This window comes from Goekera deserti, assembly GCF_010685995.1.
GTDB classification, from domain to species: domain Bacteria; phylum Actinomycetota; class Actinomycetes; order Mycobacteriales; family Geodermatophilaceae; genus Goekera; species Goekera deserti.
In genome coordinates this window covers 57,672-114,864 of the sequence record NZ_JAAGWK010000025.1, presented here as the reverse complement: position 1 = coordinate 114,864, position 57,193 = coordinate 57,672, and the positions used below count along the sequence as shown (strand labels likewise).

Genomic DNA, 57,193 nt, shown 5'->3' with positions numbered 1-57,193 from the left:
GCGGCCGCCGCACCGCGCAGCACCAGCCCCGGGTCGACCGCCGGGCGGGCGTCCCGGGCGAGCACGACCTCGTCGCCCTGGCGCACCACGCCCTCGGCGAGCGGTTCGCGCCGCACCCGCCGGTAGCGGGCCCGCGGCCGGCGCACGATGGCCGACTCCGCCCGCCGCCACGTCTCGTCGGCGACGAAGGCGAGCCGGCGTCCGGCCAGGCTCACCTGCCGGATCAGCGCGTCGTCGTCGGGCAGGCCGAGGGCGTCGGCGACCCGGGCCTGCTCCTGGCGGACGAGCACGTCCGAGGGGCGCCCGGACAGCCGGCGCAGCTGGTCGCGCACGTCGAGCAGGAAGGCGTAGGCCTCACCGGCGTCCGCCGCGGGCTCGTCGGCGACCTGCGCGGCGGACAGCGCCCGCAGCACCTGGCCCTCGCGCAGCCCGCCGTAGGCCTCCTTGAGGTCGGGCTCCAGCAGGAAGCCCAGCTCGCCCACCTGCCGGGCCCGCTCCCGGCGGATGTCGCGCAGCTCCGGCAGCAGCCGGGACGCCGACTGGCGCCAGCTGGCCAGCGCCGCCGAGCGCAGGGTCGCGGCGAGCACCGGGTCCCCGGCCACGTGCCGGGCGTCGAGCAGCCCCAGCCCGGCCTTCACGTCTGACCCGGCGACGGCGACGGCCTCGGACACCTGCCGCACCGAGTGGTCCAGCCGCACCCCGGCGTCCCAGATCGGGTACCAGAGCGCGTCGGCCAGGGCGGCGATCTCCGGCCGGCCGTCGTGCACCAGCACCAGGTCCAGGTCGCCCAGCGGGGCGGGTTCCCGGCGACCCAGGCTGCCGACGGCGACCAGGGCGATGCCGGTGCCCTCGTCGGCGGCCACCGTCCCGCGGCGGCCCTGCGGCCGGGGCGTGCCGGCCAGGGCGTCGGCCAGCAGGCCGGCGAGCCAGCCGTCGATCGCCTGCACCCGCTCGGTGCGGGGCAGCGCGGGGAGCGCAGCGAGGTCGAGCACGGGACTCCCTCCGGTCGGTGCCCCCGCCCCGGCGACGGTGCGCGGGGAGCCGGCCGGCGCGGAGCCGGCCCAGACGGCACCGGCCGGGGCAGCGGGTGGACCCACCGCCCCGGCCGGCACGGACGATCGTGCTCAGACTGCCTGCGTGCCCCGGGCCCGGCCGGTCCCCGGGTCGTGGTGACCCGGGGACCGGCCGCTGCGCCGGGGGTCGTGCACGGTGCGGTGGCTCAGAGTGCGTCGGCCCCGCGCTCACCGGTGCGGACGCGGACGATCTCGTCGATCGTGGTGACCCACACCTTGCCGTCGCCGATCTGGCCGGTGGACGCCGACTCGACGACGGCGTCGACCACGCGGGCGGCGTCCAGCTCGCTGACGACCACCTCGATGCGCACCTTGGGCACGAAGTCGACCTGGTACTCCGCGCCGCGGTACACCTCGGTGTGACCGCGCTGCCGGCCGAAGCCCTGCACCTCGCTCACGGTGAGACCGGCGACCCCGATGAGCTCCAGGGCGTTCTTGACGTCGTCCAGCTTGAACGGCTTGACGATGGCGGTGACGAGCTTCATGCCCGGGATCCTTCCGTGTTACGTGCCTCGGCGCGGGCCTGGCCGGCCAGCGAGGAGCCGCTGGCCGCGGCCGGACCACTGCTCGCACCCAGCGAGGCGAAGTCGTAGGCGGACTCGGCGTGCTCGATGGTGTCGATGCCGGTGACCTCGTCCTCCTCGGAGAGACGGAAGCCCACGGTCTTCTGGATGACCGTGCCGATGACGAACGTCAGCACGAAGGAGTACACCAGCACCGCGCCGGCGCCCACGGCCTGGCGCCACAGCTGGTCGACACCGCCGCCGTAGAACAGGCCCTCGGTGCCGTACACCCCACCGGCCGACGACGCGGAGGACAGGAACAGCCCGACCGCCAGGGTGCCCCACAGGCCACCGACCAGGTGCACGCCCACGACGTCCAGGGAGTCGTCGAAGCCGAACCGGAACTTCAGGCCCACGGCCAGCGCGCAGAGGACGCCGGCGATGAAGCCGACCAGGATGGCGCCGACCGGGGTGACGGCGGAGCAGGCCGGGGTGATCGCGACCAGGCCGGCGACCACGCCGGACGCGCCGCCGAGGGAGGTGGCGTGGCCGTCCCGGAGCTTCTCCAGCAGCAGCCAGCCGAGCATCGCCGCACCCGTGGCCACCATCGTGTTGACCCAGACCTCGGCGGCCTGGCCGTTGGCCGACAGCGCGGAGCCGGCGTTGAAGCCGAACCAGCCGAACCACAGCAGCCCGGCACCGATCATGACCAGCGGGAGGTTGTGCGGGCGCATCGGGTCGCGGCCGAAGCCGCGCCGCTTGCCGAGCACCAGGGCCAGCGCCAGGCCCGCAGCACCGGCGTTGATGTGCACCGCGGTACCACCGGCGAAGTCGATGGCGTCGATGCCGTTGGCGATCCAACCGCCGGTCTCGGACTGGGCGCCGTCGAAGGCGAAGACCCAGTGCGCCACCGGGAAGTAGACGACCGTGGCCCAGATGCCGGAGAACAGCATCCACGGGCCGAAGCGGGCGCGGTCGGCGATGGCGCCGGAGATCAGCGCCACGGTGATGATGGCGAACACGGCCTGGAAGGACACGAAGGCCAGCGCCGGGATGGTGAACACCGACGAGGTGGTGTCGGCGAACGCACCGTCGAAGGTGCCGGCGCCGATCAGGCCGTCCAGGCCGAAGAACTCGAACGGGCTGGCGAACCAGCCGCCGGCGATGTCGTTGCCGAAGGCCATCGAGTAGCCGTACAGCACCCACAGCACGCTGATCAGCGCCATCGCGCCGAAGCTCATCATCATCATGTTGAGCACGCTCTTCGCGCGGACCATGCCGCCGTAGAAGAGGGCCAAGCCCGGAGTCATCAGCAGCACCAGGGCGGCGCTGACGAGAACCCACGCGGTGTCGCCGGTGTCCACGGCAACCTCCTGACGTGTCGTGTGGCCGATCGCCACGTGGATACGGGCCCGGACGGGCCCCGCACGCACCTCCGGGGAGGGCGGTCACCGCGCCGGATCGACCGGGCGGTGTGTGAACACGGTGACGGGGCTGTGTTTCGGCGTCGGTCCTGGTCGTGTTTCCCCGCGGTGAACACGTCCCTGCGTGTCGGGCGGCTGTGTTCCGGCCGTGTTGCGCCCGGCCCCGGGTGTGCCGCGGGCCACCCCGAACCCGTGCGACCCGGACGACAGTTGCCCAGTTGCGACCGAGGTGCAATAAGCTCGGGCCCGCCTGGCGTCGCCCGGCACCCCGCCAGCGCCTGGAGGCAACGTGCACGTCCCCGACGGGTTCCTCGACACCACGACGTCGCTCAGCACCGCCGCGGTGGCCGCCGTCGGGGTGGCCGCCGCCCTGCGCGGCGCGCGGCACGAGCTGGACGAGCGCACCGCGCCCCTGGCCGGGCTGACGGCGGCCTTCGTGTTCGCGGTGCAGATGATGAACTTCCCGGTGCTCTACGGCACCAGCGGCCACCTGATCGGCGGCGCGCTGACCGCCGTCCTGGTGGGGCCGTGGACGGCGGTGCTGTGCATGACCGTGGTGCTGATGGTCCAGGGACTGCTGTTCGCCGACGGCGGGCTGACCGCGCTGGGCACCAACGTGACGCTCATGGGCCTGGTGGCGGTGGCCGTCGGCTACGGGGTCTTCCGGGCCCTGGTCGCGGTGCTGCCCCGCACCCGCGCCGGGCTGCTGGCGTCGGCGGGCGTGGGCGCCTTCCTGTCGGTCCCCACGGCGGCGATGGTCTTCGTCGGCCTGTTCTCCCTCGGCGCCGTCGCCGACGTGCCACTGGGCACCGTGGCCACCTACATGGGCGGGGTGCACCTGCTGATCGGACTGGGCGAGGCCGCGATCACGGTGGCCGTGCTCGGTGCCGTGCTCGCCGTGCGCCCCGACCTGGTGCGCGGCGCCCGGCACCTGCAGGCCGCCGTGGCGCTGGCCCCGCGGGCGCACCCGGCACCGGCCGTGCCGACCGGGTCGGACGCCCGGTGAGCACCCTGACCCGCGTGCGCAACCCCAGCACCCGTGGCCTGTGGGTCACCGGCATCGTGCTGGCCCTGCTCATCGCCGGGGTGGGGAGCTGGTACGCCAGCGCCCACCCCGACGGGCTGGAGTGGTCGGCCGAGCAGAGCGGCTTCGGCGACTCCGCGCAGGACAGCGTGGCCGCCGACTCACCGCTGGCCGACTACGCCGTCGAGGGCGTGGACGACGGCCGGCTCTCCGGCGGGCTGGCCGGCGTGATCGGCGTCGTGGTCACCCTCGTGCTCGCCGGGGGCCTGACGCTGCTGGTCCGGCGTCGGCCCGCGGGCAGCGGCGCGGACACCGCCGGCACCCCGCCGGCGACCGCCCGCGAGCACGGCTGAGGTGGGCGCAGGACACTCCGCGGGCGGGATCTCCGCGGCCTACGTGGCCGGGGACTCCCCCGTGCACCGGCTGGAACCACACACCAAGCTGGTCGCCGTCGTCGCCTTCGCGCTGGTGGTGGTGACCACGCCGGTGCAGGCCGCCAGCGCACCGGTCGCCTACGCGGGCTTCCTCGCGCTGGTGCTCGGCGTCGCCGCGGTCGCCGGTGTGCGGGCCGCGCGGCTGGCCCGCTCCCTGCTCGTCGAGCTGCCGTTCGTGTTCTTCGCCCTCCTGCTGCCGGTGGTCTCCGGCGGCCCCCGGGTGCAGGTGCTGGGCCTGTCGCTGTCCGAGCACGGGCTGTGGACCGGCGGCGGGCTGCTGGCGAAGGCGACGCTGTCGGTGCTGGCCGCCACGGTGCTGGCCGCCACCACCGAGCCACGCGCGCTGCTGCGCGGGCTGCAGCGGCTGCACCTGCCGCAGGTGCTGGTGCAGATCCTGATGTTCATGGTGCGCTACGCCGACGTCGTGCTCGGCGAGCTGCGGCGGATGCGGGTGGCCCGGGAGTCCCGCGGCTTCCGGCCGCGGCACGTGGGGGCGCTGCGGGTGCTCGGCCCGGCCGCGGGCTCGCTGTTCATCCGCTCCTACGAGCGCGGTGAGCGCGTGCACCTGGCCATGCTGTCGCGCGGGTTCACCGGGCGGTTGCCCACCGGCCCGCCCCCCGTGGTGGGCGCCCGCTCGTGGGCGACGGCGCTCACGCTGCCCCTCGCCGCCGCCGTCGTCCTCGGGACGAGTTCACTGCTCCTGTGACCACCGCCGCCCCCTCCCTGCTCGTCGACGACCTGGCCTTCGCCTACCCCGACGGCCACCAGGCCCTCTTCGGCGTCGACCTGCGGATCGCCCCCGGCGAGCGGGTGGCGCTGCTGGGCCCCAACGGCGCCGGGAAGACCACCCTGGTGCTGCACCTCAACGGGATCCTGCGCGGCGGCCGGGGCCGGGTGGCCGTGGCCGGGCTGCCGGTGGCCGAGGCGAACCTGCAGGAGATCCGGCGGCGGGTCGGCATCGTCTTCCAGGACCCCGACGACCAGCTGTTCATGCCCACCGTCGGTGAGGACGTCGCCTTCGGCCCACGCAACATGGGCCTGGACGAGGCCACCGTCACCCGGCGGGTGACGCAGGCACTGGAGCAGGTCGGCATGGCCGACGCCGCCGACCGGCCCCCGCACCACCTGTCCTTCGGCCAGCGCCGCCGGGTGGCCGTGGCCACCGTGCTGTCGATGCAGCCGGAGATCCTGGTGCTGGACGAGCCGTCGTCCAACCTCGACCCGGCCGGACGGCGGGAGCTCGCGGAGGTGCTGCAGGCACTGCCGGTGACCCTGCTGATGGTCACCCACGACCTGCCCTACGCCCTGCAGCTCTGCCCACGGTCGGTGGTGCTGGACCGCGGGGTCATCGTCGCCGACGCCCCCACCCGGGAGCTGTTGGCCGACGCCGACCGGCTGGCCGCGCACCGCCTGGAGCTCCCCTTCGGCTTCTCGGTGCGGTGACATCGCGGTCCTCCGGATCGCACCGCGGCCAGCAGCCGTCCCCGGCCACCTCAGCCCTGGCCGACGAGCGCCTCGGCGAAGGCGACGGGCTCGAAGGGGGCCAGGTCGTCGGGGCCCTCACCCAGCCCGATGAGCTTCACCGGGATGCCGAGCTCGCGCTGCACGGACACCACGATGCCGCCCTTGGCGGTGCCGTCGAGCTTGGTCAGCACGATCCCGGTGACGGTCACCGCCTCGGTGAACACCCGGGCCTGCACGACGCCGTTCTGACCCGTGGTGGCGTCCAGCACCAGCAGCACCTCGTCGACCGGGGACTGCTTCTCCACCACCCGCTTGACCTTGCCCAGCTCGTCCATCAGGCCGCTCTTGGTGTGCAGCCGGCCGGCGGTGTCGACGAGCACCGCGTCCACGTCGGCCTCCCGGCCGGTCCGCACGGCCTCGAACGCCACCGACGCCGGGTCCCCGCCCTCCCGGCCGCGCACGGTGGCCACGCCCACCCGCTCGCCCCAGGTCTCCAGCTGGTCGGCGGCCGCGGCCCGGAAGGTGTCGGCGGCACCGAGCAGGACGCTCTTGCCGTCACCCACGAGCGAGCGGGCGATCTTGCCCACGGTGGTCGTCTTCCCGGCGCCGTTGACCCCGACCACGAGCACCACGGCGGGGCGGCCCAGCTCGCGGTCGGTGGCCAGCGTGCGGTCCAGGTCCGGGCCGAGCACGGCGGCCAGCTCGCGCACGAGCAGCGCCCGCAGGTCGTCCCCGGAGGCGGTCGCCAGCACCATCGTCTGGGTGCGCAGCCGGTCGACGATCTGCGTGGTCGCCGCGATGCCGACGTCGGCGGCCAGCAGGGTCTCCTCGACCTCCTCCCAGTCGTCCTCGGTCAGCCGCTCGCGGGCCAGCACGGTCAGCAGGCCGCGGCCCAGCGAGGACTGGGAGCGCGCCAGCCGGGAGCGCATCCGCACCAGCCGCCCGGCCGAGGGCGGCGGGGTCTCGAACAGCACCTCCGGGTCGGCCACCGCGGGCGGCAGGTCGACCGGGGGCGCGGGCACCCGGGTGGCGCCCTGGCTCGGCGGCGGCAGCAGGGCGGTGCCCGCGCCGGCTGCCGGCTCGTCGGTGCCGGTCGCGGGCGGCTGGGGCGGGCGCGGCCGGGTGAGCGTGGTGCCGGCGGCGGCGTCGTCGTCCAGTCGGGTGGTCTTGCGTCCGGCGCCGACGAGCAGGCCGATGCCCACCAGCAGCGCCAGGACGAGGATCGCGATCGCGATCAGCACGAACTCCATGGGAGGAGTCTCCCAGCTCGGTCCTGGCCCGCACTGGGCGCAGGCAGGCGGCGAGGGGCAGGCTGTGCCCCATGCCCCAGTCCGCCGGCATCCGCCCGCTGCTCCTGCTCGGTCCCCTCCTGCGGCACGTCGACCCCGTGTCGGCCACCATCTGGGTGGAGGTGGACCGACCCTGCGAGGTCGAGGTCCTCGGCCGCCGGGTACGCAGCTTCGGCGTCGCCGGCCACCACTACGCCCTGGTCGTGATCGAGGACCTGGAGCCGGGCACGAGCACCCCGTACGAGGTCCTGCTGGACGGCGACGTGGTGTGGCCCCAGCGTCACTCGGCGTTCCCGCCCAGCCGGATCCGCACCACCGGGCGCGAGGGGGCCTTCCGGTTGGCGTTCGGCTCCTGCCGCTACGCCACCCCCAGCTCGGCTGACATCCGCGACGGCATCCCGCCGGACGCGCTCAACGCCTACGCCCGCCAGATGGCCGAGACGCCCGAGGACACCTGGCCCGACGCGCTGGTCCTGCTCGGCGACCAGGTCTACGCCGACGAGATCACCCCGGCCACGCGCAGCTGGATGGCCACCCGGCGCGACCTGTCCCAGCCGCCCGGCGAGCAGGCCGCCGACTTCGAGGAGTACAGCCGGCTCTACGCCGAGAGCTGGGGCGACCCGGAGGTGCGCTGGCTGCTGTCCACCCTGCCGTCCTCGATGATCTTCGACGACCACGAGATGATCGACGACTGGAACACCTCCGCCGCCTGGCGCGCCCAGGTGACGCCGGAGACGTGGTGGGACGAGCGGATCAGCGGCGGGCTGGTCAGCTACTGGGTCTACCAGCACCTGGGCAACCTCTCGCCGGCAGAACTGGCCGACAGCCCGGTCTGGCAGAAGATGCAGGGCCAGGCCGACGCCGAGCCGATGCTGCGCGAGATGGCGATCAGCGCCGACGGCGACCCGGAGGCGATCCGCTGGAGCTACGTGCGGCACTGGGGCCCGGCCCGGCTGGTGATGGTCGACAGCCGCGCGGGACGGGTGCTCGACGAGCAGCGGCGGCAGATCCTCGACGACCGGGAGTTCGACTGGGTGGAGTCCGAGCTGTCCGGCGCCGTCCGGGACGGGGTCGAGCACCTCCTGATCGGGACGTCGCTGCCCTGGCTGCTGCCGCACGCCGTGCACGACATCGAGCGCTGGAACGAGACGCTCAACAAGCGGCACCACGGGCGCCCGCTGGGCAGGCTGGCCGAGAAGCTGCGGCAGGCCGCCGACCTCGAGCACTGGGCCGCGTTCGGCCACTCCTTCGAGCGGATGGGTGCGGCCCTGGTGTCGCTGGCCCGCGGGGAGCGGGGCCGCGCCCCGGCGACCGCGCTGCTGCTGTCCGGCGACGTGCACCACGCCTACGCCGCGGAGCTGGTCCGCCCCGGTGGGCTGAGCACGCGGGTGCACCAGCTGACGGTCTCGCCGCTGCACAACCAGGCCCCGCACGCGATCGAGATCGGCTTCCGGATCGGCTGGAGCCGGTGGGCGCGCGCGATCACCCGGGGCATCGGCCGGCTCGCCCGGGTACCGGGCACCGAGCTGGCCTGGGAGAAGCAGGCCGGTCCGTTCTTCGGCAACGAGATCGGCGAGCTCGTGCTCCAGGGGCGCGACGCCCGGTTCCTGCTGTTCGCCGGCGCCCGTGCCGAGGACGACGGCGGCCACCTGCGGAAGGTGCTGGACATGCCGCTGTCCTGAGGCCCCGGCCCGGGTGGGCGCGGCGCCGTCAGGGAAGGTGGAGCCCGTGACCGACCTGACGCCGAAGCCCGCCCCGGGTCCGGACCAGCCGCCGATCCCGGTGCGGCTGGTGACGTTCAACATCCACCACGGCGTGGGTGAGGACGGCGTGCACGACCTGGCCCGGACGGCCCGCGTGCTGGCCGAGGCCGACGCCGACGTGATCTGTCTGCAGGAGGTCGACCGGCACTACGGCCCGCGCAGCGAGGGCGTGGACCAGGCACTGCTGCTGTCCCGGGCGCTGGACCTGCAGCTGGCCTTCGGCGCCTCGATCGACCAGCCGCCGCGACCCGGCAGCCGGGAACGGCGCGAGTACGGCAACGCCCTGCTCTCCCGGTTGCCGCTGCTGATCAGCGACGTGCACCCGCTGCCCGGCACCGGCGAGCCGCGCAGCGCGCTGCGCACCATGATCGAGCTGGACGGCGGGGCGCTCTGGGTCACCACCACCCACCTGACCAACCAGGGCGCCGACGAGCGCGCCGCCCAGGCACGGGCGCTCGCCGCCCTGCACACCGAGCCGATGGAGACCGGCGTGGTGGTCGGCGACCTGAACGCCGGGCCGGACGCCCCCGAGCTGGGTCCGCTGCGCGAGCGGTTCACCGACGCCTGGCACCTGGCCCAGGCGCGTGCCGACCACCCGCGGGACGCCGGGCGCAGCTTCCTGCGGCGGGAGGCCGGCCGGACGTTCTCCGCCCGGCACCCCCGGGAGCGGATCGACCAGGTGTGGGTCTCCGCCGGGGTGACGGTGACCAGCGCCGAGGTGCTGGACGCCCGCGGCAGCTCCGACCACCACCCGCTGCTCGTCGAGCTCGCCGTCCGCTCGGGTGTCTGAGATGTCGCCGACCGAGCTGCGCGCCGACTGCAGCCGCTGCGCCGGGCTGTGCTGCGTGGCCCCGGCCTTCGCCGCGTCCGCGGACTTCGCGATCGACAAGCCGGCCGGCGTCCCCTGCCCGAACCTGGCCGGCGACGCGCGCTGCGGCATCCACCCGGTGCTGCGCGAGCGGGGCTTCGCCGGGTGCACCGTGTTCGACTGCTTCGGTGCCGGCCAGCTGCTCACCCAGCACACGTTCGCCGGCCGCACCTGGCAGGAGGCGCCGGAGCAGTTCTCGCTGTTCCCGGTGGTGCGCCAGCTGCAGGAGCTGCGCTGGTACCTCACCGAGGCGCTGGCGTACCCGGCGGTCGCCGCGCTGCACCCCCGGACGCAGGCAGCCCTGGACGAGGTGACGGCGCAGGTCACCGGGGACGCCGCGACCCTCGCCGCCGTCGACGTGCCGCTCCTGCGCGGCGAGGTCGGCGGGCTGCTGGGCGAGGTGAGCGAGCAGGTGCGGGTGGGCGTGCCGGGCCGCGGCCGGGACCGCCGAGGGGCCGACCTGATCGGCCGCGACCTGCGCCGGACGACGCTGCGCGGGGCGAGCCTGCGCGGCGCCCACCTGCTGGGCGCGGACCTGCGCGGTGCCGACCTGACCGCCACCGACCTGCTCGGCGCCGACCTGCGGGCCGCCGACCTGCGCGGTGCCGAGCTCTCCACGGCACTGTTCCTCACCCAGCCCCAGGCCGACGCCGCCCGCGGCGACGCCGCCACCCGGCTGCCCGCCCGCCTCACCCGACCGACCCACTGGTCCTGATCGGCGTTCCGCCGTCGTGGCCGTCGTCCCCCGGCGGCAGTGGCCCAGCGTCGGCCATGTCACCTGCACTTGTGGCCGCTCCCGGGACAGAGCTGAGTGCAGGGGTGAGCGGGCACCGGCGGCCGCGACGGCGTCAGACCGCCTCGGTCTCCCGGAGGCGCTGGCTGATCACGCCGGTGATGCCGTCGCCGCGCATGCTGACCCCGTAGAGGGCGTCGGCGATCTCCATGGTGCGCTTCTGGTGCGTGATGATGATCAGCTGCGAGCTGTGCCGCAGCTGGTCGATCAGGGTGATCAGCCGGCCGAGGTTCACGTCGTCGAGGGCCGCCTCCACCTCGTCCAGCACGTAGAACGGCGACGGCCGGGCCCGGAAGATGGCCACCAGCAGCGCCACGGCGGTCAGCGAGCGCTCCCCGCCGGACAGCAGCGACAGCCGCTTCACCTTCTTGCCCGGCGGCCGGGCCTCGATCTCCACGCCGGTGGTCAGCAGGTCCTCCGGGTCGGTGAGGGTGATCCGGCCCTCCCCGCCCGGGAACAGCGTGGCGAACACCGTCTCGAACTCCCGGGCGGTGTCCGCGAAAGCCGCCGCGAACACCTCGTGGATGCGGGCGTCCACCTCCCGGACGACGGTCAGCAGGTCGCGCCGGGTGGCCCGCAGGTCCTCCAGCGCGGTGGCGAGGAAGGTGTGCCGCTCCTCCAGCGCCGCGAACTCCTCCAGGGCCAGCGGGTTCACCTTGCCCAGCGTGGCGAGGTCCCGCTCGGCGCGGGCCGACCGGCGTTCCTGGGTGGCCCGGTCGTAGGGCACCGGCTCCGGGACGGGCGCGCCCGCGGTCTCGGCGGCGGCCAGCTCCGCCGGGGTGGGCGGCACCGGCGCCGTGGGCCCGTACTCGGCGACCAGCGTGGGCAGGTCGACGCCGTACTCGTCGGCGGCCCGGGTCTCCAGCTGCTCAATCCGCAGCCGCTGCTCGGCCCGGGCCACCTCGTCGCGGTGCACCTCGTCGGTGAGCCGGTCCAGGTCGGCGGTCAGCGACCGCACCTGCGCCCGCACCGCCAGCAGCTCCGCCTCCCGGCCGGTGCGGCCGGCGGCGAGCTCGTCGCGCTCGGCGGCCGCGGTGGCCAGCGACCCGGTCAGCGCGGCGAGGGCGGACTCGGCCCCGGCACGCACCTCGGCGGCCACCCGGGCGCCCTGCTGCCGGGCCAGCCGGGCGGCGGCGGCCTGCTCGCGGGCGATGCGCTCCTGCCGGGCCTGGCGGCGCAGCGACTCGGCCCGGCCCTGCAGCGAGCGGGCCCGCTCCTCGGCGGTGCGCACCCCCAGCCGGGCCTCGGTCTCGGCCTGCCGGGCCGCGGCCACCTCCAGGCGCAGCCGGTCCCGCTCGACCGGCGACGGCTCCTCCTCCACCGGCGCGGCCTCCGCGGCCGCGAGCCGCTCCTCGGCGTCCGCCAGCGCCAGGAGGGCCTGCTCGTGCGCCTGGTCCGCGCGTACCCGGGCCGCCTCGTTGCGGTCGGCCTCGGCCGCTGCCGACCGGGCCGCCGCGGCCAGGCCGGCCAGCTCGCTGCCCACCGCCGAGCGCACCCGCTCGGCCGCCTGCCGGGTGGCCAACGTGGTCTCCACGTCCGCCGACCGGTCGCGGGCCACGTCCCGGGCAGCCACCAGCGCCTCGGCGAGCTCCTCGGCCCGGGCGGTCGCCGCGGTCAGCTCGGCCGCGGCCTCCTCGACGCGGGCCCGCACCTCCAGCCCGGACGGCGCGTCGGCCTGACCGCCGGTGGCCCGGTCGGCGCCGAGCAGGTCACCGGTGCGGGTGACCGCCCGGACCCGCGGGTGCACCCGCAGCAGGGCCACCGCGGCGGGCAGGTCGTCGACCACGGCCACGCGCTCCAGCACCCGGCTCACCGCGGGCACCAGCCCGGCCGGGACTCCGACCAGGTCCAGCGCCCACCGCGCCCCGTCGGGCAGCTGCGGCCAGCCGTCCCGGGGCACCGGCGGCAGGCCCCCGGTGACCAGCAGCTCCACCCGGCCGGCCGCGGACTCCTGCAGCCGGGTGAGCACCGCGGCGGCCTCGGCCACCCCGGACACCAGGACGGCGTCGGCCAGCCCGGTGAGCGCCGCGGCGAGGGCGACCTCGTACCCGGCGGCGACGGTCAGCTGCTCGGCCGCCGGGCCCAGCACGCCGGGCAGGCCGGCGGACAGCGCCGCGGCAGCACCGTCGGCGGGGGCCAGGCCCAGCGCGAGGGCGTCCCGGCGGGCGGCCCAGGACGCCCGGTCGCGCTCGGCGGCACGCTCGGCGGCAGCCAGCTCGGTCACCCGGGCTGCGGCGTCGGCGTGCGCGGCCACGGCGTCGGCGTGCGCGGCCACCAGGTCGGCGTCGGCGTCCTCCAGATCGTCGACCTGGTCGCGGCGCTCGGCCAGGCGCTCGGCGGCGGACTCGGCGCGCTCCACGGCGTCGGCGGCGGCGCCGGCCAGCCGGTCGATCTCGGCCTGCCCGGCGGCGACGCGGGAGCGGCCCGCGGCGACCTGGCCGGACAGCCGGGCCAGCCCCTCCCGCCGGTCGGCCAGCGCGCGGGCGGCGACCACCAGCGCACGCTCGGCCACGACCAGGGCGGCGTCCAGCTCGGTGCGCGCTGCCAGTGCAGCGGACAGCCGGGCCTGCTCGGCGGCCAGCTGGTCGGCCAGGTCGCGCTCGGCGGCCTCGACCCGGTCGGCCTCCGCCTCCAGCTGGTCGGGATCGCGACCGCCGGTGCCGGCGGCCAGCGGCGCGGACAGGTGACGGGAGCGCTCGGCGGCCAGCTGCGCCACCGCACGGAACCGCTCGCCCAGCGCGGAGAGCCGGTACCAGGTGTCCTGGGCGGCGGCGAGCAGGGGCGCGTCGGCGGCCAGCTGGGTCTCCAGCTCGGACTCGCGGCGCGCGGCCCGGCCCAGGGCCGTCTCGACCTCGGCCCGGCGGGCGCGGGCGGCGGTCTCGTCGGCGACGTCCCGGTCCAGGGCGTCGCGCAGCTGCACCAGGTCGTCGGCCAGCAGCCGCAGCCGGGCGTCCCGGAGGTCGGCCTGCACGCCCGCGGCGCGGCGGGCCACCTCCGCCTGGCGGCCCAGCGGCTTGAGCTGGCGGCGCAGCTCGGCGGTCAGGTCGGTCAGCCGGTCCATGTTGGCCTGCATCGCGTCGAGCTTGCGGAGCGCCTTCTCCTTGCGCTTGCGGTGCTTGAGGACGCCGGCGGCCTCCTCGATGAAGCTGCGCCTGTCCTCCGGGCGGCCGGACAGCACGGCGTCCAGCTGGCCCTGGCCGACGATGACGTGCATCTCCCGGCCGATGCCGGAGTCGCCGAGCAGCTCCTGGACGTCGAGCAGCCGCACCTTGTCGCCGTTGATCTCGTACTCGCTCTCCCCGGAGCGGTACATGCGGCGGGTGATCGACACCTCGGTGTACGCGATCGGCAGGGCGCCGTCGGCGTTGTCGATCGTCAGCGTCACCTCTGCCCGGCCGAGGGCCTGGCGGCCGGCGGTGCCGGCGAAGATGACGTCCTCCATCTTGCCGCCGCGCAGGGTCTTGGCGCCCTGCTCCCCGAGCACCCAGGCGATCGCGTCGACGACGTTGCTCTTGCCGGAGCCGTTGGGCCCCACCACGGCGGTGATGCCGGGCTCGAGCCGGAGCGTGGTGGCCGAGGCGAAGGACTTGAAGCCCTTGAGCGTCAGACTGGAGAGGAACACCGGAAGGACCCCGTCCTACTCATCCCCACACGCTCGCGACGAGCCTCTGGACGGGGCCGCGGGCCCCGTCGGGAGCCTAGCCCGGCATGCCGACAGCCCCCGTCCGGCGCGGCCGGCGGGGGCTGGGGTGCTGCGGTGTGCGTCGTCAGGCGAGCGAGTGCTCGCTGTCCGCGGCTGCCATCGAGAGCAGCTCGCGGGCGATGACCGCGTCGCGCTCCTCGCGCAGGACGGCGATCTCGCGCTCGAGCCGGCGCACCTGTGCTCGCAGCGCTGCGTTCTCCTCGGCTACTCGCACCTGGTGAGGAGCGACGACGTGACCGAACAGAGCCTTCGCCATGAGGGGGCGGCCTTCCAACTGCGGGGTTCTCCCGTCGTCGCTGTCCCCGGGGAGGGCGGGCGGCGCGGGTCTGGTGGGTCCAGGGTGACAGCCTGGACAGCGAGGGTCAACGTGGCCACGGCGGCCTGCCCGTGTCGGGGGTGTGTCATCTTCGTCACTCCGTGGTGAACCCGCGCACCCCCTGTGCCGGCTCGTCCCGCTGGTGCACCGCGGCGACCTCGCCGGGCGCCCGTGGGCCGCCCAGCGCCTCGACGGCCTCGCGCACCGCGGCCTCCGCCCCCTCGAACACCACCTCGACGTCACCGTCGGCGGAAGGACCCCGTCGCCCCCCCACGCCTCGCAGGCTCGACGCCGGCCCCTGCGACGGGGCCTGAACTCCCTGGACGACGCCGGAGACCCGGGCGACCACGCGCACCGTGCTCAGGAGGGCACCCGTGCGGGCACGGCCCGGCGCCGTGCACGCGGGCGCGGCTGGCAGCTCGGGCAGCTGTAGCTCGACCGGTTCATGAACGACTCCCGGACGATCGCCGTGCCGCAGCGCCGGCAGGGCCGGTCCTCCTGGCCGTAGACGGCGAGGAAGCGGGAGAAGTAGCCGCTCTGCCCGTTGACGTCGACATAGAGCGAGTCGAAGGAGGTGCCGCCCTGGGCCAGCGCCTCGCCGAGCACGCCGCGCACGCCCTCCAGCAGGGCGGCCACCTGTGGCCGGGTGAGCGCGTCGGTGGGCCGGGAGCCGTGCAGCCGGGCCCGCCACAGCGACTCGTCGGCGTAGATGTTGCCCACCCCGCCCAGCAGCGTCTGGTCCAGCAGGGCGCGCTTGACCTCGGTGTGCCGCCGGCGCAGCGCCGCGGAGAACGCCGACTCGTCGAAGGTGGGGTCCAGCGGGTCGGTGGCGATGTGCGCCAGCCGGTCGGGCAGCCCGTCCCCCTCCGACGTCTCGACGACCAGGCCGCCGAAGGTGCGCTGGTCGACGAAACGCAGCTCCCGGCCACCGTCGGCGAACCGGAACCGCGCCCGCAGGTGCACCTCGTCGGGGGCCTCGGGCAGCTCGACGAGCAGCTGGCCGCTCATGCCCAGGTGCGCGACCAGCGCCCGGTCGGCCGGCGCCCCGTCGGGCTCGGTCACCGGCAGCCACAGGTACTTGCCGCGGCGGTGGGCCGCGCCGAGCACCCGGCCGGTCAGCTCGGTGACGAAGTGGTCGGCGCCCTCCAGGTGCCGGCGGACCGCCCGGGGGTGGAACACCTGCACCGACTCGATCCGGCGTCCGGTCGCCCAGCGCTCCAGCCCACGGCGGACGACCTCGACCTCGGGCAGCTCGGGCACGCGGTCAGCCCCGGGTGCCCGACCCGCGCGGGGCGCCACCGGTCGAGGTGTCGGTCAGCGCGCGCCAGGCTGCCTCCGCGGCCACCTGCTCGGCTGCCTTCTTCGTGCGGCCGGTGCCCGTCCCGCGCACCGTCCCGTCGAGCAGGACGGCGGCGGTGAACGTCTTGGCGTGGTCCGGGCCGTCGTCCTCGACGGCGTAGACCGGCGCACCGAGCGACCGCGCCGCGCCCAGCTCCTGCAGGCTGGTCTTCCAGTCCAGGCCGGCGCCGCGCGTGGCCGCCTCGACCAGCAGCGGGTGGAACAGCCGGTGCACGAGCGCGAAGGCCGCGTCCAGGCCCAGGCCCAGGTGCACGGCGCCGATGAGCGCCTCGAGGGCGTCGGCGAGGATCGAGTCCTTGTCACGGCCGCCGGTGCTGCGCTCGCCCCGGCCCAGCCGCACGTGCGGGCCGAGCCCGCCGGTGCCGAGCCGCCGGGCGACGTCGGCCAGCGAGGTCATGTTCACCACCGAGGCGCGCAGCTTGGCCAGCTGCCCCTCGGGCAGGTCGGGCTGGCTGCGGTACAGCTCGTCGGTGACCACCAGCCCGAGGACCGAGTCGCCGAGGAACTCCAGGCGCTCGTTGGTGGGCAGGCCACCGTTCTCGTAGGCGTAGGAGCGGTGGGTCAGCGCCAGCTCGAGGAGGTCGCCTGGCAGCGCGATGCCGAGGGCGTCGTGCAGCCAGGCCGCCGCCTGCGCGTGCGGGGAGCCGTCGTCAGCGAGCCGGTCGGACGCACCGTCCCCCTCGGGGGGACCCGTGCGCCCGGCCGGCTCGCTCCCGAGGGCCCTGGTACCGGCGATCGGTGTCGCCGATCAGACCGCGATGGTCTGACGGCCGTCGTACTGGCCGCACGTCGGGCACGCCTGGTGCGGGGGCTTGAGCTCACCGCAGGCGCGGTTCGGGCACGGCGCCAGCGTGGGGGCCGTCGCCTTCCACTGCGAGCGGCGGGAGCGGGTGTTGCTGCGCGACATACGCCGCTTCGGGACTGCCACGGTCAGTTCTCCTCTGGGTGGTGGTTGCGGACGACGGCGCGGGGCCCCGGACCGGGCCGGGGCCCGGGTCGCGGACCCGGCCTCGGACCCGGTGCGGGCACCGCTGGTGCACCGGTGTCGCGTGCACTGCTGTCGTCCGCGGTCTCGCCGGGGGTGCCCGGCGAGGGGGTGGTGATGGTCGGGAGGCGCCCGGCGAGCCCGGCCCAGCGCGGGTCGAGCAGCTCGTGCGTGTGGTCGTCGGGCAGGTCGTCCAGCCGCTGGCCGCAGTCGACGCACAGCCCGGAGCAGTCCGGGGTGCACGTGGGCGCGAGTGGCAGGGCCAGCACGACGGCGTCCCGGACCAGCGGCGCGAGGTCGAGGAGGTCGCCCTCGATCCGGCGCACCTCGTCCTCCTCGCTGGTGGCCTCGGTGGTGCTGCCGGCGTAGGCGAAGAGCTCCTGGACGTCCAGGGTGTAGGAGTCCTCGATCGGCTCGAGGCAGCGGGCGCACTGCCCGGTCACCGGGACGTCGACCTCACCGGTGACGAGCACGCCCTCCATGACCGACTCCAGCCGCAGCCGCACCTGGACCGGCGCACCCTCGGGCACGCCGATCATCTCCACGCCCCAGCCGGCCGGGGCCGGGATCGTCCGGTCCAGCTCGCGCATGGTGCCGGCGCGGCGGCCGAGCTCGCGGAGGTCGACCGCCCAGGGGTCGGCGGCGGGACGCCGTGCGTCCTGGGACGCGGCGCCGGGGCGGTGCGAGGGGGCAGCAGACATGTCGGTAACCAGGGTCGGGGTCGGGGGGGTGGCCGGTCACGGGCGGGCAGCCCCACGGGGCCGGGCCACCCGACGACGGTCGGACCGGTGCACGAGGCTACCCGATGACGGACGACGCCGGTGACGGAGGCAGGGCACCCGCGGCACCCGGAGGTCAGCCGCTGCGGAGGTTCGTGCGCGCCTTCTCCACCGAGCGGAGCATGTGGTCCAGCGTGCCGCCGAAGTCGGCCAGCCGGCTGTCCACGTACTCGTCGACCTCGGCGCGCATCCGGGCGACGTCGGCGGCGGTCTGGGCGCCGAGCTCGTCGGCGCGGGCGACCGCACCCCGGTACACCTCGGTCTCCAGCACCAGGCGGTCGTGCTCGTCCTGCCCGGCCTCGACCAGCCGGTCGTGCTCGTCCTGCCCGGCCTCGACCAGCCGCGCCTGCTGCTCCTGCCCGTCGGCCAGCAGCTGCTCGCGGCGGCGGCGCGCCTCGGCGACCAGCCGCTCGGCCTCGGCCTCGGCCCGGGCCAGCACCGCGTCGGCCTCGGCCTGCGCCTCGGTGAGGATCTCGTCGCGCTGACGGCGGGCGGTCCCGATGATCTCCTCGCGCTGGCGGCGCGCGTCCCCGACGGCCTTCTCCGCGTCCAGCCGGGTGCGGCCGGTGAGCCGCTCGGCCTCGGCCTGCGCCTGCTCCAGGATCTCGGTGCGCTGCTCGACGATCGCGCCGGCCTGCTGCACCTCCTCCGGCAGCGACTCCCGCAGGTCGTCCAGCAGGTCCAGCAGGTGGTCCCGCGGGACCATGCAGGAGCCGGACATGGGCACGCTGCGGGCGTTCTCGATGACCGAGCTCAACTCGTCGACTGTCTCGTAGAGCCGGTAGACGACGTCGGTCACGGACGTCCCCCGGCGACCCGCACCAGCCGGTCGTTGACCGCCGGGGGCACCAGGCTCGACACGTCCCCACCGAAGCGGGCGATCTGCTTGACCAGGCTGGAGGACAGGTGCCCGACCTGGGGCGCGGTCGGCATGAACACCGTCTCGACCTCGGCGAGCTCCCGGTTCATCTGGGCCATCTGCAGCTCGTACTCGAAGTCGCCGACGGCCCGCAGGCCCTTGACGATCACCGGCACGTCGTTGCGCCGGCACCAGTCGACGAGCAGGCCGTCGAAGCTGTCGACGGTGACGTTGGCCAGCCCGGACACGGCGTCGCCGATCAGCGCCATGCGCTCGGTGACGTCGAACAGGCCGGCCTTGCCCGGGTTCACCAGCACCGCCACGACCAGCTCGTCGTAGAGGGCGGCGGCCCGCGTGATCACGTCGACGTGCCCGTTGGTGACGGGGTCGAAGGACCCGGGGCACACGGCTCGTCTCACGGACAGCGACCGTACCGGAGCACGGCCTCGCCGTAGCGTCGCTCGCGCAGGCCCACCAGGGGTGTCGGCCACGTCCAGTCGCGTTCCCGGCTGGAGCGCTCGACCACCACGACCGCGTCCGGGGCCAGCCACGCCCCGTACACCAGCGCCCGCAGCACGTCCTGCAGCTCGTCCGTGGCCAGCGCGTACGGGGGGTCGGCCAGCACCAGGTCGACGGGTGCCGCCGGCCCCGCGGCGACCACCGCCGGCACGGAGCCGGCCACCACCCGGGCGCCCGGCAGCCCCACCGCCGCCACGTTGGCCCGCAGCACCGGCAGCACCGACGGCCCCGACTCCACCAGGACCACCTCGGCGGCCCCCCGCGACAGCGCCTCCAGGCCGAGCGCGCCGGAGCCGGCGTACAGGTCCAGGACGCGGGCACCGTCGATCTCCAGCAGGGAGCCCAGCGAGTTGAACAGCGCCTCCCGGGCGCGGTCGCCCGTCGGCCGCACGCCCGCCGGCGGCACCTTCAGCCGCCGCCCCCCGGCGACCCCCGCGATGATCCGCGTCACGCCTTCTCCAGGAAGTCGGCCTTGTCGTCGGTGGTCATCCGGGCCACCTCGACGGCCAGCCCCGGGTGGTCGGCCAGCCCGCCGCCGGTGTCCAGCAGGACCGCGGCCTCGGCGCGGGCCTCGGCGATCAGCTCCTCGTCGTCCAGCAGGGAGAGCAGCTTGACCTCCGAGCGGGTGCCGGACTGAGCCGCGCCCAGCACGTTGCCCTCCCGGCGGGTCTCCAGGTCCAGCCGGGCCAGCTGGAAGCCGTCGGTGGTGGAGGCGACGGCGGCCAGCCGCCGCCCGGTGGACGACCCGCTGGGTGCCTCGGTGACCAGCAGGCACAGCCCGGCGTGCGCGCCGCGGGCCACCCGGCCGCGGAGCTGGTGCAGCTGGCTGACCCCGAACCGGTCGGCGTCCATGACCACCATGACCGTGGCGTTGGGCACGTCGACCCCGACCTCGACGACGGTGGTGGCCACGAGCACGTCGATCTCCCCGGCACCGAAGGCGCGCATCCGCAGCTCCTTCTCCTCCGGGGTCAGCCGGCCGTGCAGGGTCTGCAGCCGCACGCCCGCCAGCGGCCCGGACCGCAGGCCCTCGACCACGTCGAGCACGGCCAGCGGGGGCCGCTTCCCCGAACCGTCGTCCGGGGCCCCGTCGGCGTCGACCGGGGCGTCCTCCCCCGCCTGACCACGGGCCGGGGCCTCGGGGTCCTCGCCGATCCGGGGGCAGACCACGTAGGCCTGCCGGCCGGCGGCGACCTCCTCCCGCACCCGCTGCCACGCCCGGTCCAGCCAGGCCGGCTTCTCGCCCACCGGCACCACCGAGCTCGTGACCCCGCCGCGGCCGGCCGGCAGCTGGCGCAGCGTCGAGGTCTCCAGGTCGCCGTAGACGGTCATCGCCACGGTGCGCGGGATGGGTGTGGCGGTCATCACCAGCACGTGCGGGGGCCGGGTGCCCTTGGCGCGCAGGGCGTCGCGCTGCTCGACGCCGAAGCGGTGCTGCTCGTCGACGACCACCAGCCCCAGGTCGGCGAACTCGACGCCCTCCTGGATCAGCGCGTGCGTGCCGACGACGATCCCGGCGCTGCCGTCGGCCACCTCGGCGCGGGCGGCGCGCCGGGCCGCCGACCGCTGCGAGCCGGTGACCAGCGTGACCCGGGTGCCCGCGGCGTCGCCGTCGAGCTCACCGGCCCGGCCCAGCGGGCCGAGCACCGCCTGCAGGCTGCGCACGTGCTGGGCGGCGAGCACCTCGGTGGGCGCGAGAAGCGCGGCCTGCCCGCCTGCGTCGACGACCTGGGCCATCGCCCGCAGCGCCACGACGGTCTTGCCCGAACCGACCTCGCCCTGCAGCAGGCGGTTCATCGGCTGCTCGCGGGAGAGCTCCGCGGCCAGCTCCTCACCGACCTCGCGCTGGCCGTCGGTGAGCGCGAAGGGCAGCTGGGCGTCGACGGCGTCGAGCAGCCCGCCGGGCACCCGGGGCCGGGCGATGCCCGGCTCCAGCGCCGAGGCCCGGCGGCGGGCGAGCAGGGTCAGCTGCAGCACCAGGGCCTCGTCCCACTTGAGCCGGCCGGTGGCGGCGTCGACGTCCTCGGCGGTCTCCGGGCGGTGCACGCGGGTGAGCGCCTCGGCCAGCGGCAGCAGTCCGTGCCGGCTGCGCACCGACTCCGGCAGCGGGTCGTCGACCAGCTCGGCGAGCCCCTGGCCCAGCAGCACCCGCAGCGCCTTCTCGATCACCCAGCTGGAGACGTCCTTGCTCGAGGGGTAGATGGGCACCAGGGCGCGGGCCCAGCCGTCGTCGTCGTCCGGGTCGTCGAGCAGGTGGCAGTCGGGGTGGCTGAACTGCATCTTCCCCTGCCAGAGGCTCACCGTGCCGGCGAACAGCCCCCAGACGCCGGCCGCCATCCGCGGGTGCCGGTTGCTGAAGAAGACCAGCCGCATGGTGCCCTCGCCGTCGCCGACGGTCACCTCGGTGATGGTTCCGCGACGGCGCTGCATCGAGCGGGTGCTCACGCTGCGCACCTGCGCCAGGACGGTCACCCGGTCGCCCACCTGCAGGTCGGTGAACTTCGCCATCTCGCCCCGCTGGGCGTAGCGGCGCGGGTAGTGCCGCAGCAGGTCGCGGACGGTGTGCAGCTCCAGCGACTCCGCCATCGCCGTGGCCGTCTTCGGCCCCAGCACCTTCGCCAGCGGGGTGCCCATCGTGGTCCCCGGACCGGTCACGCCCTCCCCCTCCCCCCGCGGTGGCTCACTCGACGCCGACCAGCAGCAGCGAGCCGCTCGGGCCGCCGTCGTAGCGCACCGTGTCGACGGTGGGGTGCACCCGGCTCAGGTGCCGGCACACCGCATCGCCGAGGGCCGCGTCCTCCCCCACCACCAGCGTGGCCATCTCGCCGCCGGCGGACAGCATCCGGTCCAGCAGGTCGCACGCGACGGTGAGCGGGTCGGGACCCAGCACCACGACGTCGCCGTCGGCGGAGCCCAACACGTCCCCGGGCTGGCAGCGGCCGGCCATGGTGAGCGCCTCCTGCTCGGCGACCGTCACCTCGGCCCAGCGGGTCGCCGCGGCGGCCTCGGTCATCGCGATCACGTCGTCGGAGAACGAGCGGCCGGGGTCGGCGACCGCCACGGCGGCGAGCCCCTGCACGGCCGCGCCGGTGGGCAGGACGGCGACCTGCCGGCCCTCGGTGCGCGCCCGCCGCGCGGCCCGGACGGCGACCGGGTAGGTGTGCTCGTCGTTGGGCAGCACGACGACGTCCTCGGCGCCGGAGCCGAGCGCCGCGGCCAGCACGGCCTCCTCCAGCTGCTGCTCGTCGCCCGCCGGGTCGACCGGGACGACGACGGCGCCCTCGGCCGCGAACACCTCGGCCAGCCCGTCCTGGGCCACCACCGTGACCACCGCGCGCAGCCCCGGGACGGCGGCCTGCGGGCGGGGCGGTGCCAGCGGGGTCACGGTGATGCGGTGCGGGCGGCCGGACTCGATGCCGGCCTCGATCGCCGCCCCGACGTCGTCGACGTGCACGTGCACGTTCCACTCCCGCCCGGACGGCGTGTCCACGCCCACCACGACCAGCGAGTCCCCCAGCGCGGCCAGCCGGGTGCGCAGGTCGGCGACGGCCTCGGCGGAGGCGTCGGCGAGCAGGTACTGCACCTCGCTGCCCGGGCCGCGCGGCGGCTGGTGCGGCACGTCCTCGCGGCGCTCGTGCCGGTCGGGGAGCCGCCCGGGCCGGCGGTGCGCGGCGGCCGGCGGCAGCCGCACCCGGGCAGGGTCGACTCCGGTGACGGTGGCGACGAGGGCGTCCAGCAGCACGCACCAGCCGGCACCGCCCGCGTCCACCACCCCGGCGGCGCGCAGGGCCTCCAGCTGGCCGGTGGTGTCGGTGAGGGCGACCCGGGCGGCGTCGGCGGCGGCGCCGAGCACGTCGGCCAGGGCGCTGCGACCCTCGGCCACCGCCCGCACGGCGGCCTCCGACCCGCGGCGGGCGACGGTGAGCAGGGTGCCCTCGGCCGGGTCGGCCACGGCGCCGTAGGCGGCGTCGGTGGCCGCGTGCAGCGCGCGGGCCACGGCCGCGCCGCCGGCCGGGACGCCGCCGGGCAGCGCGGCGGCCAGCCCGCTGAGCAGCTGGGACAGGATCGCGCCGGAGTTGCCGTGGGCGCCGAGCACCGCACCGCGGGCCAGGGCCGTCCAGGCCGGCTCGCCCGGGTCGGCGTCGGCCACCGCCGCGATGCCGGCGCGCAGCGTGAGCAGCAGGTTGGTGCCGGTGTCACCGTCCGGGACGGGGAACACGTTGAGCGCGTCGAGCTGGCTGCGAGCGCCGTCGAGCGCGGCCACGGCGGCCTCGCTCCAGCGGCGGACCGCGGCGTCGTCCAGCTCCTGGAGCACGGGCCGCACGCTACCGGTGGGCACCGACGGTCCCGGCGGAGCGCCGGTCGGACGTCCGGTGCGGGCCTGCGGGGACGGGTGCGTCTGACAGCGGCAGGGTCGAGCGGTTACAGTGTGCGGAGTCTTGTCCGCGGGTGCCTGCTGCCCTGGCGTCCTCCGCCGGTCCAGCGCCCCGCCTCATCTGAACCACCATCTCTAGGAGTGATCGACCGTGGCTGCCGTGTGCGACGTTTGTGGCAAGGGCCCCGGTTTCGGCATGTCGGTGTCCCACTCGCACCGCCGTACGCCGCGCCGCTGGAACCCGAACATCCAGGCCGTGAAGGCCCTCGTCGGTGCCGGCACCAGCCGCCGCATCAACGCCTGCACCTCGTGCATCCGCGCCGGCAAGGTCGTCCGGGGCTGACCGAGGACCTCGTCCTCCTCGCCCGTCCACGACGGGCCGCTCCACGCGCCTGACGACCCCGGGGACCTGACGGTCCCCGGGGTCGTCCGCGTGCGGGTCAGGAACCGATGCCGCGGGCGCGGGCGGCGGTCACGACCAGGGCGACCGTCGTCTCCAGCGGCAGGGCGGTGGCGTCGACCACCAGGTGGTAGTGCCGGGCATCGGTCGGGTCGCAGCGGTAGAACTGCCGCACGTAGGCCTCCCGGGCCCGGTCGTTGGTCGCCATGAGCCGGCGCACCTCCTTCTCCGGCTGCCCGGTGAGGTCGACCGCGGCGGCCAGCCGGCGCTCGGCCGGGCCGTCCAGGCGCACGTGCAGCACGTCGGGACGCCCGCGCAGCACCATCGCCGCCGCCCGCCCGAGGACCACGCCACCGGGGCCGGCGGCGATCTCCTCCAGCACCCGCTCGGTCTGCTCCCGGTAGGCCCGCTCGTCGGGCAGCGTCGTGGTGGGCAGCACGCCGCCGACCGGGTCGGGCATGGTGCCCAGCGAGGCCACCAGCCTCCACAGCCCGCGCACGACGGTCTCGTCGTTGGCCTCGGCGTCCTCCACGGGCACCCCGAGCCGGCTGGCCACGGTCACCGGGATCGCCCGGTCGTGGAAGGGCAGGCCGAGCCGCCGGGCCACCGCCGGGGCGACGTCCTGCCCCCCGGCCCCGAAGGAGGCCGACACCGTCACGACGCCCACGACTGCTCCTGTCCGTCCGCCCCGGGGACGCGCCCCGGGGGGCCCGGCTCGGGCAGCTCCCGGCCGAGGAACACCGCCTCCGGCGAGCCGGCGTAGATGCCGTACCCGTCGACGGGTGTGTACCCCGCGCGCTCGTAGAGCGCCAGGGCCTCGGGCTGCCGGTCACCGGAGTTGAGCACCATCCGGCGGTGCCCGGCACGGACGGCGGCCTGCTCGAGGGCGTGCAGCACCGCGACGGCCACGCCGCGGCGGCGCATCGACGGCTCCACGTACATCCGCTTGAGCTCCACCTCACCGGGCCCGTGCACCCGCCAGCCCCCGCAGCCGGCGGGCTGCCCGTCGATCTCCGCGACGAGGAACAGCCCGCCCGGCGGGCTGAACTCGGCAGGGTCGACGACGGCCTCGTCCCGGCCGCCGTAGCGGCGCACGTACTCCTGCTGCACCCGCTCGACCAGCTCTGCCGCCACCGGGTCGTCGTAGCCGACCTGGCGCAGCACCAGGCCACCGGCCGGCCCGGCGGTCGCCTCAGCGGAAGTGCTCATGTCCGGTCCCCCTCCCCACCGTGTCGCCCGCGGCTGCGCCGCCGGGCTGCAGCTCCCGGGCCACCTGCTCGGCGGCCACGCCGTCGAGCAGCACCCCCGGGGCGCCGTCGACGACCCGGCCCACCACGGACCAGCCCTCCGGCAGCCGTGCCCCGGGCGGGAAGGTGCCCACCAGCGCGTGGTCCTCACCACCGGTGAGCACCCAGCCCAGCGGGTCCACACCCAGCGCCGCGGCCACCGCCGCCAGCGGGGGCCCCGCGCCCGGCCCCGCGAGGGCGGCCCGGTCCAGGTCCAGGACGACGCCACTGGCGGCGGCCAGGTGCCCGGCGTCGGCGAGCAGCCCGTCGCTGACGTCGCACATCGAGGTCGCCCCGGCTCGGGCGCCGGCCGGCCCGGCTCCGTAGGGCGGCTCCGGCCGGCGGTGCGCCCGCACCACGAGCGCAGCAGGGCCGTCACCGGCCCCGGCGACAGCGCCCGCGCGGAACAGCGCGTACCCGGCGGCCGACCAGCCCAGCCGCCCGGCCAGCGCGACGACGTCGCCGGGCCGGGCCCCGGAGCGGAGCACCGGCGGGCGCCCCTCCAGGTCGCCGAGCGCGGTCACCGACAGCACGACGGCCGCCGAGTCCGGCGCCGACGCCGAGGTGTCCCCGCCCACGACGGCGGCGCCGGACGGGGCGCACTCGGCGGCCATGCCCTCGGCGACCTCCTCCAGCCAGCCCACCGGGGTGTCCGCCGGGCAGGCCAGACCGACCAGCAGGGCCGTCGGCACCGCCCCCATGGCCGCGACGTCGGCCAGGTTGGCGGCAGCCGCCTTGTGCCCGACGTCGCGCCCGGAGGACCAGTCCCGCCGGAAGTGCCGGCCCTCGACCAGCACGTCGGTGCAGACCACCACCCGCCCGTCGGGGGTCCGGACGACGGCCGCGTCGTCGCCCGGTCCGACGTCGGCGAGCCGGGCGGTGCCGGCGCGGGCGACCACCCGGGCGATCAGCGGGAACTCCCCGACCAGCGCCACCGGGTCCGCCGGGTCGCCGCCGGCCGGTGCCGCACCGGGGCGTGTCACCGACCCTCCCGGCTCGCTGCGGTAGGTTGCCGATCGGCCCGCCAGCTGGCGGGCACGACGTCCCGGCAGTGTTGCCCGAGGAAGGGTCTCCCGTGGTCCACGCCTACATCCTCATCCAGACCGAAGTCGGCAAGGCAGCCGCGGTCGCCACGACCATCGCCGAGATCGCCGGGGTGACGCGGGCCGAGGACGTCACCGGCCCCTACGACGTGATCGTGCGCGCCGAGGCCAGCACCGTGGACGAGCTCGGCCGGCTGGTGGTGGCGCGGGTGCAGTCGGTCGACGGCATCACCCGCACGCTCACCTGCCCCGTCGTCAACCTCTGACCTGCTGAGCAGCGACCCGGACGCCGGCCCGGCGGACGGCCTCCCCGGCCCGTCCGCCGGTACCGGGGGCACGTCCGACGCACCGGACACCCCGCCGCCCGCGCGCTCGGTGGAGGACACCCTGCGCCGCGCCGCCGTCGTGGTCGCCGCCGTCCTGGTGGTGGTGGTCGGGGTGGTGCTGGTGCTCGTGCAGCGGGTGGACCGCACCTCCTCCGACGACCCGGCCGCCGTCTCGGCGCCGGCGCAGACGCCGTTCAGCGAGCTGCCCACCGTGCCGGTCGACACCCCGCCGGTGACCCCCGAGGCGGAGGCCGCCTGCCCGGCGCTGATGAGCAGCCTGCCGCCGGAGCTGGCCGGGGAGCAGTCGCGCCGGGTGGAGTCGGCGTCGCCGTACGCCTACGCGTGGGGCGACCCGCCGATCACGATGGTCTGCGGCACCCCGCCGACCGACTACCCGCCGGACGCCTTCCTGGTCACCCTGAACCAGGTGACCTGGAGCGTCGACCTCAGCGACCCCGACGTGTACGTCTACTCCTCGGTCGACCGCACCGTGCCCATCACGGTGCGGGTGCCGTCCTCCGAGGACAGCGCCACGGTCACCGCACTCGGTCCGCTGATCGCCGCGAGCATCCCCTACGTCGAGCCCGCGCCCCGCGACTGAGCGCGGGTCCCGGGGACGGGCTGCGCGCCGGTGCCGGACCGGCCGCTCAGCCGGGCAGACGGGCCAGCTGGGCCTCCAGCGCGGCGTACATCTCCGCCGCGGCGGCCGCCGGCGTGGCTGCCACCGCCGACACCGCAACGCTGACGTGGCCGCGGGCACACCAGCCGAGCACCGCCGGGCCACCCATGCCGCGGGCCTCGGCGGCCCGCCGGTCGACGACCAGCACCCGGCAGCCCTCGGGCGCGCGCGGGTCGTCGTCGCGCAGCTCGCCGGAGTAGTAGCCGGCGTCGTTGCGGGCCAGGTCCTCGGCGTAGGCCCGGGCACCGGGCGCCCCGGTGAACTGGTCGAGGAACACGGTCGTCTGCGCGCCGTCGGCCTGCCAGAACCGCTCCCAGCCCCACCGGTACCCGTACCCCTCCAGCACCGACCGCTCGTGCTCGGCGTCGTCGGCGTACCCGGCGACGTCGTCGACGGTCTTGGGTCCGGCCGGCGGGTCCAGGTCCTCGTCGGGCACCCGCGGCAGGCCCGACGGGACGTCGGAGAGCAGCAACGCACCCAGCTCGTCGGCCGAGCCCGGCACCGGCGGCGCGGACGCGGGGGCCGTGGACCCCCGGTCGGTGGTGGCCGGGCCGGCGGTGGACCTGCCGGGGTCCGCGCCACCGCAGCCGGCGAGCGCGACCAGCAGCAGCACTGCTGCCGCGGGCCGGCACCGGCTCACCCGTGCGACCGGGGGCCGCCGTCCACCGCGCCGGTGACCAGCCGGTCGACGAGGTCGGGGTAGCTCAGGCCGGAGGCGGCCCACATCTGCGGGAACATCGAGGTGGGCGTGAAGCCCGGCATCGTGTTGACCTCGTTGACCAGCACCCGCTCCTCCCCGGTGGCGGGGTCGGTGCTCAGGAAGAAGTCGACGCGGGCCAGGCCGCTGCAGTCCAGGGCCAGGTAGGCACGCCGGGAGACGTCCTGGATCCGGGCGACCTGCTCGGGCGTGAGGTCCGCGGGCACGTCGACGTCGACCGCGCCGTCGACGTACTTGACGCTGAAGTCGTACCAGTCGGTGCCCGGCCGCAGCCGGATCTCGGCGGGCAGGCTGACCTCGGGAGGCGCGCCGCCGACCCCGGCCAGCACGCCGCACTCGATCTCCCGGCCCGGCACGGCGGCCTCGACGAGCACCTTGGGGTCGACGGCGGCGGCGGTGGCGACGGCGTCGGGGAACCCGTCCCAGTCGGTGACCTTGGTGATGCCGATGCTGGAGCCGGCGCGCGAGGGCTTGACGAAGACGGGCAGCCCGAGCCGGTCGCGGGTGGCCTGGTCGAGGGCCGCGGGGTCGCTGGTCAGGGCGCCGGCGGCGTCCCGGAGCACCACGTGGTCGCCCTGCGGGATGCCGGAGGCGGCCAGCAGCTTCTTGGTGAACTCCTTGTCCATCGACGCGGCGCTGGCGAACACGCCGGACCCGACGTAGGGCAGCCCGGCCATCTCCAGCAGGCCCTGGATGGTGCCGTCCTCGCCGTACGCGCCGTGCAGCACCGGGAACACGATGTCGACGGCGGTGAGCGCCCGCCCGATGCCGACCCCCGGTTCCAGCACGGCCAGCCCGCGACCGGCCGGGTCGCCCACCAGGGACACCGCGGTGCCGCCGGACACCTCGGGCAGCCGGCCCGCCACGATGGCCAGCTCCGCGGGGCCGGCGTCGGAGAGCACCCACCGGCCCTCCCGGGTGATGCCGACGGGCACCACCTCGTAGCGGTCGGGGTCCAGCGCGGCGATCACGCTGCCGGCGGACACGCAGGACACCGCGTGCTCGGCGCTGCGACCGCCGAAGACGACGGCGATCCGGAGCTTGCTCGCGTTCCCGCTCATCGCCGGTGACCCTAGTGGAGAGCGCCCGCCGCCCCGGGCGACGGGCCGCACCGGAACCGCCCGGGGCCGGTGGCCCGGGGCGGCGGTCCGGTCAGGACGGGGGGCGGCCCAGCAGCGCCGTCTCCACCGCGGTCCGGACCGCGTCGTCGTCCAGGCCGTCGGTGCGGGCGGCGTCGACCAGGCGGTGGGCCGTCACCTGCAGGCGGGCCAGGGCCGGGTCGCCCTGGGTGCTGGTCACGACGGTGCCCAGCCGGCCGCGCCCCTGCACCAGGCCGTCGACCTCGAGCTCGGTGTACGCGCGCGCCACGGTGCCGGCCGCGACGCCCAGGTCGGCGGCCAGCGCGCGCACCGTGGGCAGCCGGTCCCCGTCGGCGAGGGCGCCGGAGTGCACGAGCGCGGCGACCTGGGTGCGGATCTGCTCGTACGGCGGCGTGGCCACCCCGATGTCGACGACGACGCCCAGACCAACGGTCCCCGTCATGACCTGCTCCCTCTCGACGTCCCCGCAGCCGTCCGCGCCGACACGGTGCACCCGCACCGGCGTCCGGGCAAGCCCCGTTGCGGCGTTGCCGGCGACTCCACTCAGACCAGGGCGTCCAGGCCGCAGGTGAGGTCGGCGACCAGGTCGGCGGTGTCCTCGATGCCGCAGGAGAACCGCACGAAGCCCTCGGCGACGGCGTCCCCGCCCCACTGGGCCCGGCGGTCGACGGTGGTGTGGATGCCGCCGAAGCTGGTCGCGGCGTCCACCAGCCGGCAGGTGGCCACCAGGGTGCGCACGGCCTCGGCGTCGGCGAGCTCGGCGGAGACCACGCCGTTCTGCCGGCGCATCTGCCGGCTGGCCAGGGCGTGGGAGGGGTCCTGCGGCCGCCCGGGCCAGCGGACGCCGGTGACCGCCGGGTGCGCGGCCAGCAGCTCGGACACCGCGGCCGCGTTGGTGGCCTGCCGGGCCAGCCGCAGGTCGAGGGTGCCCATGGACCGGTGCCCCAGCCACGCCTCGAACGCGCCGGGGGCGTTGCCGGTGTGGTCGCGCCAGCCGCGCAGCCGGGCGTGCAGTGCCTCGTCGGTGACGCTGACGTGGCCGAGCATCAGGTCGCTGTGCCCGGTGAGCGCCTTGGTGTCCGCGCCCATCGTCATGTCCGCCCCGAGCGCCAGCGGCTGCTGCCCGATCGGCGTCGCCGTGGTGTTGTCCACCGCGAGCAGCGCGCCGGCGGCGCGGGTGGCCCGGGCGACGGCGGCGATGTCGCAGACGTCCAGCTGCGGGTTGCTCGGGGTCTCCAGCAGCACCAGGGCCACGCCGGCGAGGTCACCGCGGGCGGCGACGTCCTCGATCTCCAGCGTGGGCACGAAGCGCACCTGCAGGCCGAAGCGCTCCAGCTCCTCGCGGGCCAGCACCCGGCTGGTGTAGTAGCCGTCGGAGGGGACCACCACCTGGTCCCCGGCGCGGGTCACGGCCAGCACCGCCGAGCTGATCGCCGCCATCCCGGTGGCGAAGGACAGGCACAGCCCGCCGTCCAGCTCGCCCACCGCCCGCTCGAACACCCGCAGGGTGGGGTGCTCGGGCCGGGCGTAGGAGTCCGCGCCGTTCGCCCGCGGCGGCAGGTCGCCCAGGTGGTAGGGCGCGGCGAACACCGGGCTGGGGCGCAGCGGGGTGCCGGGCACCACCGGCTCGTCCCCGGCCCGCACCAGGCGGGTGCCGTCCCCGGTGGGGAGCTGCTCGCTCACTCCTGCTCCCTCTCCGTGTCCACTACTCCGGCTTCGCCTCTCGGCTCATGATCTCGCGAACCATCCGCGCCGCGGACTCTCCCTCGTGGCACACCCGCACGACGGCCTCGGTGATCGGCACGTCGACGCCGTGCGCCCGCGCCAGGTCCAGCACCGACCGACACGACTTCACGCCCTCGGCGGTCTGCCGGGTGCTGCGCTGCACCTGCTCGACCGACAGGCCCTGGCCCAGCTTCTCCCCGAACGTGCGGTTGCGGGACAGCGGCGAGGAGCACGTGGCCACCAGGTCACCCAGCCCCGCCAGCCCGGCGAACGTGGCCGGTTCCGCGCCGAGCGCGGCACCCAGCCGCGCGGTCTCGGCCAGCCCTCGGGTGATCAGCGACGCCCGGGTGTTGTCCCCGAAGCCCAGTCCGGCGGCGATGCCACAGGCCAGCGCGATGACGTTCTTCACCGCGCCGCCGAGCTCGCACCCGATCAGGTCGGGGTTGGTGTACGGCCGGAAGTAGCCGGTGTGGCACGCCGCCTGGAGGGCGGCCGCGCGGTCGGCGTCGGTGCACGCGATGACGGTGGCGGCCGGCTGCTCGGCGGCGATCTCCCGGGCCAGGTTGGGCCCGCTCAGCGCGGCCACCCGGTCGCTGCCGGCGCCGGTGACCTCGCAGACCACCTCGCTCATCCGCTTGGTGGTGCCCAGCTCGATGCCCTTCATCAGCGACAGCAGCGTGGCGTCGCCGGGCAGCAGCGCCCGCCACTCGGTGAGGTTGTGCCGCAGCGACTGCGAGGGCACGGCGAGCACCACGACGTCCACGCCCAGCAGCGCCTCGGCGGCGTCCGCGGTGGCCCGCACGGCGTCCGGCAGCCGCACGCCGGGCAGGTAGTCGCGGTTCTCGCCGTCCTCGGTGATCGCCTTGGCGAGCTCGGGACGGCGGGCGAACAGGTGCACGTCGCAGCCGGCGTCGGCGAGCACCTTGGCGAACGTGGTGCCCCAGGAGCCGGCGCCCAGGACGGCGGTACGGGTCATGCGCGCTCCTCCGGAGGTTGCCCACCGGTGCCCGGGGCGGGCAGCTCGTCGGCGGGTGGGACGGGTCGGACGGCTCGGGGGTGGAAGCCCGCGGGGGGCTCCTCCTGGCGGATCTCGGCGAGCTGGTCGCGGACCCGGCCCATCAGCAGGTCGGTGACCTCGCGCAGCAGCGGGCCGCTCAGCGGCCGGCCGGCACGCACCTCGGCGCGCAGCCCGGACAGGTCGACCGGCTCGCCGACCAGGTGCTCGGTCGGCGTCCGGGGCCGCAGGTGCAGCCGCCGGGCGTGGTAGTCGTGCAGCAGCTGCGGGCCCCACTGCGCCACCGGCAGGACGACGGCGTCGGTGGTCAGTGCCAGCCGGGCCACCCCGGTGCGTGCCTGCATGGGCCACCAGTCCGGGTCCCGGGTGACGGAGCCCTCCGGGTAGATGACCACCAGCTTGCCGTCGGCGAGGGTCTGCCGGGCCTGGTCCACCGAGGAGCCTGCGTCGGAGGAGCCGCGGGACACCGGGATCTGGCCGGCTGCCCGCAGGACCACGCCGTACCAGCTGCGGAACACCGCGTCCTTGGCCAGGAAGTGCGGGACGCGGCCGCTGTCCCAGACCATCCGGGCGCAGGCCAGCGGGTCGAGCACCGACACGTGGTTGGCCACCAGCAGCACGCCGCCGGTGGGCGGGATGCGCTCGGTGTGCCGGTGGTGCTGCCGGAACATCAGCGAGGACGCCGGGTACACCACGGCCACGACGAAGCGCAGGGCGTTGTTTAGCGGGCGGCGGGTGACGCGCCGGGGCGGACGACCGCCGGGGCCCGCCGCGCAGCGTCGTCGGACCGCGGGCAGCCGCCCGCTCGTGGGCGCACGCCTCACCGTGGGCACCGGCACCTCCGCCTCTCGTGGTCCGCAGCGGGATCGGACCGCCTGGTCGTGGGACGCCCGGCTCGCCGCACGCCGTGCAGCGCGACGGCGTGCGGTGGGCCGGGACGGCTCACGACGCCCCTGATCGTGCACCGTCCGGACCGCGACGCACACGCCGCCCCCGTGGCCGGGGTCACGGTCACGGCCGCGGCGCCCGCGCGGCAGCGGTGTGCTGCCATGGTGCCGTGCAGCAGTGGACCGTGGTGGTGCCGGCGAAGCGGCTGGACGGCGCCAAGACACGGCTGGCCCCGGCCAGTGCGGCCGGGGACGCGTCCGCGCACCGCGACCTGGTGCTGGCCCTGCTCGCCGACACCCTCACCGCTGCCGTCGCGTGCGTGGACGTCGGGTGCGTGGGCGGGGTGCTGGTGGTCACCGACGACCCGGCGGCCGGTGCGCTGGCCGTGCGGCTGGGCGCCCGCACCGTGCCGGACGAGCCGGACGGCGGCCTCAACGCGGCGCTGGCCCACGCGGCGGCCACGGCGCGGCGGGGCGGGGCGACGGCGGTCGCCACGCTGAACTCCGACGTGGCCGCGCTGCGGCCGGCCGAGCTCACCGCCGCGCTCACCGCGGCCGCCGGTCACCGGCGGGCGTTCGTGGCCGACCACGACGGCAGCGGGACGACGCTGCTGACGGCGCGCGGCGTGACGCTGGAACCGCGCTTCGGCCGGGGCTCGGCGGCGGCCCACGAGGCGTCCGGCGCGGTGCGGCTCGGCGGGGCCTGGCCGGGGCTGGCTCTCGACGTGGACACCGAGGCCGACCTGGCGGCCGCCCGCCGGCTGGGGCTGGGCGCGCACACGACCGCGTGGCTGGCCCGGGCCGGCGCGACGGCTGCACCGGTGACCTGCGCCGACTGACCGGGGCCAGGGAGCGCCGACTCCCGCCGTTCACCCGGGTGGGGCACGATGATCCGGTGCCGAGTGAGACGACGCTGCCCGCCGACCGCTTCATCAACCGCGAGCTGTCCTGGCTCGACTTCAACGCCCGGGTGTTGGAGCTCGCCGAGGACGACACGCTCCCGCTGCTGGAGCGGGTGAAGTTCCTGGCCATCTTCGCCAGCAACCTCGACGAGTTCTACATGGTCCGCATCGCCGGGCTGAAGCGGAGGCAGAGCACCGGGCTCACCGTGCGCTCCCCCGACGGGCTCAGCATCCGCGAGCAGCTGACCCGGATCACCCAGCGCACCCAGGACCTGGTGCACCGGCACGGCAACGTCTTCGACAAGGACGTCGTGCCGCGGCTGGAGGAGCACGGCATCCGGATCGTGCACTGGAGCGAGCTGGACGACGCGGAGTCCCGGCGGCTGCGGGAGTACTTCCGTGACCAGGTCTTCCCGGTGCTGACCCCGCTGGCGGTCGACCCGGCGCACCCGTTCCCCTACATCAGCGGCCTCTCGCTCAACCTCGCCGTCTCGGTGCGCGACCCGGAGACCGGCGCGCCGCGGTTCGCCCGGATCAAGGTGCCGAACAACGTGCCGCGGTTCATCCCGGTGCTGCCGGCGGCGCAGCAGACCACCTTCCTCCCGCTGGAGGACCTCATCGCCGCGCACCTCACCCAGCTGTTCCCCGGCCTCGACGTGCTGGACCACCACCTGTTCCGGGTCACGCGCAACGCCGACGTCGAGGTGGAGGAGGACCGCGACGAGAACCTGCTGCAGAGCCTGGAGCGCGAGCTGGCCCGCCGCCGGTTCGGCCCGGCGGTGCGGCTGGAGGTCACCGAGTCGATGGACCCGGGGATCCTCGACGTCCTGGTGCACGAGCTGGAGGTGCAGCCCGGCGACGTCGTCCACGTGCCCGGCCTGCTGGACCTGGCCTCGCTGATGGCCTTCTACGACCTGGACCGCCCCGAGCTCAAGGACGAGCCGTACGTGCCGGCCACGCACCCGCGGCTGACCGACGGCGAGACCCCGAAGAGCGTGTTCGCCACCCTGCGCGAGGGCGACGTGCTGCTGCACCACCCCTACCACTCGTTCGCGACCAGCGTGCAGAGCTTCATCGAGCAGGCCGCCGCCGACCCGCACGTGCTGGCGATCAAGCAGACGCTGTACCGCACCTCGGGCGACTCCCCCATCGTGCAGGCGCTGATCGAGGCGGCCGAGGCCGGCAAGCAGGTCGTGGCGCTGGTGGAGATCAAGGCCCGCTTCGACGAGGCGGCCAACATCAGCTGGGCCCGCTCGCTGGAGCGCGCCGGGGTGCACGTCGTCTACGGGCTGGTGGGCCTGAAGACCCACTGCAAGACCGCGCTGGTGGTGCGGCGGGAGAACGGCGTGCTGCGCCGCTACTGCCACATCGGCACCGGCAACTACAACCCCAAGACCGCCCGGCTCTACGAGGACCTCGGCGTCCTCACCGCCGACCCGCGGGTGGGTGCCGACCTCACCGACCTGTTCAACACCCTCACCGGCTACTCGCGGCAGACCACCTACCGCTCGCTGCTGGTGGCCCCGCACAGCGTGCGCGCCGGGTTGCTGGAGAAGATCCGCCGCGAGGCCCGCAACGCCGCCGAGGGCAAGGCCAGCGGCATCCGGATCAAGGTCAACTCCCTGGTCGACGAGGAGCTGATCGACGCGCTGTACGCCGCCTCGGGTGCCGGTGTGCCGGTGGAGCTGCTCATCCGCGGCATCTGCTCGCTGCGCCCGGGCATGCCCGGGGTGAGCGAGAACATCCGGGTGCGCTCGATCGTCGGGCGCTTCCTGGAGCACTCCCGGGTCATCCAGTTCGTCAACGCCGGCGAGTCCGAGTGGTGGCTGGGCAGCGCCGACCTGATGCACCGCAACCTCGACCGCCGCGTGGAGGTGCTGCTGCGGGTCAACGACGAGCCGGCCCGCCGCCAGCTGCAACGGATGTTCGACGCGGCCATGGCGCCCGACGTGCGCAGCTGGCAGCTGGGCCCGGACGCGCACTGGACCCGCACCGGCGAGCAGGACTACCAGGGCATGCTGCTGGACGGGTCGGGTGAGATCGCTGGCTGAGCCGCCCCGGCCCGACCGCGCGGCCGGGGGTGCCCTGTGGCGCCACCGGCCGGACGGCGTCCTGGAGACCGCGGTCGTGCACCGCCCCAAGTACGACGACTGGTCGCTGCCCAAGGGCAAGCTCGAACCCGGCGAGCACCCGCTGCTGGCCGCCGTCCGCGAGGTGGGCGAGGAGACCGGCCTGCAGGTCGTGGTCGGACGGCGCAGCGTGCAGACCCGCTACGAGCACCGGCACGGGCCCAAGAGGGTCGACTACTGGCTCATGCAGGTCGTGGGCGGCGACTTCGTGGTCAACGACGAGGTGGACGAGCTGCGCTGGGCGCCGCTGCCGGAGGCCGCCGAGCTCTGCACCCACGACCACGACCGGGCGGTGCTGGCCGACCTGGGCCGGGAGGACCACCCGCGGGCACCCCGGCTGCTGCTGGTGCGGCACGCCAGCGCCGGTGACAGCGCCGACTTCGACGGCCCCGACCGGCTGCGCCCGCTGGACTCCACCGGCCGCCGGCAGGCCGCCCGGCTGGCCGACGTCCTGCCGCTGTTCGGGGTGACCGACGTGCGCACCGCCCAGCCCACCCGCTGCCGGCAGACGGTCACCCCGCTGGCCGAGCGTCTCGGGCTGCCGCTGGGCGACGCCGCGGAGATGGGTGAGGAGCAGTTCTCCACCGACCCGCAGGCCGGCCTGCAGCTGATCGAGCACCTGATGACCGGACCGGCGGACCAGGAGGGCGCGGGGGTCACCGTGGTCTGCAGCCAGGGCGGCGCGATCCCCTCGGCCCTGCTCGCGCTCGGGGTGCGCTGGCAGGGGACGGCCGGCGCGCTCTGGCCGCCGTCGGCCAAGGCCAGCGTCTGGGCCCTGGCCGGCCGGCGCGGTGGGCTGCTGGCCGACTACTACCGCGACGTCGCCCCCGATCCCGCCGACACCTGACCCACCCTCCAGGATCGACACCCCCAGGCCGCCAAGATGGCCATCTTGGCGGGCTGGAGATGTCGATCGCGTCGGGCGGGTGAAGGCGGGTCAGGGGCCGTAGGTGGTGACCCGCACGGTCTCCGGCATCTCCTGCAGGGCGGTCAGCAGGTCCGGCGGGAGGGGCGCGCTGACGTCGGCCAGCACGTAGCCGAGCTCGCCCCGGGTGGCCAGCACCTGGCCGTCGACGTTCAGCCCGTGCCCGCCGACCAGCGCGGTGACCCGGGCCAGCACGCCGGGCACGTTGCGGTGCAGCACGGCGAACCGGGTGGCCGACGACCCGTACAGCGCCGCGGTCGGCAGGTTGACGCTGAGCGTCGTCGTCCCGGCGGTGCGGTACTCCAGGAGCTTGCCGGCCACGAACCGGCCGATGTCGTGCTGCGCTTCCTGGGTCGAGCCGCCGACGTGCGGGGTGAGCACGACGTTGGGCAGCCCGCGCAGGACCGAGTCGAAGGGGTCGCCCTGCTCGCGGGGCTCGTCGGGGAACACGTCGATCGCCGCACCGGCGATGTGCCCGGACAGCACGTGCTCCCGCAGCGCCTCGTGGTCGACGACGAAGCCGCGCGACAGGTTGAGGAACAGGCTGCGCGGCCGCATCATGGCGAACTGCTCCGCGCCGAACATCCCGGCGTTCCCGGCCCGGCCGTCGACGTGCAGGGTCACCGTCTCCGCCCGCTCCAGCAGCTCCTCCAGGCTGGCGCAGGCCTCGGCGTTGCCCAGGGCGAGCTTCTGCTCCAGGTCGTAGAACAGCACCCGCATGCCCAGCGCCTCGGCGAGCACCGAGAGCTGGCTGCCGATGTTGCCGTAGCCGACGATGCCGATCGTGCGGCCGCGCACCTCGTGGCTGCCGGCGGCGGACTTGTCCCAGGTGCCGGCGTGCAGCGAGCGGTCCCGGTCGACGAGCCGGCGGGCCAGGCAGATGATCTCCGCCAGCGCCAGCTCGACGACGCTACGGGTGTTCGAGTACGGCGCGTTGAACACCGCGACGCCTGCGGCCGCCGCCGCGGCGAGGTCGACCTGGTTGGTGCCGATGCAGAACGCGCCGACCGCGGTCAGCCCGGGGCAGCGCCGCAGCACGTCGGCGGTGACCTGGGTCTGGGACCGGATGCCCAGCAGGTCCACGCCGTCCAGCGCGGCGACCAGGTCGTCCTCGCCCAGGGCCTCCCTCAGTCGTTCGACCTCGTAGCCGGCCGCGCCGAGCAGGTCGGTCGCCACCGGGTCGATGTTCTCCAGCAGCAGGGCCTTGGGCATGGTGTGCCGATCTCCTCGGGGACGTCGCGCAGCGGGTCGGCGGCGCCGGGGTGCGGCGCGGCCGGGCGGCGCCGCGGCGTCGACGGCGACCGGGGTGATCGTCGCATCCCCGGCGGTGCAGCCCCGCGTCGCACTCGCGCCGTCGACTGCCCGGGGCACCGGTCGGCCCGTGCGCCGGGGCCTCGAGATGCCGAGGCAGGGGCGCTGTGGTCAGGTGACCGCAGGGACACCGCCGTCACCGGACCGAGGACAGGACATGACCGACACCACCAGGGTCCAGGAGCAGTACAACACCGTCCGCGCCATCCACCTGGCCGCGGTCGCCGCGCTGGGTGGCTTCCTGTTCGGCTACGACACCGCGGTGATCAACGGTGCCGTCGTCGCCCTCGAGGCCGACTTCGAGATGGGCAAGACGCTCACCGGTTTCGTCGTCGCCTCGGCCCTGCTGGGTGCCGCGTTCGGCGCCTGGGCCGCCGGCAAGCTGGCCGACCGGTACGGCCGGATCAAGGTGATGGTGGCAGCCGCCGTGCTCTTCGTGGTCAGCGCGCTCGGCTCCGGGCTCGCCTTCAGCCCGCTGGACCTCACGTTCTGGCGCATCGTCGGCGGCGTCGGGGTGGGCGCGGCCTCGGTCATCGCACCCGCCTACATCGCCGAGATCTCCCCCGCGTCGATCCGCGGCAGGCTCGGCTCGCTGCAGCAGCTGGCGATCGTGACCGGCATCTTCGTCGCCCTGCTGGTGGACACCGTCCTCGCCCGGACCGCCGGCGGTGCCGGGGAGGAGCTGGCGCTGGGCCTGGACGCGTGGCGCTGGATGTTCCTCAGCCTGGCCGTGCCCGGCCTGGCCTACGGCGTGCTGGCGCTGACCATCCCGGAGTCGCCGCGCTACCTGGTGGCCCAGGGCCACCCGGACGACGCCCGCCGGGTCATGGGCGAGGTGCTGACCTCCGGCGTGGACGCCCGGATCGCGGAGATCCAGCGCACCGTGGACGCCGACGAGCGGACCAGGTCCAGCTTCGCCGACCTGCGTGGCAGCCTGCTCGGGCTGCAGCCGATCGTCTGGGTCGGCATCCTGCTGTCGGTCTTCCAGCAGGCTGTGGGCATCAACGTGATCTTCTACTACAGCTCGGCGCTGTGGCAGCAGGTCGGCTTCAGCGAGGCCGACTCGCTCACCATCACCGTGATCACCTCGGTGACCAACATCGTGGTCACCCTGGTCGCCATCGCCTTCGTGGACAAGGTCGGCCGGCGGGTGCTGCTGCTGATCGGCTCGGCCGGCATGTTCCTCAGCCTGGGCACCCTCGCCGTCGTCTTCGGCACCGCGCCGGTGCAGGGCGGCGAGCCCGTGCTGGGTGACACGGCCGGCATGGTGGCGCTGATCGCGGCCAACCTGTTCGTGGTGTTCTTCGGCGCCTCGTGGGGCCCGGTGGTCTGGGTGCTGCTGGGCGAGATGTTCAGCAACCGGATCCGGGCCGCGGCGCTGGGCCTGGCGGCCGCCGCCCAGTGGGTCAGCAACTTCGTCATCTCGCAGTCGTTCCCGAGCCTGGCCGACGTCGGCCTGGCCCTGGCGTACGGCATCTACACCGCGTTCGCGTTCGTCTCGTTCTTCTTCGTGCTGAAGTTCGTGAAGGAGACCAAGGGCCGCCAGCTGGAGGACATGGAGTAGCCGCCCCGCGGGGTCCCGGCCGGGCGGCCGGGACCCCGCGGTGTCACGCCGCCGGTGTCAGCGCGCCGGGGCGGGCAGGGTGCGTGGCAGCCAGCTCGGCCGGGCCGCCTCGAAGGCCTCGATGTCGCCCAGGTGCCGCTCGGTCAGGCCGACGTCGTCCAGGCCCTCCAGCAGCCGCCAGCGGGTGTAGGCGTCGATGCTGAACGGGACCGTCGTCGCCGCGTAGCGCACCGAGTTGTTCTCCAGGTCGACGGTCACCGCCAGCGACGGGTCCTCCTCGATCGCCTTCCAGAGCGCCTCCACCTCCTCCTGCGGCAGCAGCACGGTGAGCAGCCCGGCCTTGGTCGAGTTGTTGCGGAAGATGTCGGCGAACCGCGAGCTGATGACCACGCGGAAGCCGCCGTCCATCAGCGCCCAGACGGCGTGCTCCCGGGAGGAGCCGGTGCCGAAGTCGGGCCCGGCGACCAGGATCGAGGCGCCGGCGAACTGCGGCAGGTTGAGCACGAAGTCGGGCTCGTTGGTGCGCCAGGCGACGAACAGCCCGTCCTCGAAGCCGGTGCGGGTGATCCGCTTGAGGTACTCGGCCGGGATGATCTGGTCGGTGTCGACGTTGGTGCGGCGCAGCGGCACCGCGGTGCCGGTGTGCGTGGTGAAGGCGTCCATGGCGGTCAGACCCCGGTCTTCTCGAGGGCGGCGGGAGCGGTGAGCTTGCCGGTCAGTGCGGTGGCCGCGGCCACGGCCGGGGACACCAGGTGGGTGCGCCCGCCCTTGCCCTGCCGGCCCTGGAAGTTGCGGTTGCTGGTGGACGCCGAGCGCTCGCCCGGCTTCAGCTGGTCGGGGTTCATGCCCAGGCACATCGAGCACCCGGCACCACGCCACTCGGCGCCGGCGTCGGTGAACACCCGGTCCAGCCCCTCCGCCTCGGCCTGAGCCTTGACCTGCACCGAACCCGGGACGACGAGCAACCGGGTGGAGTCGGCCACCTTGCGCCCGCGCACGGCCTCGGCGACGACCCGCAGGTCCTCGATCCGGCCGTTGGTGCAGGAGCCGACGAACACGGTGTCCACGGCGATCTCCGACAGTGGCGTGCCCGCGGTCAGGCCCATGTAGGCCAGTGCCTGCTCGGCCGCGCGCCGGTCGCCCTCGTCGGCGATCTGCGCCGGGTCCGGCACGCTGGCGCTCAGCGGCAGGCCCTGCCCGGGGTTGGTGCCCCAGGTGACGAATGGCGCCAGCGAGGCCGCGTCCAGCACCACCTCGCGGTCGAAGACGGCGTCCTCGTCGGTGGTCAGCGTCGACCAGTAGGCCACAGCGGCGTCCCAGTCGGCGCCCTGCGGCGCGTGCGGGCGCCCGGCCAGGTAGTCGAACGTGGTCTGGTCGGGGGCGATGAGCCCTGCCTTGGCGCCGGCCTCGATCGACATGTTGCAGATGGTCATCCGGGCCTCCATCGACAGCGCCCGGATCGCGCTGCCGCGGTACTCGATGACGTGCCCCTGCCCGCCGCCGGTGCCGATCTCGGCGATGACGGCGAGGATGACGTCCTTGGCGCTCACCCCGGGCGGCAGCTCGCCGTCGACGGTGACCGACATCTGCTTCGCCCGGTACTGCGGCAGCGTCTGGGTGGCCAGCACGTGCTCGACCTCGCTGGTGCCGATGCCGAAGGCCAGCGCGCCGAACGCGCCGTGCGTGGAGGTGTGGCTGTCGCCGCAGACGATCGTCATGCCGGGCTGGGTCAGGCCCAGCTGCGGGCCGATCACGTGCACGATGCCCTGGTCGCGGTCGCCCATCGGCGCGGTGCGCAGCCCGAACTCGGCCGTGTTGCGGCGCAGAGCGTCGACCTGGGCGCGGGAGATCGGGTCCGCGATGGGCTTCAGGATGTCCAGCGTCGGGACGTTGTGGTCCTCGGTGGTCATCGTCAGGTCGGGACGGCGCACGGTGCGCCCGGCCGCGCGGAGGCCGTCGAAGGCCTGCGGGCTGGTCACCTCGTGCACCAGGTGCAGGTCGATGTAGAGCAGGTCGGGCTCACCCTCGGTGCTGCGCACGACGTGGGCGTCGTAGACCTTCTCGGCCAGGGTCTTCGGCACGTGGTCCCTCCAGGGTCCTCGTCCCATCCTGGACTGCCGTCTCAGACAGTGGGATGAGAGTATTGCTGTGTGGGACAGACTAACCCGGTGGCGGTGCTGGACAAAGCAGTGGCCATCCTGCGCGCGGTGGCCGACGAACCAGCCACCCTCGCCGAGCTCGTCGAGCGCACCGGCCTGCCGCGGGCGACCGCGCACCGGCTGGCCGTGGCGCTGGAGGGGCACCGGCTGGTGCGTCGCACCGCGGCCGGCGCCTGGAGCCCGGGACCGGCCCTGGGCGAGCTCGGCCGGGCCGGCACGGACCTGGCCGACGTGGCCGGCCGGCACCTGGCCATCCTGCGCGACGTGACCGGGGAGAGCGCCCAGTTCTACGTCCGGGAGGGCACCACCCGGGTCTGCCTGGCCGCCGCCGAGCGCAGCAGCGGGCTGCGCGACACCGTGCCGGTGGGCGCCCGGCTGCCGATGACCGCGGGCTCCGCCGCGCACGCCCTGCTCGCCTTCGCCCCCGCCGAGGAGGTGACCCCGCTGCTGCCGGCGGCCACCTTCACCGCGCGCACGCTGATCGACGTCCGGCGGCGCGGCTGGGCGCACAGCATCGCCGAGCGCGAGGCCGGCGTGGCCTCGCTGTCGGCCCCGGTGCGCGAGCCGGGCGGCGGCGTGCTGGGGGCGGTGTCCATCTCCGGCCCGGTCGAGCGGCTGGGCCGCCGGCCCGCGCCGGAGGTGGTCACCGCCGTGCTCGAGGCGGCCGCCGCCATCTCCCGCGCCGCCCGCTGACCGAGGAACACCGGCGCCCGACCTCACGTCGCGCCCTGCCAGGCACACGTCACGCCCTCTCCGTGGGCACACGGTTCGCGCGCTTTCCGCGGACACCGTTCGCGCGCTTCCCGTGCGCACCTCGGGGCCTCCCGGGAGCCGGTCAGGTGCTCCCCGGACGCCGGGGCCGGGTCAGCGCAGGCGTCGGGCCCCGGCCGAGGGCACGGCGGTCACGATGGCGGGGGCGGTGTACCCCTCGCGGTCGAAGCGCTCGGTGACGGCCCGGACGACCCGGTCGGCGTCGGCGACGTCGACCAGCGCCACCGCGCTGCCACCGAAGCCACCGCCGAACATCCGGGCCCCGTGCGCGCCGGCCCCCAGCGCGGCCGCGACACAGACGTCGAGCTCGGGGGTGGAGATCTCGAAGTCGTCGCGCAACGAGGCGTGCCCGGCGGTGAGCAGCGGACCGATGCCCCGCGGGTCGCCCCCGCCGTCGAGGAGCCGCACCACCTCGAGCACGCGGGCGTCCTCGGTCACGATGTGCCGCGCCCGCCGCCGCAGCACGTCGTCGGCCAGCGCGTCGAGGGCCGCCACGTCGGGCACGTCGCGCAGCGCGGCCACGCCCAGGGCGGCGGTGGCCTCCTCGCACTGCCGGCGCCGCTCGCCGTAGCCGCCGTCGGCGTGCGCGTGCCGGGTGCCGGTGTCCAGCACGAGCAGCTCCAGCCCGGCGGAGGCGAGGTCCAGCGGCACCTGCCGCGCCTCGCGGGACCGGGTGTCCAGGAAGAGCGCGTGCCCGGCGGTGCACAGCAGCGACGCCGACTGGTCCATCAGCCCGGTCGGTGCGCCGACGAAGTCGTTCTCCGCCCGGCGGGCGACGTCGACCAGCTCGACGGTGTCCAGGTCGAGGCCGAGGAGGTCGCGCAGCCCGAGTGCCACGGCGCACTCCAGCGCCGCCGACGACGACAGCCCGGCCCCGGCCGGCACGTCGCCGTCCACGAGCACGCTCAGGCCGCCGGCCACCGCCGCCGGCAACTCGTGCACGACCCCGCCCACGTAACCGGCCCAGCCGCCGGGGTGTCCGGGCCGAAGACCGGCCACCGGCACCTCGACGACGTCGCCGGGCTGCTGCACCGAGGCGATCCGGAGCAGGCCGTCGGTGCGCAGCGCCAGCGCCGCGCGGGTGGTGTGCGGCAGGGCGGTCGGCAGCACGAAGCCGCCGTTGTAGTCGGTGTGCTCGCCGATCACGTTGACCCGCCCCGGGGCGGCCCACACCCCCTGCGGCGGACCGCCGAAGACCGCGGCGAAGTCGTCGGCGGCGCGGGCGGCGAGGGTCTCCTCCGGCAGCGTCACGGCAGCTGCACCGCCCGCAGCTGCCGGGCGACGTCCTCGGGGTCGGTGTCGTTGATGAAGGTGCCCATGCCCGACTCCGACCCGGCCAGGTACTTCAGCTTGCCCGGGGCGCGGCGGAAGGAGAACAGCTGCAGGTGCAGCCACCACTCGTCCCGCCCCTGGTGCACCGGCGCCTGGTTCCAGCTGGCGATGTAGTTCATCGGCTCCTCGAACCGGTGCGCGAAGCGGCCGAGCACGTCGAGGTACACCTCGACGAAGGCGTCCCGCTCGGCGTCGGTGAGCGCGGCGATGTCGGGCACCCGGCGGTGCGGGAACAGCTGCAGCTCGTACGGCCAGCGCGCCGCGGCGGGTACGAACGCCGTCCAGTGCTCGTTGGCGGTGACCACGCGCGGGCCGGCCTGCTCGGCGGCCAGCACCTCGGCGAACAGGTCGCCGCCGTCGGCGGCGTGCCGGCGGACCCGGTCCAGCACCTTCTCCAGGCGGGGGGTGAGGAACGGGTAGCCGTACACCTGCCCGTGCGGGTGGGAGAGGGTCACCCCGATCTCCTCGCCGTGGTTCTCGAACACGAAGACGCACTCCACGCCGGCCAGCGCCGACAGCGCCTCGGTGCGGTGCGCCCACGCGTCGAGGACCAGCCGGGCGCGCTCGGGCCCCAGGTCGGCGAAGCTGCGGTGGTGGTCGCTGGTGAAGCACACCACCTCGCACCGGCCCAGCCCCGGCCGCACGGCGGTCAGCGGCGCGCCGGGCGCGGTCGCCGGCACGTCCAGCTCGACGCCGGTGGCCAGCGACGGGAAGCGGTTCTCGAAGACCACGACCTGGTACTCGGCCTCGGGCACCTCGGTGGCGCGACCGGGCGAGGACGGGCACAGCGGGCACTGGTCGGTGGTGGGCAGGAAGGTGCGGGTCTGCCGGTGGGCGGCCATGACCACCCACTCCCCCAGCAACGCATCCCAGCGCACCTGCGAGCGGGTGCTCACCGGGGGCAGGTCCCGGGTGTCGACGGCGTCGCGCGCGGTGGGCTCGCTGTCGAAGTAGAGGATCTCGCGGCCGTCGGCGAGGTGGCGGGCGGTGCTGATCACACCCTGCAGGCTAGTGCCGCCCAACCGGCGGGCGATCAGCGGCGGGCGATCAGCCGTGCACGGCAGGAGCCCCCGACCCGGGTGGGTCGGGGGCTCCTGATGTGTAGCCCCGAAGGGATTCGAACCCTCGCTACCGCCGTGAGAGGGCGGCGTCCTGGGCCGCTAGACGACGGGGCCAGGACCGTGCTGGTCGTGCCGGCCCATCCTGCCACGGGCCCGGGCACCCGCGCAGCGGGCCCACGGGCCAGGGCCCCCGATCCGGTGGGGATCGGGGGCCCTAATGGTGTAGCCCCGAAGGGATTCGAACCCTCGCTACCGCCGTGAGAGGGCGGCGTCCTGGGCCGCTAGACGACGGGGCCAGTGCTGCTGTGGTGCTGCTGAGGAGATGACGCTTCCTCGCTGGGGTACCAGGACTCGAACCTAGACTAACGGAACCAGAAACCGTCGGGCTGCCAATTACCCCATACCCCAAGGCCGTGCGACGCGTTCCCGCGCCGGGGAAGACTGTACCCGACGCCTGCCCCCGGTCCCACCGGGGGGCGGTGCGCGCGTCGGGGGTCAGCCGGGCCCGGTGGTCGACGGCGGCGCCGCCCAGGTGGTCGGTGCCGGGCCGCCGTACCCACGCGGCGCTCCCGGCCCGTACCGGCCCGGCGCCCCCCACGGGGGTGCACCCCACGCGGGCGGGACCGGGGCCGGCGTCCAGGGTCCGCGCCGGGCGCCGGGCGACCGGGACCCGGCGCGCAGGTCGAGGGCCGGGCTGAGCAGCTCCGGGGCGAGGCGGGCCCGGGAGCGGTCGACCCAGTGGACGAAGCCGGCCATGCCGAGCAGCAGCACCACCGCGGACAGCCAGGTGCCCACCAGCGCCGAGCCCGGGTCGGAGGACGTCTGGGCCACCGTGCCGATCAACCCGCCGGCCAGGAACAGCGTCATGTTGTAGACCGCGTGCATGACGATCGCGGCCTCCAGCCCGCCGGTGCGCCACACCACCCACGAGGCGGCGAGCCCGAAGCCGAAGCGCAGCACGAACGACGCGACGTCCGGCGGCGCGTGGGCGGCGGAGAACAGGGCGGCGGTGAGCACCGCGGCCAGCACGGCACCGGCGCGCTCGTGCCGCACCCAGGCGGCGACGGTCTGGCTCAGGTATCCGCGGAACACGTACTCCTCGGCAGCGGCCTGCAGCGGGGTGGTGGTGACCACGACCAGCGCCAGCCACACGAACGAGCTGTCCGGGCCGGCCCCCGAGCCGTTGACCAGCACGTCGAACAGCACGACGACCAGAGCGGCGACGGCGACCGTGGCCAGCGCGCGCAGCGTCCACGGCCGGACCAGCCGCCAGCGCAGCCGGCCGAGAACCGAGGACGACCAGCCGATCCGCAGTCCGTGGGCGACCGCCCAGCATGCCCAGACGATCGGGATGGCGACGATGAGCGTGGCGTTGGTGAGCAGCAGGACGGCGGGTTGCAGCAGGTCCAGCAGCTGCAGCTGGGGCACCACCCCGGTGAAGCCCACGACCACCAGGACGACGACCACCGCCACGACGTACAGCACGGTGAACAGCAGCAGGCCGAGCAGCGGCCGCCACCAGGCCCAGTCGCGGGCACGCATGGCCAGCAGGTAGGGCACCGGGGTGTCGTGCGGGGGCGCACCCGGCGGGGTGGTCGGCCGGCCGCCCGGCGGCGGGGGCCAGGGGACGACACCCCGGGGCACCGCGAACCGGGGCACGAACGGCGGGGCGCCGTAGCGGGCCGTCGGCGGGGGCCCGGTGTACACGAGCTCGGACGGCGGCGGCCCGGCGTACCCGGGCCCGGACGGTGGGAGCCCCGGGTGCGCGGGTCCGAGGTGCGCGGGTCCGAGGTGCGCGGGTCCGAGGTGCGCAGGTCCGAGGTGCGCGGAGCCCGGGTGCGCGGGGCCGGCCGGCGGGCCGTACCAGCCGCCCGGTGGCGGGCCGGGGGTGCCCCCGCCGCCGGCCGGCCGCCCCGGGCCGGGCCGACCGGCGCCCGGGTACGGCGGGCCGACCGGGACGCTCATGTGCCCGTGCGTGCCCGAGCGGCAGCCAGCCGGGCCAGCGTGCGCTCCCGGCCGAGCAGCTCCATCGACTCGTACAGCGGCGGGGACACCGTGCGCCCGCTGACCGCCACCCGCACCGGGCCGAACGCCTGCCGTGGCTTGCGGCCCAGCTCCTCGACCAGCGCCTGCTTGAGGGCGGCCTCCAGCGCCGGGGTGGTCCACTCGTCCAGGGCGGTGAGCGCGTCGGTGGCGGCGTCCAGCACCTCGGCGGACTCCGGGCCGGACAGCTGCTTCTCGGCCGCGGCCGGGTCGATCTCGACCTCGTCGACGAACAGGAACGCGAGCAGCCCGACAGCCTCCGACAGCACGATCATGCGCTCCTGGGCCAGCGGGGCGATCGCCTCGAGCACCCGCTGCTGCTCCACGGTCGGCGGGTCGGTGACCAGGCCCGCGGCGGTGAGGAAAGGGGTGACCCGGGCGACGAAGTCCGCGACCGGCAGTGCCCGCAGGTGCGTGGCGTTGATCGCCTCGGCCTTCTTCAGGTCGAAGCGCGCCGGGTTGGCGCTGACACTGTCCACGTCGAAGGCAGCGGCGAGCTCCTCGGGGGAGAACACGTCCCGGTCGTCGGCGATCGACCAGCCGAGCAGCGCCAGGTAGTTGACCAGGCCCTCGGGCAGGAAACCGCGCTCGCGGTAGACGTCGAAGTCCGACTGCGGGTCCCGCTTGGACAGCTTCTTGTTGCCCTCCCCCATGACCAGCGGCAGGTGACCGAAGCGCGGCGTCGCGGTGGCCACGCCGACGTCGGTGAGCGCGGCGTACAGGGCGAGCTGACGCGGCGTCGAGGGCAGCAGGTCCTCACCGCGCAGCACGTCGGTGATGCCCATCAGGGCGTCGTCGACCGGGTTGACCAGCGTGTAGAGGGGCGAGCCGTTGCCGCGTACCAGCACGAAGTCGGGCACCGCGCCGGCGGCGAAGCGCACCTCGCCGCGCACGTGGTCCACCCAGGACAGGTCCGCCTCGGGCATCTGCAGCCGGATCACCGGCTCCCGGCCCTCGGCCCGGAACGCGGCCTTCGCGGCGTCGGTGGTGAACCGGTCGGCGCCGTCGTAGCCGAGCTTGGCGTCCTGTCCGGCGGCCACCCGGCGGGCGGTGACCTCCTCGGGGGTGGAGAACGACTCGTAGGCGTGACCGGCCGAAAGCAGCTTCGCGACGACCTCGCGGTACACGTCGCTGCGCTCGGACTGCCGGTAGGGGCCGTGCGGTCCGCCGACCTCGGGGCCCTCGTCCCAGTCCAGGCCCGTCCATCGCAGGCAGTCCAGCAGGTGCCGCTCGGACTCGGCGGTGTTGCGGGCGGCGTCGGTGTCCTCGATGCGCAGCACGAACGTGCCGCCGGTGTGCCGGGCGTACGCCCAGTTGTAGAGCGCGGCGCGCATGACGCCGACGTGCACCGTGCCCGTGGGCGAGGGGCAGAAGCGGGTGCGGACGGTCCCGGTCGGGTCGGTCATCGCGCGGCGCCGGCCGTGGAGACGCCGTCGGCGCCGGTGACCGGGTTGGACAGCGTGCCCAGGCCCTCGATGGTGCACTCGACCCGCTGGCCGGGCGCGATCGGCCCGACCCCGGCCGGGGTGCCGGTGAGCACCACGTCGCCGGGCAGCAGCGTCATCACCCCGGACATGTAGGAGATCAGCGTCGACAGGCCGAACAGCAGCTGGCTGGTGCGGCTGGCCTGGCGGGGCTCGCCGTCGACGGTGCAGGTGATCTCCAGGTCGGCCGGGTCCTTGCCCAGCGCGGCCAGGTCGGTCTCGATCCACGGGCCCAGCGGGCAGAACGAGTCGAAGCCCTTGGCCCGGGTCCACTGGCCGTCGGACTTCTGCATGTCCCGGTCGGTGACGTCGTTGCCGATCGTCCAGCCGAACACGGTGGACAGCGCCTGCTCGGGGGTCACGTTGCGGGCTCCGCGCGCGCCGATGACGGCGGCGAGCTCGACCTCGTGGTGCACGTTGGTGCTGCCGGTGGGGATGCGGATCGCGTCGCCGGGCCCGATCACCGACGTCGACGGCTTGAGGAACATCAGCGGCGCGCCCGGGGCGTCCCCGGTGCCCATCTCCTTGACGTGCTCGGCGTAGTTCTTGCCGACGCAGACGACCTTGCTGGGCAGGATCGGGGACAGGAGCCGGACGTCGGCCTGGGCGTACCGCTGCCCGGTGAAGACGATCTGGCCGAACGGGTGCCCCTCGATCTGGGCCACCTGCCCGTCGCCGTCGAGGACGCCGAAGGACATGCCGGACGAGGAGGCGAAACGGACGATGCGCACGCGCCGAGGTTACTGACCTGCCGGGGTGCCCCGCCGAGCGCGGTCGCGGCGTCCTGGGCAGGATCATGGCGGGGAGGAGACCCTGCCCGCGCTGCCGCTCGACGAGGAGAGCCCCGTGATCCTGATCGTCATCAAGTTCCCGGTCCGGCCCGACCGCATCGACCAGTTCCGCGTGCACGCCGACGAGTACGCCCGCGCGGTGGACGCCGAGGAGGGCAGCCTGTTCTTCGAGTGGTCGCGCAGCGTGGAGGACGAGAACACGTTCGTCTGCATCGAGGGCTTCCGCGACTCCGACGCCGGCGCCTCGCACGTGGCGACCCCGCACGCGAAGGCGGCCTTCGACTGGATGTCCGACCACGTCGCCGAGCAGCCGCAGATCATCTACGTCGACGCCCCGGACGTGGCCGGTTTCGGCCCGATGGGCGAAGTGCAGCCGCGCGGCTGACGCCGGGCGCCTGGCGCCTCACCGGGCCCGACGCCGACCGCCACGGGACCCGGCCCCACCCGGACCCGGCCCCACCCGGACCCGGCGCCACCCGGACCCGGCGCCACCCCCGCGCGGCACCGTCCACTGCGCGGCAGTGGCCCGCTCCGGGCCGTTCCCGGCGTCGGGATGGCCGACCGCGGGCCACTGCTGGCCGTGGGAACCGAGGGCGGGCGGGGTTAGCTCCGCCCCCACCCGGACGGCGAGGCGCAGCGCGTCGCCGCGCAGCTGCCAGGCAGTGGCCCTCCCGCGGCCGTTCCCAGCGCCGAGACGGCCCACTCCGGGTCACTGCTGACCGCGTACCCGGACGGCGTGCGGAGCGCGCCCCGGCCCGACCCCGGTCGGCGTGTGCGAGCGCGCCGCTCGCGACGCAGCAGTGGCCCTCCGGCGGCCGCTCCCGGCACTCGAACGGCCGAGTCCGGGTCACTGCTCCAGGCGCTCGGACGGCGAGGGCCCGGCCACTGGTGCGTCGCGGGAGGTCAGCTCCCGCCGCGGACGCGGACGGCGTAGGTGAGGGCGTCGACCAGGGCGTGCCAGGAGGCCTCGACGATGTTGTCGTGCACCCCGACGGTGGTCCACTCCCCCGCGCCGTCGGTGGAGTCGACCAGCACCCGGGTGGTGGCGCTGGTGCCGCCCTTCCAGCCCAGGATGCGCACCTTGTAGTCGGCCAGCGACACGTCGGCCAGCTCCGGGTGGCGGCTGACCAGGGCCTGGCGCAGCGCCGAGTCCAGGGCGTTGACCGGGCCGTTGCCCTCGGCGGTGCAGATGACCCGCTCGCTGGTGCCGTCCGGGTTGGGCAGGTGCACCTTGACGGTGGCCTCGCTGACCACGACCCCGTTGCCCCAGTGCTCGACCGACGTCCGCCAGCTCTCCAGCTCGAACAGCGGCGCCGGTGCGTCGGGCAGCTGCCCGCGCAGCAGCAGCTCGAAGGAGGCGTCGGCGGCCTCGAAGGACCACCCGTCGGCCTCCAGCACCTTGACCTGGTCGACGACCCGGCTCACGGCGTCGGACTGCCCGGTCAGGTCGACGCCGAGCTCCCGGCCCTTCAGCTCGACCGACGCCCGGCCGGCCATCTCGGTGACCAGGATGCGCATGTCGTTGCCCACCACCTCCGGCTCCAGGTGGTTGTACAGCGCCGGGGACACCTTGATCGCGCTGGCGTGCAGGCCCGCCTTGTGCGCGAAGGCGGACGCACCGACGTAGGGCTGGTGGTCGTCCGGGGCGATGTTGGCCAGCTCGGCGATGGCGTGGCTGACCCGCTTGAGCTCGGTGAGGCACTCCGCCGGCACCACGGGCAGGCCCATCTTGGTGACCAGGTTGGCGATCACGGCGAACGTGTCGGCATTGCCGGCGCGCTCCCCGTAGCCGTTCGCCGTGCCCTGCACGTGGGTGACGCCGGCCTCGACAGCGGCCAGGGTGTTGGCCACAGCGCAGCCGGTGTCGTCCTGACAGTGGATGCCCAGGCGCCCCTCGACCCGCCCGCGGACCTCCGCGACGACCCGGCCCACCCCCATCGGCAGCATGCCGCCGTTGGTGTCGCACAGGACGCCGACCTCCGCGCCCGCCGCGAACGCCGCCTGCAGCACCGCGATCGGGTGGTCGGCGTCGGCGGCGTACCCGTCGAAGAAGTGCTCGCAGTCGACGAACACCCGGCGGCCCTGGGCGACCAGGTGGGCGACGGTGTCGGTCACCATCGCCAGGTTCTCCTCCGGCGTGGTGCGCAGCGCGTCGCGCACGTGCCGCACGTCGCTCTTGGCGACCAGGCACACCACCGGCGTCCCGGCGTCGAGCAGTGCCTGCACCTGGACGTCGTCCTCGACCCGGACGCCGGCCTTGCGGGTGGCACCGAACGCCACCAGCTGGGCGTGCCGCAGCTGCAGCTCGGTGCGGGCGCGGGCGAAGAACTCGGTGTCCTTGGGCAGCGCGCCGGGCCAGCCGCCCTCGATGAACCCGACCCCGACCTCGTCCAGCAGCCGCGCGACGGCGAGCTTGTCGGCCACGGAGTAGCTCACGCCCTCGCGCTGGGCGCCGTCGCGCAGGGTGGTGTCGAAGACGTGGAACTCAGGACTCACGGAGCACTCCCCCGGGCCTCAGCCGCTGGCCAGGGCGGCGAGCCGGTCGCCGACCTCGGAGGTGCGCATCGGGGCCAGCGGGTCACGGGTCGAGAGGTCGAAGGCGACGGCGGCGTTGACCTTGCGGGCCTGGTCGCCCAGACCCAGGTGCTCCAGCAGCAGCCCGACCGACAGCACGGTCGCGGTGGGGTCGGCCTTGCCCTGCCCGGCGATGTCCGGTGCCGAGCCGTGCACCGGCTCGAACATGCTCGGGTTGGTGCCGGACACGTCCAGGTTGCCGCTGGCGGCCAGGCCGATGCCCCCGGTGACCGCCGCCGCGACGTCGGTGATGATGTCGCCGAAGAGGTTGTCGGTGACGATCACGTCGTAGCGCGACGGGTCGGTGATGAAGAACATCGACGCGGCGTCGACGTGCTGGTAGGCCACGGTCACCTCGGTGAACTCCGCGGCGACCTCCTCCACGGTGCGCGACCACAGCGACCCGGCGTGGGAGAGCACGTTGGTCTTGTGGACCAGCGTCAGGTGCCGGCGGGGCCGGGCCAGCGCCCGCTCGAAGGCGTAGCGCACCACGCGCTCGACGCCGAAGGCGGTGTTGACGCTGACCTCGGTGGCCACCTCGTGCGGGGTGTCCCGGCGCAGCACGCCGCCGTTGCCGGTGTACGGGCCCTCGGTGCCCTCGCGGATGCAGAGCATGTCGATCTCGCCGGGCTCGGCCAGCGGCGACCGGACGCCGTCGTACAGCTTCGCCGGGCGCAGGTTGACGTGGTGGTCGAGCTCGAAGCGCAGCCGCAGCAGCAGGCCGCGCTCGAGGATGCCCGGCGGCACGCTCGGGTCGCCGACGGCGCCGAGCAGGATGGCGTCGTGCTGGCGCAGCTCCTCCAGCACCGAGTCCGGGAGGAGCTCGCCGGTGCGCTGCCAGCGCGCCGCCCCCAGGTCGTACGAGGTCGTCTCCACGTCGTGGGCGACCTCGCCCAGGACCTTGAGGCCCTCGGCCACCACCTCGGTGCCGATGCCGTCTCCGGGGATCACTGCCAGGCGCATGGCTGCAGAGGTTAGTGCCCTGCGTGCGGGCAGCTCCGGCAGCACTCCGCGCGGTGCCGGCACCGGGCACCAGGACGCCCCCCGCACGTGGTGTGCGGGGGGCGTCCGTGGCGCTGCGGGTCGTGCCGGCGGTCAGCCGGTGGGCTCACCCCCGGCCGGGACGACCGGTGCGGTGACGTCCCCGGCCGGCGCCTCGACCACCGGAGCGTCGACCACCGGGGCGTCGGCGGCCGGGGCGTCGGCGACCGGCGCCTCGGTCACCGGCGGTGCGGGCTGGCCCGTCGCCCCGACGATCGGCAGCGACTGCGTCCGGCCGGTGGCGGCGTCGTTGTGCGCCAGCACGACCATCGCCCCCTTGGGCCCGCCCACCGCGACGTCCGCGGCGTAGGCCGCCGCGTCCTGGGTGACCGTCAGCGTGGTGCCGTCGGTCGCCGGGGTGAGCAGTGCCGGGTTGCCGCCCTCGTCGGTGAACGTCAGCCCCGGTGCCAGCGGGTCGAAGCTCATCGGGGTGGTCAGCTCCGGCAGGCCGGTCTCGCCGATCGCCGTCCCGATGTCGTCGATCGTGCCGTAGACCCCGCTGATCGCCTCGACACCGAAGCTGATCCGCCCGGTGACCAGGGGCATCGCCGACAGCGGCACCCCGAGCAGCTGGACGTCGCTGTCGAAGGTGTTGGTGTCCACCTCACCGTCGACCAGGTTCAGCGCACCGGTGTACGGGGCGTCGTTGCTGGGGAGCAGGTTGAGGTCCCGGTCGGTGACGACGACCAGCGGCAGGTCGTAGTCGGCGATCCGAGTGGTGGTCACCTGGTAGTCCCAGACGCCGTCGCCGTCGGCGTCGATGAAGACGCCGTAGTTCACGACCGTCTCCGGGGACGTGGAGATCCCGTGCGAGGAGACCGCGAAGTACAGGCCCGGGTCGTCGCCGTAGGCGGCGACGTCGGACGCGACGCCCACGGTGGCGAGGTCGACCGACCGCTCCAGCTCGGACTTGTAGCAGTCCGTGCGCAGCTCCGTCGTGCACTTCTCCAGCTGCGGGCTGGTGCCCAGCTGCTCGAAGCCGTTGACGAAGGAGGTGTAGGAGGTGGGCTGGTAGGCCTCGCCGTTGGCCACGCCGTCGCCGGTCAGGGTGATGGTGGAGCCGTCCTCGCTCGCCGACGACGTCAGGGTCGAGGCGGGCTTGGCGTTGGCGTGCACCGGCACCCGCAGCTGGCTGCCCTTGCCGTTGACCGGGTCGAGCACGACCCGGCCGCTGGCCTCACCGAGGAACTGGCGGCCGTCGCCGGTGACCAGCGTGGGGTCACCGACCTTGCGCAGCTGGTCCTTGGTGGCGGTCATCGTCACGGTGACCTCGCGGGACTGGCCCGGCGGCACGGTGATGCGCTGGGCGGACAGCGAGTACTGCACGCCCGGCTGCTCGGCGAGCGCCTGGTAGGCGACCCGGTAGACCGCCGCCGAGCTGCCCTTGTTGTCCACGGTGATCGTCTTGACGGCCTGCACCTGCTCCTGGGCCACCTCGACGACGCCGAAGGACGCCGACACGACACCCGACCCGGCCTCGGCGTAGGCGAGGACCTCGTTCTGCAGGGCGTCCACGGCGTCGATGCGACCGGCGCCGACCCGGTTGGGGCCGTACACGTCGCCGCTCTGGCCCTCCTCGGTGTAGACGTCGTGGCCGGCGGTGTTCATCAGGTCGGCCTTGACCTCCTCCACCGTCCAGTCCGGGTGCGCGGCGCGGACCAGCGCGGTGACCCCGGCGGTGGTCGGCGCCGCCATCGAGGTGCCGGACTCGCTGATGCCCGCACTGCCGGAGCCGACCGCGGCCGAGAACAGCGTGACCCCGGGGGCGGCCAGGTCGGGCTTGACGCCGTCCTCCTGGCGGGTGCCGCGGGAGGTGAAGCTGGCGGCGAGGTCGACCTGCTCGGGCGAGACGTCGACCCCGGCGTCCTTCAGGCTGGGCCCGAAGGTGACCGTGACGGTCTGGCCGGCGGTGACGGCGGTGGTCAGCGCGGCGCCGTCGGTGGCCGGGACCAGGATGCCCGGGATGGTGGGCACGCCGGTGATGCCGGTCTCCAGCAGGTCGTCGTCGGCGGCGATGACGAAGCCGATCGCTCCGGCGTCGGTGGCGTTGGTGCCCTTGGCGACCGAGCCGCAGGCGAAGCCGGCGGCCTGGATCAGCAGCACCCGGCCGGTGGCGTACCCGGCGGGCAACGGTGCGCAGGCGTCCTCGTTGCCGGCCGGGGCGGCCAGCAGGTCACCGGTGAGGTCCGGGCGCACGGCGCCGGCCTCGTCGGTGTCCGGGTAGGCGACCGAGCGGAGCCCGGGCCGCACGCCGTCGACCAGGCCGGCGGGCGCGGTGACCTGCCAGCCGTCGAAGACGCCGTAGCCGTCGTTGGTGGCGGCGACGCCGATGCCGCGCGGGGCGTTGCCCGGCGAGCCGCCGATGTCATAGCTGTCCCCGGCGTTGCCGGCGGACATGACCACGAGCATCCCGGCGGCCGAGGCGGCCTCGGCGGCCATGGCGTCGGCGTCGTCGGCGAGGCCGTAGTCCGAGCCGAGGGACAGGTTGACCACGTCGAGGTGGTCGGAGATGTCGCCGTCGCCGTTGGGGTCCAGGGCCCAGTCGATGGCCTGGATCGTGACGTCGGTGGAACCCTCGCAGCCGAAGACCTTGAGCGCGTAGAGGTCGGCGGCCGGCGCCATGCCGGGGCCGATCTTCAGCGCAGCCGGGTCGAACCCGCTGCCGTAGCCCCCGGTGTAGGTGCTGCCGTCGGCGTTGACGCCGAAGCCGGCCGCGGTGCCGGCCACGTGCGTGCCGTGGCCGTTGCAGTCCAGCGGGTTGACGTCGGGCTGCGCGATCGGCTGGTAGGCCGGCGAGGTCGGGTCGGCGTCGTAGCTGTCGCCGACGAAGTCGTACCCGCCGACGACCTTGGCGCTGGGGAACACGCCGGCCGGCGCGGGCTGCGTCTCGGCCGCCTGGATCGCGGCGAACTGCGCGGTGTCGCCGCTGCCGCCGAAGTCGGTGTGCGTGTAGTCGATGCCGGTGTCGATGATCCCGATCGACACGCCCTCGCCGGTGTTGCCGAGGTCCTGCCAGGCCTGCACGGCCTGCACGACGCCGGCGGCGCCGGTGTTGCTCGCCTTCTTCGGGGTGATGGCGTGCACGGCGGTGACGCCGCCCAGGGTGCTGAGCGCCTCGTAGTCGCTGACGTCGGCGGTGACCGCGACGCCGGACATCACCGTGGAGGTCGTGTAGAGCACCGAGGCGTCCGGTGCCGCGGCGGGCAGCTGCGCGACGAGCCGGGCGGCTGCGTCGTCGGCGGCCGCCTGCGCGTCACCGGCCGCGACGGCGGCACCGGCGGTGCCCGACTGGGCGAGCGCGTCGGTGTACACCTGCGCGCTCGCCGGTGCGTCCAGCTGGATGAAGAAGGACGCCGGACCGCTGTCGGGCAGGCCGGCCGGACGCCCCTCGGTGCGGCGGGCGGCGATCTGCTGCTGCACCTGCGCGCGCTGGGCAGCGGTCAGCGTGATGCCGTCCTGCCCGGCCACGCGCTGGGCCACCGAGTCCGGGGAGGCGAGAGCCGTCCCCGTGCCACCGGTGGCCGTCAGGGCCGCGGCGACCGCGACCACCCCCGCCCGGACGACGACGCGTCGGCGTCCCGCCCGGTTCTCACTCGTCGTCCTCGACCGCACGTGCACCCCTGTCAGTGATGAGCCTGGTGATGCCGCCGGCACCGGCTCGGCCGGCGCCGTCCCGGCGACAGAGGTCACCGGGCGCGGCCCCATCACGGTGGTCCTTGCCCCGGCTAACGGCCAATAGGCCATCCGGCCCACGCCGAGCGCCTGACGCTGGGCCGTTCGGCCCTACGGAGGGTCGGGTGGGACCAGAGGTGCGCCCGGGTGCTCACAGGCAGGTGACAGCTGGTCCGAACGGCCTACCCAGGTACGCCGTTCGACACGTTCGCACAGCGCTCAACCAGAGTCCCCGCGTGCCGGGTCAGACGGCGTCGAGGTCCACGGCGCGCGCCTCGCGGGCGCCGATGCCGGCCGCGATCCCGGCCAGCAGGTCGCTTCCGACGGGTGAGTCCACGGTGACCGCCATGAGCGCCTCGCCGCCCCGCGTCGACCGGCTGACCTGCGCGCCGGCGATGTTGACGCCGGCCTCGCCGAGGGCGGCTCCCACGCTGCCCACCACGCCCGGCCGATCGGCGTAGACGAAGAAGAGCAGGTGACCGGAGGCCTCCAGGTCCATCTCGAAGCCGGCCACCTCGGTCAGCCGGGGCACCTGGTTCTTGCCGTAGAGCGTGCCGGACACGGTCACCTCGCCGCCGTCGGCCATCGTGCCGCGCACGGTGATCAGGTTGCGGTAGTGCGGGCTCTCCACGTCCGAGGTCAGCGACACCTCCAGCCCGCGGGAGCCGGCCAGCAGCGGGGCGTTGACGTAGGTGACTGGTTCCTCCACCACGTCGGCGAACACG

Annotated in this window: 53 protein-coding genes and 3 tRNA genes (2 of these 56 only partly in view); 16 read left to right on the top strand and 40 right to left on the bottom strand. The window is 75.2% G+C overall.

The window, feature by feature from the left end:
• From G1H19_RS17530 to G1H19_RS17520, 3 genes are all read right to left on the bottom strand, one after another.
• Positions 1-992, bottom strand: the start of a protein-coding gene (locus G1H19_RS17530; protein WP_162393524.1) for a [protein-PII] uridylyltransferase. It extends 1,384 nt beyond the left edge of the window; only the first 992 of its 2,376 coding nucleotides appear in the window; it begins with the start codon at positions 990-992; the stop codon falls past the left edge of the window.
• Positions 993-1,219: 227 nt separating this feature from the next.
• Positions 1,220-1,558, bottom strand: coding sequence for a P-II family nitrogen regulator (locus tag G1H19_RS17525; RefSeq protein WP_152728207.1), 339 nt, complete (start codon positions 1,556-1,558; stop codon positions 1,220-1,222).
• Positions 1,555-2,940 (bottom strand): ammonium transporter, encoded by a 1,386-nt coding sequence (locus G1H19_RS17520; protein ID WP_162393523.1) that lies wholly within the window; start codon positions 2,938-2,940, stop codon positions 1,555-1,557. Before G1H19_RS17520 ends, G1H19_RS17525 begins: the two co-directional genes overlap by 4 nt.
• A gap of 349 nt (positions 2,941-3,289) precedes the next feature.
• Between G1H19_RS17520 and G1H19_RS22710 the strand changes: the two genes are divergently transcribed.
• The 4 genes from G1H19_RS22710 to G1H19_RS17505 are packed head-to-tail and all read left to right on the top strand — an operon-like array spanning position 3,290 to position 5,901.
• Positions 3,290-4,006, top strand: coding sequence for an energy-coupling factor ABC transporter permease (locus G1H19_RS22710; RefSeq protein WP_202926014.1), 717 nt, complete (start codon positions 3,290-3,292; stop codon positions 4,004-4,006).
• Entirely contained in the window at positions 4,003-4,377 is a 375-nt protein-coding gene (locus tag G1H19_RS22705) for a PDGLE domain-containing protein (RefSeq protein WP_202926013.1), read from the top strand. The genes G1H19_RS22710 and G1H19_RS22705 overlap by 4 nt, the downstream gene beginning before the upstream one ends.
• A 1-nt stretch (position 4,378) precedes the next feature.
• Complete coding sequence (gene cbiQ / locus G1H19_RS17510; RefSeq protein ID WP_162393522.1) at positions 4,379-5,164, top strand: cobalt ECF transporter T component CbiQ; 786 nt, start codon at positions 4,379-4,381, stop codon at positions 5,162-5,164.
• On the top strand, positions 5,161-5,901 hold the full coding sequence (locus G1H19_RS17505; protein WP_162393521.1) for an energy-coupling factor ABC transporter ATP-binding protein: 741 nt from the start codon (positions 5,161-5,163) through the stop codon (positions 5,899-5,901). Before cbiQ ends, G1H19_RS17505 begins: the two co-directional genes overlap by 4 nt.
• Before the next feature lie 50 nt (positions 5,902-5,951).
• Here G1H19_RS17505 and ftsY read toward each other — a convergent pair whose 3' ends face one another.
• A complete protein-coding gene (gene ftsY, locus G1H19_RS17500; RefSeq protein WP_152728209.1) occupies positions 5,952-7,172 on the bottom strand; it encodes a signal recognition particle-docking protein FtsY in 1,221 nt (406 codons plus the stop codon).
• Between the two features lie 71 nt (positions 7,173-7,243).
• Here ftsY and G1H19_RS17495 point away from each other — a divergent pair, with 71 nt between their 5' ends.
• Genes G1H19_RS17495 through G1H19_RS17485 form a run of 3 tightly spaced genes read left to right on the top strand, consistent with a single transcriptional unit; the run spans position 7,244 to position 10,557 of the window.
• Complete coding sequence (locus tag G1H19_RS17495; protein ID WP_152728211.1) at positions 7,244-8,893, top strand: alkaline phosphatase D family protein; 1,650 nt, start codon at positions 7,244-7,246, stop codon at positions 8,891-8,893.
• 46 nt (positions 8,894-8,939) lie between these two features.
• Positions 8,940-9,764: an endonuclease/exonuclease/phosphatase family protein gene (locus G1H19_RS17490; RefSeq protein WP_162393520.1), complete on the top strand. Its 825-nt coding sequence runs from the start codon at positions 8,940-8,942 to the stop codon at positions 9,762-9,764.
• Position 9,765: 1 nt separating this feature from the next.
• Complete coding sequence (locus tag G1H19_RS17485; RefSeq protein ID WP_152728213.1) at positions 9,766-10,557, top strand: pentapeptide repeat-containing protein; 792 nt, start codon at positions 9,766-9,768, stop codon at positions 10,555-10,557.
• A gap of 133 nt (positions 10,558-10,690) precedes the next feature.
• Here G1H19_RS17485 and smc read toward each other — a convergent pair whose 3' ends face one another.
• The 12 genes from smc to G1H19_RS17425 all read right to left on the bottom strand — a co-directional run bounded on the left by smc (position 10,691) and on the right by G1H19_RS17425 (position 23,470).
• Entirely contained in the window at positions 10,691-14,257 is a 3,567-nt protein-coding gene (smc, locus tag G1H19_RS17480; protein ID WP_162393519.1) for a chromosome segregation protein SMC, read from the bottom strand.
• A 145-nt stretch (positions 14,258-14,402) separates the two neighbouring features.
• Entirely contained in the window at positions 14,403-14,594 is a 192-nt protein-coding gene (locus G1H19_RS17475) for a hypothetical protein (RefSeq protein ID WP_152728215.1), read from the bottom strand.
• A gap of 154 nt (positions 14,595-14,748) precedes the next feature.
• Positions 14,749-14,886: a hypothetical protein gene (locus G1H19_RS23480; RefSeq protein ID WP_235909432.1), complete on the bottom strand. Its 138-nt coding sequence runs from the start codon at positions 14,884-14,886 to the stop codon at positions 14,749-14,751.
• Positions 14,887-15,014: 128 nt separating this feature from the next.
• Positions 15,015-15,914, bottom strand: coding sequence for a bifunctional DNA-formamidopyrimidine glycosylase/DNA-(apurinic or apyrimidinic site) lyase (gene mutM / locus G1H19_RS17465; RefSeq protein WP_162393518.1), 900 nt, complete (start codon positions 15,912-15,914; stop codon positions 15,015-15,017).
• Between the two features lie 4 nt (positions 15,915-15,918).
• On the bottom strand, positions 15,919-16,584 hold the full coding sequence (gene rnc, locus G1H19_RS17460; protein WP_268895416.1) for a ribonuclease III: 666 nt from the start codon (positions 16,582-16,584) through the stop codon (positions 15,919-15,921).
• 177 nt (positions 16,585-16,761) lie between these two features.
• On the bottom strand, positions 16,762-16,941 hold the full coding sequence (rpmF, locus tag G1H19_RS17455; RefSeq protein ID WP_091065989.1) for a 50S ribosomal protein L32: 180 nt from the start codon (positions 16,939-16,941) through the stop codon (positions 16,762-16,764).
• A 2-nt stretch (positions 16,942-16,943) separates the two neighbouring features.
• Positions 16,944-17,699 carry a YceD family protein gene (locus G1H19_RS17450; RefSeq protein ID WP_152728219.1) on the bottom strand — a complete coding sequence of 252 codons (756 nt, stop codon included), beginning with the start codon at positions 17,697-17,699 and terminating at the stop codon, positions 16,944-16,946.
• A 154-nt stretch (positions 17,700-17,853) separates the two neighbouring features.
• A complete protein-coding gene (locus G1H19_RS17445; RefSeq protein WP_162393517.1) occupies positions 17,854-18,576 on the bottom strand; it encodes an SPFH domain-containing protein in 723 nt (240 codons plus the stop codon).
• Positions 18,573-19,055, bottom strand: coding sequence for a pantetheine-phosphate adenylyltransferase (gene coaD, locus G1H19_RS17440; protein WP_162393516.1), 483 nt, complete (start codon positions 19,053-19,055; stop codon positions 18,573-18,575). Before coaD ends, G1H19_RS17445 begins: the two co-directional genes overlap by 4 nt.
• On the bottom strand, positions 19,052-19,606 hold the full coding sequence (gene rsmD, locus G1H19_RS17435) for a 16S rRNA (guanine(966)-N(2))-methyltransferase RsmD (RefSeq protein WP_162393515.1): 555 nt from the start codon (positions 19,604-19,606) through the stop codon (positions 19,052-19,054). The genes coaD and rsmD overlap by 4 nt, the downstream gene beginning before the upstream one ends.
• Positions 19,603-21,810, bottom strand: a complete 2,208-nt coding sequence (recG, locus tag G1H19_RS17430) for an ATP-dependent DNA helicase RecG (protein WP_152728221.1) — start codon at positions 21,808-21,810, stop codon at positions 19,603-19,605. Before recG ends, rsmD begins: the two co-directional genes overlap by 4 nt.
• A 25-nt stretch (positions 21,811-21,835) precedes the next feature.
• Positions 21,836-23,470 (bottom strand): DAK2 domain-containing protein, encoded by a 1,635-nt coding sequence (locus G1H19_RS17425; RefSeq protein WP_162393514.1) that lies wholly within the window; start codon positions 23,468-23,470, stop codon positions 21,836-21,838.
• A gap of 211 nt (positions 23,471-23,681) precedes the next feature.
• On the opposite strand from G1H19_RS17425, the gene rpmB reads away from it, so the two are divergent.
• Positions 23,682-23,873 carry a 50S ribosomal protein L28 gene (gene rpmB, locus G1H19_RS17420; protein ID WP_162393513.1) on the top strand — a complete coding sequence of 64 codons (192 nt, stop codon included), beginning with the start codon at positions 23,682-23,684 and terminating at the stop codon, positions 23,871-23,873.
• A 97-nt stretch (positions 23,874-23,970) separates the two neighbouring features.
• Here rpmB and G1H19_RS17415 read toward each other — a convergent pair whose 3' ends face one another.
• The 3 genes from G1H19_RS17415 to G1H19_RS17405 are packed head-to-tail and all read right to left on the bottom strand — an operon-like array spanning position 23,971 to position 26,199.
• Complete coding sequence (locus G1H19_RS17415) at positions 23,971-24,597, bottom strand: cytidylate kinase-like family protein (RefSeq protein ID WP_174278115.1); 627 nt, start codon at positions 24,595-24,597, stop codon at positions 23,971-23,973.
• On the bottom strand, positions 24,585-25,139 hold the full coding sequence (locus tag G1H19_RS17410) for a GNAT family N-acetyltransferase (protein ID WP_152728223.1): 555 nt from the start codon (positions 25,137-25,139) through the stop codon (positions 24,585-24,587). Before G1H19_RS17410 ends, G1H19_RS17415 begins: the two co-directional genes overlap by 13 nt.
• On the bottom strand, positions 25,123-26,199 hold the full coding sequence (locus G1H19_RS17405; RefSeq protein WP_235928340.1) for a thiamine-phosphate kinase: 1,077 nt from the start codon (positions 26,197-26,199) through the stop codon (positions 25,123-25,125). The genes G1H19_RS17410 and G1H19_RS17405 overlap by 17 nt, the downstream gene beginning before the upstream one ends.
• Before the next feature lie 92 nt (positions 26,200-26,291).
• On the opposite strand from G1H19_RS17405, the gene G1H19_RS17400 reads away from it, so the two are divergent.
• Both G1H19_RS17400 and G1H19_RS17395 read left to right on the top strand, forming a co-directional pair.
• Positions 26,292-26,525: an Lrp/AsnC ligand binding domain-containing protein gene (locus G1H19_RS17400; RefSeq protein ID WP_162393512.1), complete on the top strand. Its 234-nt coding sequence runs from the start codon at positions 26,292-26,294 to the stop codon at positions 26,523-26,525.
• 109 nt (positions 26,526-26,634) lie between these two features.
• The gene (locus G1H19_RS17395) at positions 26,635-27,186 is read left to right on the top strand and encodes a DUF3515 family protein (RefSeq protein ID WP_174278116.1); all 552 of its coding nucleotides are present in this window, start codon (positions 26,635-26,637) and stop codon (positions 27,184-27,186) included.
• A 46-nt stretch (positions 27,187-27,232) separates the two neighbouring features.
• Here the strand turns inward: G1H19_RS17395 and G1H19_RS17390 are convergent, their stop codons facing one another.
• The 6 genes from G1H19_RS17390 to G1H19_RS17365 form a co-directional block, all read right to left on the bottom strand.
• A complete protein-coding gene (locus tag G1H19_RS17390; RefSeq protein WP_152728225.1) occupies positions 27,233-27,904 on the bottom strand; it encodes a hypothetical protein in 672 nt (223 codons plus the stop codon).
• Positions 27,901-29,043, bottom strand: a complete 1,143-nt coding sequence (locus tag G1H19_RS17385; RefSeq protein WP_152728227.1) for a D-alanine--D-alanine ligase family protein — start codon at positions 29,041-29,043, stop codon at positions 27,901-27,903. Before G1H19_RS17385 ends, G1H19_RS17390 begins: the two co-directional genes overlap by 4 nt.
• A 91-nt stretch (positions 29,044-29,134) precedes the next feature.
• The gene (locus G1H19_RS17380) at positions 29,135-29,524 is read right to left on the bottom strand and encodes a GntR family transcriptional regulator (protein WP_152728229.1); all 390 of its coding nucleotides are present in this window, start codon (positions 29,522-29,524) and stop codon (positions 29,135-29,137) included.
• Positions 29,525-29,625: 101 nt separating this feature from the next.
• Positions 29,626-30,765 carry a cystathionine gamma-lyase gene (locus G1H19_RS17375; RefSeq protein ID WP_162393511.1) on the bottom strand — a complete coding sequence of 380 codons (1,140 nt, stop codon included), beginning with the start codon at positions 30,763-30,765 and terminating at the stop codon, positions 29,626-29,628.
• A gap of 22 nt (positions 30,766-30,787) precedes the next feature.
• A complete protein-coding gene (locus G1H19_RS17370; protein ID WP_152728231.1) occupies positions 30,788-31,783 on the bottom strand; it encodes an NAD(P)H-dependent glycerol-3-phosphate dehydrogenase in 996 nt (331 codons plus the stop codon).
• Entirely contained in the window at positions 31,780-32,646 is an 867-nt protein-coding gene (locus G1H19_RS17365; RefSeq protein ID WP_328727597.1) for a lysophospholipid acyltransferase family protein, read from the bottom strand. Before G1H19_RS17365 ends, G1H19_RS17370 begins: the two co-directional genes overlap by 4 nt.
• A 233-nt stretch (positions 32,647-32,879) precedes the next feature.
• On the opposite strand from G1H19_RS17365, the gene cofC reads away from it, so the two are divergent.
• From cofC to G1H19_RS17350, 3 genes are read left to right on the top strand one after another with little or no spacing between them, the layout of a single operon-like run.
• Positions 32,880-33,548 carry a 2-phospho-L-lactate guanylyltransferase gene (gene cofC, locus G1H19_RS17360; RefSeq protein ID WP_162393510.1) on the top strand — a complete coding sequence of 223 codons (669 nt, stop codon included), beginning with the start codon at positions 32,880-32,882 and terminating at the stop codon, positions 33,546-33,548.
• Positions 33,549-33,604: 56 nt separating this feature from the next.
• Positions 33,605-35,662: an RNA degradosome polyphosphate kinase gene (locus G1H19_RS17355; RefSeq protein ID WP_174278117.1), complete on the top strand. Its 2,058-nt coding sequence runs from the start codon at positions 33,605-33,607 to the stop codon at positions 35,660-35,662.
• Positions 35,646-36,587, top strand: coding sequence for an NUDIX hydrolase (locus G1H19_RS17350; RefSeq protein WP_162393508.1), 942 nt, complete (start codon positions 35,646-35,648; stop codon positions 36,585-36,587). Before G1H19_RS17355 ends, G1H19_RS17350 begins: the two co-directional genes overlap by 17 nt.
• 90 nt (positions 36,588-36,677) lie before the next feature.
• Here the strand turns inward: G1H19_RS17350 and serA (G1H19_RS17345) are convergent, their stop codons facing one another.
• Positions 36,678-37,877 carry a phosphoglycerate dehydrogenase gene (gene serA / locus G1H19_RS17345; protein ID WP_152728233.1) on the bottom strand — a complete coding sequence of 400 codons (1,200 nt, stop codon included), beginning with the start codon at positions 37,875-37,877 and terminating at the stop codon, positions 36,678-36,680.
• 256 nt (positions 37,878-38,133) lie between these two features.
• Between serA (G1H19_RS17345) and G1H19_RS17340 the strand changes: the two genes are divergently transcribed.
• Positions 38,134-39,540 carry a sugar porter family MFS transporter gene (locus G1H19_RS17340; RefSeq protein ID WP_152728235.1) on the top strand — a complete coding sequence of 469 codons (1,407 nt, stop codon included), beginning with the start codon at positions 38,134-38,136 and terminating at the stop codon, positions 39,538-39,540.
• A 57-nt stretch (positions 39,541-39,597) separates the two neighbouring features.
• Here G1H19_RS17340 and leuD read toward each other — a convergent pair whose 3' ends face one another.
• Together leuD and leuC are read right to left on the bottom strand one after the other, a co-directional pair.
• Positions 39,598-40,203 carry a 3-isopropylmalate dehydratase small subunit gene (leuD, locus tag G1H19_RS17335; RefSeq protein WP_152728237.1) on the bottom strand — a complete coding sequence of 202 codons (606 nt, stop codon included), beginning with the start codon at positions 40,201-40,203 and terminating at the stop codon, positions 39,598-39,600.
• A 5-nt stretch (positions 40,204-40,208) separates the two neighbouring features.
• The gene (gene leuC / locus G1H19_RS17330) at positions 40,209-41,621 is read right to left on the bottom strand and encodes a 3-isopropylmalate dehydratase large subunit (RefSeq protein ID WP_162393507.1); all 1,413 of its coding nucleotides are present in this window, start codon (positions 41,619-41,621) and stop codon (positions 40,209-40,211) included.
• Between the two features lie 87 nt (positions 41,622-41,708).
• Here leuC and G1H19_RS17325 point away from each other — a divergent pair, with 87 nt between their 5' ends.
• Positions 41,709-42,392: an IclR family transcriptional regulator gene (locus tag G1H19_RS17325; protein WP_459562314.1), complete on the top strand. Its 684-nt coding sequence runs from the start codon at positions 41,709-41,711 to the stop codon at positions 42,390-42,392.
• A gap of 171 nt (positions 42,393-42,563) precedes the next feature.
• Here the strand turns inward: G1H19_RS17325 and galK are convergent, their stop codons facing one another.
• The 8 genes from galK to G1H19_RS17285 form a co-directional block, all read right to left on the bottom strand.
• On the bottom strand, positions 42,564-43,721 hold the full coding sequence (galK, locus tag G1H19_RS17320; RefSeq protein ID WP_202926012.1) for a galactokinase: 1,158 nt from the start codon (positions 43,719-43,721) through the stop codon (positions 42,564-42,566).
• Entirely contained in the window at positions 43,718-44,800 is a 1,083-nt protein-coding gene (gene galT / locus G1H19_RS17315) for a galactose-1-phosphate uridylyltransferase (protein WP_162393505.1), read from the bottom strand. Before galT ends, galK begins: the two co-directional genes overlap by 4 nt.
• A 104-nt stretch (positions 44,801-44,904) precedes the next feature.
• Positions 44,905-44,977: transfer RNA gene (locus tag G1H19_RS17310), tRNA-Glu, on the bottom strand.
• Positions 44,978-45,086: 109 nt separating this feature from the next.
• Positions 45,087-45,159, bottom strand: a tRNA-Glu gene (locus G1H19_RS17305).
• 40 nt (positions 45,160-45,199) lie between these two features.
• Positions 45,200-45,271, bottom strand: a tRNA-Gln gene (locus G1H19_RS17300).
• Between the two features lie 87 nt (positions 45,272-45,358).
• Positions 45,359-46,570 (bottom strand): CPBP family intramembrane glutamic endopeptidase, encoded by a 1,212-nt coding sequence (locus G1H19_RS24145; RefSeq protein WP_162393504.1) that lies wholly within the window; start codon positions 46,568-46,570, stop codon positions 45,359-45,361.
• Between the two features lie 254 nt (positions 46,571-46,824).
• A complete protein-coding gene (gene gltX / locus G1H19_RS17290) occupies positions 46,825-48,312 on the bottom strand; it encodes a glutamate--tRNA ligase (protein WP_152728242.1) in 1,488 nt (495 codons plus the stop codon).
• A complete protein-coding gene (locus tag G1H19_RS17285; RefSeq protein ID WP_162393503.1) occupies positions 48,309-49,121 on the bottom strand; it encodes a fumarylacetoacetate hydrolase family protein in 813 nt (270 codons plus the stop codon). The genes gltX and G1H19_RS17285 overlap by 4 nt, the downstream gene beginning before the upstream one ends.
• A 115-nt stretch (positions 49,122-49,236) precedes the next feature.
• On the opposite strand from G1H19_RS17285, the gene G1H19_RS17280 reads away from it, so the two are divergent.
• Positions 49,237-49,566, top strand: coding sequence for a putative quinol monooxygenase (locus G1H19_RS17280; RefSeq protein WP_162393502.1), 330 nt, complete (start codon positions 49,237-49,239; stop codon positions 49,564-49,566).
• 518 nt (positions 49,567-50,084) lie between these two features.
• On the opposite strand, the gene cimA is transcribed toward G1H19_RS17280, so the two are convergent.
• The 4 genes from cimA to serA (G1H19_RS17260) form a co-directional block, all read right to left on the bottom strand.
• Positions 50,085-51,677, bottom strand: a complete 1,593-nt coding sequence (gene cimA, locus G1H19_RS17275; protein ID WP_162393501.1) for a citramalate synthase — start codon at positions 51,675-51,677, stop codon at positions 50,085-50,087.
• 18 nt (positions 51,678-51,695) lie between these two features.
• Positions 51,696-52,718, bottom strand: a complete 1,023-nt coding sequence (locus G1H19_RS17270; RefSeq protein ID WP_152728244.1) for a 3-isopropylmalate dehydrogenase — start codon at positions 52,716-52,718, stop codon at positions 51,696-51,698.
• Positions 52,719-52,850: 132 nt separating this feature from the next.
• Positions 52,851-56,345: a S8 family serine peptidase gene (locus tag G1H19_RS17265; RefSeq protein ID WP_152728246.1), complete on the bottom strand. Its 3,495-nt coding sequence runs from the start codon at positions 56,343-56,345 to the stop codon at positions 52,851-52,853.
• A 367-nt stretch (positions 56,346-56,712) separates the two neighbouring features.
• A protein-coding gene (gene serA, locus G1H19_RS17260) for a phosphoglycerate dehydrogenase (protein ID WP_235928336.1) crosses the window boundary here: on the bottom strand, positions 56,713-57,193 show its 3' portion. The gene runs 1,121 nt beyond the window's last position; only the last 481 of its 1,602 coding nucleotides appear in the window; its start codon lies off the right edge, out of view; it ends in the stop codon at positions 56,713-56,715.

Bases quoted from the DNA above. Each gene is read 5' to 3' on its own strand.
- G1H19_RS17525 (WP_152728207.1), bottom strand. From the start codon at position 1,558: ATGAAGCTCGTCACCGCCATCGTCAAGCCGTTCAAGCTGGACGACGTC.
- ftsY (WP_152728209.1), bottom strand. From the start codon at position 7,172: ATGGAGTTCGTGCTGATCGCGATCGCGATCCTCGTCCTGGCGCTGCTG.
- G1H19_RS17495 (WP_152728211.1), top strand. From the start codon at position 7,244: ATGCCCCAGTCCGCCGGCATCCGCCCGCTGCTCCTGCTCGGTCCCCTC.
- G1H19_RS17485 (WP_152728213.1), top strand. From the start codon at position 9,766: ATGTCGCCGACCGAGCTGCGCGCCGACTGCAGCCGCTGCGCCGGGCTG.
- G1H19_RS17475 (WP_152728215.1), bottom strand. From the start codon at position 14,594: ATGGCGAAGGCTCTGTTCGGTCACGTCGTCGCTCCTCACCAGGTGCGA.
- G1H19_RS17450 (WP_152728219.1), bottom strand. From the start codon at position 17,699: ATGTCTGCTGCCCCCTCGCACCGCCCCGGCGCCGCGTCCCAGGACGCA.
- G1H19_RS17410 (WP_152728223.1), bottom strand. From the start codon at position 25,139: ATGAGCACTTCCGCTGAGGCGACCGCCGGGCCGGCCGGTGGCCTGGTG.
- G1H19_RS17385 (WP_152728227.1), bottom strand. From the start codon at position 29,043: ATGAGCGGGAACGCGAGCAAGCTCCGGATCGCCGTCGTCTTCGGCGGT.
- G1H19_RS17380 (WP_152728229.1), bottom strand. From the start codon at position 29,524: ATGACGGGGACCGTTGGTCTGGGCGTCGTCGTCGACATCGGGGTGGCC.
- G1H19_RS17370 (WP_152728231.1), bottom strand. From the start codon at position 31,783: ATGACCCGTACCGCCGTCCTGGGCGCCGGCTCCTGGGGCACCACGTTC.
- serA (WP_152728233.1), bottom strand. From the start codon at position 37,877: ATGCCCAAGGCCCTGCTGCTGGAGAACATCGACCCGGTGGCGACCGAC.
- G1H19_RS17340 (WP_152728235.1), top strand. From the start codon at position 38,134: ATGACCGACACCACCAGGGTCCAGGAGCAGTACAACACCGTCCGCGCC.
- leuD (WP_152728237.1), bottom strand. From the start codon at position 40,203: ATGGACGCCTTCACCACGCACACCGGCACCGCGGTGCCGCTGCGCCGC.
- gltX (WP_152728242.1), bottom strand. From the start codon at position 48,312: ATGACCGACCCGACCGGGACCGTCCGCACCCGCTTCTGCCCCTCGCCC.
- G1H19_RS17270 (WP_152728244.1), bottom strand. From the start codon at position 52,718: ATGCGCCTGGCAGTGATCCCCGGAGACGGCATCGGCACCGAGGTGGTG.